Source organism: Cryptocyanus atlanticus LEGE 06306, from assembly GCF_056633155.1.
Genome location: NZ_JBSJOZ010000001.1, coordinates 438529 through 491767 on the forward strand (window position 1 = coordinate 438529; position 53239 = coordinate 491767).

62 protein-coding genes, 4 tRNA genes and 1 pseudogene (2 of these 67 running past the window's edge) are annotated in these 53239 nt (G+C 70.7%); 41 read left to right on the forward strand and 26 right to left on the reverse strand.

The features are described from left to right. The 3 genes in view from ACWJI7_RS02285 to ACWJI7_RS02295 are tightly spaced (each overlapping or abutting the next) and all read right to left on the reverse strand, a layout consistent with a single transcriptional unit that may run on beyond the window. Positions 1-57, reverse strand: partial view of a GspH/FimT family pseudopilin gene (locus tag ACWJI7_RS02285; protein WP_479934954.1) — the start only. 483 nt of this gene lie to the left of the window's left edge; 57 of the gene's 540 nt are visible here — the first part of the coding sequence; it begins with the start codon at positions 55-57; its stop codon lies off the left edge, out of view. Beyond that, positions 54-500 (reverse strand): hypothetical protein, encoded by a 447-nt coding sequence (locus tag ACWJI7_RS02290; protein WP_479934955.1) that lies wholly within the window; start codon positions 498-500, stop codon positions 54-56. The genes ACWJI7_RS02285 and ACWJI7_RS02290 overlap by 4 nt, the downstream gene beginning before the upstream one ends. After that, on the reverse strand, positions 497-1027 hold the full coding sequence (locus tag ACWJI7_RS02295) for a hypothetical protein (RefSeq protein WP_479934957.1): 531 nt from the start codon (positions 1025-1027) through the stop codon (positions 497-499). Before ACWJI7_RS02295 ends, ACWJI7_RS02290 begins: the two co-directional genes overlap by 4 nt. 232 nt (positions 1028-1259) lie before the next feature. Between ACWJI7_RS02295 and ACWJI7_RS02300 the strand changes: the two genes are divergently transcribed. The 4 genes from ACWJI7_RS02300 to ACWJI7_RS02315 are packed head-to-tail and all read left to right on the forward strand — an operon-like array spanning position 1260 to position 4954. Beyond that, positions 1260-3188 (forward strand): pilus assembly PilX family protein, encoded by a 1929-nt coding sequence (locus ACWJI7_RS02300; RefSeq protein ID WP_479934959.1) that lies wholly within the window; start codon positions 1260-1262, stop codon positions 3186-3188. A 5-nt stretch (positions 3189-3193) separates the two neighbouring features. After that, positions 3194-3724, forward strand: coding sequence for a hypothetical protein (locus ACWJI7_RS02305; protein WP_479934960.1), 531 nt, complete (start codon positions 3194-3196; stop codon positions 3722-3724). Continuing rightward, a complete protein-coding gene (locus ACWJI7_RS02310; protein ID WP_479934962.1) occupies positions 3721-4320 on the forward strand; it encodes a pilus assembly FimT family protein in 600 nt (199 codons plus the stop codon). The genes ACWJI7_RS02305 and ACWJI7_RS02310 overlap by 4 nt, the downstream gene beginning before the upstream one ends. Positions 4321-4330: 10 nt before the next feature. Beyond that, positions 4331-4954 (forward strand): prepilin-type N-terminal cleavage/methylation domain-containing protein, encoded by a 624-nt coding sequence (locus ACWJI7_RS02315; RefSeq protein WP_479934963.1) that lies wholly within the window; start codon positions 4331-4333, stop codon positions 4952-4954. 12 nt (positions 4955-4966) lie between these two features. Here ACWJI7_RS02315 and lepA read toward each other — a convergent pair whose 3' ends face one another. After that, a complete protein-coding gene (lepA, locus tag ACWJI7_RS02320) occupies positions 4967-6775 on the reverse strand; it encodes a translation elongation factor 4 (protein ID WP_479934965.1) in 1809 nt (602 codons plus the stop codon). A 188-nt stretch (positions 6776-6963) separates the two neighbouring features. Here lepA and ACWJI7_RS02325 point away from each other — a divergent pair, with 188 nt between their 5' ends. The 6 genes from ACWJI7_RS02325 (at position 6964) to ACWJI7_RS02350 (ending at position 12943) form a co-directional block, all read left to right on the forward strand. Further along, positions 6964-7227: a NifU family protein gene (locus ACWJI7_RS02325; protein ID WP_479934966.1), complete on the forward strand. Its 264-nt coding sequence runs from the start codon at positions 6964-6966 to the stop codon at positions 7225-7227. Positions 7228-7279: 52 nt separating this feature from the next. Beyond that, on the forward strand, positions 7280-8560 hold the full coding sequence (serS, locus tag ACWJI7_RS02330; protein WP_479934967.1) for a serine--tRNA ligase: 1281 nt from the start codon (positions 7280-7282) through the stop codon (positions 8558-8560). A 36-nt stretch (positions 8561-8596) separates the two neighbouring features. Then, the gene (gene rseP / locus ACWJI7_RS02335; RefSeq protein WP_479934969.1) at positions 8597-9685 is read left to right on the forward strand and encodes an RIP metalloprotease RseP; all 1089 of its coding nucleotides are present in this window, start codon (positions 8597-8599) and stop codon (positions 9683-9685) included. Positions 9686-9692: 7 nt separating this feature from the next. After that, entirely contained in the window at positions 9693-10391 is a 699-nt protein-coding gene (gene nth, locus ACWJI7_RS02340; RefSeq protein WP_479935141.1) for an endonuclease III, read from the forward strand. 35 nt (positions 10392-10426) lie between these two features. Then, positions 10427-10729: a 30S ribosomal protein S14 gene (gene rpsN, locus ACWJI7_RS02345; RefSeq protein ID WP_479935142.1), complete on the forward strand. Its 303-nt coding sequence runs from the start codon at positions 10427-10429 to the stop codon at positions 10727-10729. 81 nt (positions 10730-10810) lie between these two features. After that, the gene (locus ACWJI7_RS02350) at positions 10811-12943 is read left to right on the forward strand and encodes a polyribonucleotide nucleotidyltransferase (protein WP_479934970.1); all 2133 of its coding nucleotides are present in this window, start codon (positions 10811-10813) and stop codon (positions 12941-12943) included. Between the two features lie 25 nt (positions 12944-12968). Here the strand turns inward: ACWJI7_RS02350 and ACWJI7_RS02355 are convergent, their stop codons facing one another. Further along, the gene (locus ACWJI7_RS02355; RefSeq protein WP_479934972.1) at positions 12969-13904 is read right to left on the reverse strand and encodes a 3'(2'),5'-bisphosphate nucleotidase CysQ family protein; all 936 of its coding nucleotides are present in this window, start codon (positions 13902-13904) and stop codon (positions 12969-12971) included. Positions 13905-13936: 32 nt separating this feature from the next. On the opposite strand from ACWJI7_RS02355, the gene rsmI reads away from it, so the two are divergent. Then, the gene (rsmI, locus tag ACWJI7_RS02360; protein WP_479934974.1) at positions 13937-14794 is read left to right on the forward strand and encodes a 16S rRNA (cytidine(1402)-2'-O)-methyltransferase; all 858 of its coding nucleotides are present in this window, start codon (positions 13937-13939) and stop codon (positions 14792-14794) included. Further along, positions 14794-15027 (forward strand): hypothetical protein, encoded by a 234-nt coding sequence (locus ACWJI7_RS02365; RefSeq protein ID WP_479934976.1) that lies wholly within the window; start codon positions 14794-14796, stop codon positions 15025-15027. Before rsmI ends, ACWJI7_RS02365 begins: the two co-directional genes overlap by 1 nt. Before the next feature lie 24 nt (positions 15028-15051). Here ACWJI7_RS02365 and ACWJI7_RS02370 read toward each other — a convergent pair whose 3' ends face one another. Further along, a complete protein-coding gene (locus tag ACWJI7_RS02370; protein WP_479934978.1) occupies positions 15052-15870 on the reverse strand; it encodes a helix-turn-helix domain-containing protein in 819 nt (272 codons plus the stop codon). Between the two features lie 41 nt (positions 15871-15911). On the opposite strand from ACWJI7_RS02370, the gene ACWJI7_RS02375 reads away from it, so the two are divergent. From ACWJI7_RS02375 to ACWJI7_RS02390, 4 genes are all read left to right on the forward strand, one after another. Further along, positions 15912-15985: transfer RNA gene (locus ACWJI7_RS02375), tRNA-Arg, on the forward strand. A 448-nt stretch (positions 15986-16433) separates the two neighbouring features. Next, complete coding sequence (locus ACWJI7_RS02380) at positions 16434-16715, forward strand: hypothetical protein (protein WP_479934980.1); 282 nt, start codon at positions 16434-16436, stop codon at positions 16713-16715. A 167-nt stretch (positions 16716-16882) separates the two neighbouring features. Continuing rightward, complete coding sequence (locus tag ACWJI7_RS02385) at positions 16883-17122, forward strand: hypothetical protein (protein ID WP_479934982.1); 240 nt, start codon at positions 16883-16885, stop codon at positions 17120-17122. Positions 17123-17241: 119 nt separating this feature from the next. Beyond that, positions 17242-17676, forward strand: a complete 435-nt coding sequence (locus ACWJI7_RS02390; RefSeq protein WP_479934985.1) for a cupin domain-containing protein — start codon at positions 17242-17244, stop codon at positions 17674-17676. Here the strand turns inward: ACWJI7_RS02390 and ACWJI7_RS02395 are convergent. Next, complete coding sequence (locus tag ACWJI7_RS02395; protein WP_479934986.1) at positions 17657-18478, reverse strand: acyl-CoA desaturase; 822 nt, start codon at positions 18476-18478, stop codon at positions 17657-17659. The genes ACWJI7_RS02390 and ACWJI7_RS02395 overlap by 20 nt on opposite strands. Positions 18479-18632: 154 nt before the next feature. On the opposite strand from ACWJI7_RS02395, the gene ACWJI7_RS02400 reads away from it, so the two are divergent. The 7 genes from ACWJI7_RS02400 to hypA are packed head-to-tail and all read left to right on the forward strand — an operon-like array spanning position 18633 to position 24344. Continuing rightward, the gene (locus ACWJI7_RS02400) at positions 18633-19151 is read left to right on the forward strand and encodes an NAD(P)H-dependent oxidoreductase subunit E (RefSeq protein ID WP_479934987.1); all 519 of its coding nucleotides are present in this window, start codon (positions 18633-18635) and stop codon (positions 19149-19151) included. After that, positions 19148-20767, forward strand: coding sequence for a NuoF family protein (locus ACWJI7_RS02405; RefSeq protein ID WP_479934988.1), 1620 nt, complete (start codon positions 19148-19150; stop codon positions 20765-20767). Before ACWJI7_RS02400 ends, ACWJI7_RS02405 begins: the two co-directional genes overlap by 4 nt. Further along, positions 20764-21480 (forward strand): bidirectional hydrogenase complex protein HoxU, encoded by a 717-nt coding sequence (hoxU, locus tag ACWJI7_RS02410; RefSeq protein WP_479934990.1) that lies wholly within the window; start codon positions 20764-20766, stop codon positions 21478-21480. Before ACWJI7_RS02405 ends, hoxU begins: the two co-directional genes overlap by 4 nt. After that, a complete protein-coding gene (locus ACWJI7_RS02415; RefSeq protein WP_479934991.1) occupies positions 21477-22034 on the forward strand; it encodes an NADH-quinone oxidoreductase subunit B family protein in 558 nt (185 codons plus the stop codon). The genes hoxU and ACWJI7_RS02415 overlap by 4 nt, the downstream gene beginning before the upstream one ends. Positions 22035-22037: 3 nt before the next feature. Continuing rightward, on the forward strand, positions 22038-23516 hold the full coding sequence (locus ACWJI7_RS02420; RefSeq protein ID WP_479934993.1) for a Ni/Fe hydrogenase subunit alpha: 1479 nt from the start codon (positions 22038-22040) through the stop codon (positions 23514-23516). Then, positions 23504-24010, forward strand: a complete 507-nt coding sequence (locus ACWJI7_RS02425) for a hydrogenase maturation protease (RefSeq protein WP_479934995.1) — start codon at positions 23504-23506, stop codon at positions 24008-24010. Before ACWJI7_RS02420 ends, ACWJI7_RS02425 begins: the two co-directional genes overlap by 13 nt. Beyond that, positions 24003-24344 carry a hydrogenase maturation nickel metallochaperone HypA gene (gene hypA, locus ACWJI7_RS02430; RefSeq protein WP_479934997.1) on the forward strand — a complete coding sequence of 114 codons (342 nt, stop codon included), beginning with the start codon at positions 24003-24005 and terminating at the stop codon, positions 24342-24344. Before ACWJI7_RS02425 ends, hypA begins: the two co-directional genes overlap by 8 nt. Before the next feature lie 66 nt (positions 24345-24410). Here the strand turns inward: hypA and ACWJI7_RS02435 are convergent, their stop codons facing one another. Next, positions 24411-25166: a SpoIIAA family protein gene (locus ACWJI7_RS02435; protein WP_479934999.1), complete on the reverse strand. Its 756-nt coding sequence runs from the start codon at positions 25164-25166 to the stop codon at positions 24411-24413. 449 nt (positions 25167-25615) lie between these two features. Here ACWJI7_RS02435 and hypB point away from each other — a divergent pair, with 449 nt between their 5' ends. From hypB to hypE, 5 genes are read left to right on the forward strand one after another with little or no spacing between them, the layout of a single operon-like run. Further along, a complete protein-coding gene (gene hypB / locus ACWJI7_RS02440) occupies positions 25616-26290 on the forward strand; it encodes a hydrogenase nickel incorporation protein HypB (protein ID WP_479935000.1) in 675 nt (224 codons plus the stop codon). Beyond that, positions 26287-28674 carry a carbamoyltransferase HypF gene (gene hypF / locus ACWJI7_RS02445; RefSeq protein WP_479935002.1) on the forward strand — a complete coding sequence of 796 codons (2388 nt, stop codon included), beginning with the start codon at positions 26287-26289 and terminating at the stop codon, positions 28672-28674. Before hypB ends, hypF begins: the two co-directional genes overlap by 4 nt. 58 nt (positions 28675-28732) lie before the next feature. Then, positions 28733-28951: a HypC/HybG/HupF family hydrogenase formation chaperone gene (locus tag ACWJI7_RS02450; RefSeq protein ID WP_479935003.1), complete on the forward strand. Its 219-nt coding sequence runs from the start codon at positions 28733-28735 to the stop codon at positions 28949-28951. A gap of 58 nt (positions 28952-29009) precedes the next feature. Beyond that, positions 29010-30161 (forward strand): hydrogenase formation protein HypD, encoded by a 1152-nt coding sequence (gene hypD, locus ACWJI7_RS02455; RefSeq protein WP_479935004.1) that lies wholly within the window; start codon positions 29010-29012, stop codon positions 30159-30161. Next, on the forward strand, positions 30161-31249 hold the full coding sequence (gene hypE, locus ACWJI7_RS02460) for a hydrogenase expression/formation protein HypE (RefSeq protein ID WP_479935006.1): 1089 nt from the start codon (positions 30161-30163) through the stop codon (positions 31247-31249). Before hypD ends, hypE begins: the two co-directional genes overlap by 1 nt. 18 nt (positions 31250-31267) lie before the next feature. Here the strand turns inward: hypE and ACWJI7_RS02465 are convergent, their stop codons facing one another. The 5 genes from ACWJI7_RS02465 to ACWJI7_RS02485 all read right to left on the reverse strand — a co-directional run bounded on the left by ACWJI7_RS02465 (position 31268) and on the right by ACWJI7_RS02485 (position 34207). Next, positions 31268-31576 carry a hypothetical protein gene (locus tag ACWJI7_RS02465; protein ID WP_479935008.1) on the reverse strand — a complete coding sequence of 103 codons (309 nt, stop codon included), beginning with the start codon at positions 31574-31576 and terminating at the stop codon, positions 31268-31270. 101 nt (positions 31577-31677) lie between these two features. Next, a complete protein-coding gene (locus tag ACWJI7_RS02470; RefSeq protein ID WP_479935009.1) occupies positions 31678-31980 on the reverse strand; it encodes a hypothetical protein in 303 nt (100 codons plus the stop codon). A 69-nt stretch (positions 31981-32049) separates the two neighbouring features. Further along, positions 32050-33003 carry a tRNA glutamyl-Q(34) synthetase GluQRS gene (gene gluQRS, locus ACWJI7_RS02475; RefSeq protein WP_479935144.1) on the reverse strand — a complete coding sequence of 318 codons (954 nt, stop codon included), beginning with the start codon at positions 33001-33003 and terminating at the stop codon, positions 32050-32052. An 11-nt stretch (positions 33004-33014) separates the two neighbouring features. Beyond that, entirely contained in the window at positions 33015-33290 is a 276-nt protein-coding gene (locus tag ACWJI7_RS02480) for an HU family DNA-binding protein (RefSeq protein WP_479935011.1), read from the reverse strand. Between the two features lie 197 nt (positions 33291-33487). After that, positions 33488-34207, reverse strand: coding sequence for an MBL fold metallo-hydrolase (locus tag ACWJI7_RS02485; protein ID WP_479935013.1), 720 nt, complete (start codon positions 34205-34207; stop codon positions 33488-33490). Between the two features lie 68 nt (positions 34208-34275). Between ACWJI7_RS02485 and ACWJI7_RS02490 the strand changes: the two genes are divergently transcribed. Beyond that, the gene (locus tag ACWJI7_RS02490) at positions 34276-36381 is read left to right on the forward strand and encodes a glycogen debranching protein (RefSeq protein ID WP_479935015.1); all 2106 of its coding nucleotides are present in this window, start codon (positions 34276-34278) and stop codon (positions 36379-36381) included. Positions 36382-36478: 97 nt separating this feature from the next. Here ACWJI7_RS02490 and ACWJI7_RS02495 read toward each other — a convergent pair. Further along, positions 36479-36549: transfer RNA gene (locus tag ACWJI7_RS02495), tRNA-Gly, on the reverse strand. A 163-nt stretch (positions 36550-36712) separates the two neighbouring features. Here ACWJI7_RS02495 and ACWJI7_RS02500 point away from each other — a divergent pair. The 5 genes from ACWJI7_RS02500 to plsY all read left to right on the forward strand — a co-directional run bounded on the left by ACWJI7_RS02500 (position 36713) and on the right by plsY (position 40950). Then, a complete protein-coding gene (locus ACWJI7_RS02500; RefSeq protein WP_479935017.1) occupies positions 36713-38107 on the forward strand; it encodes an MFS transporter in 1395 nt (464 codons plus the stop codon). Continuing rightward, entirely contained in the window at positions 38107-38871 is a 765-nt protein-coding gene (locus ACWJI7_RS02505) for an MlaE family ABC transporter permease (RefSeq protein WP_479935019.1), read from the forward strand. The genes ACWJI7_RS02500 and ACWJI7_RS02505 overlap by 1 nt, the downstream gene beginning before the upstream one ends. Positions 38872-38942: 71 nt before the next feature. Continuing rightward, positions 38943-39365, forward strand: a complete 423-nt coding sequence (locus ACWJI7_RS02510) for a DUF3119 family protein (RefSeq protein ID WP_479935021.1) — start codon at positions 38943-38945, stop codon at positions 39363-39365. Next, positions 39362-40312, forward strand: coding sequence for a DUF3086 domain-containing protein (locus ACWJI7_RS02515; protein WP_479935023.1), 951 nt, complete (start codon positions 39362-39364; stop codon positions 40310-40312). Before ACWJI7_RS02510 ends, ACWJI7_RS02515 begins: the two co-directional genes overlap by 4 nt. After that, the gene (plsY, locus tag ACWJI7_RS02520; RefSeq protein WP_479935025.1) at positions 40309-40950 is read left to right on the forward strand and encodes a glycerol-3-phosphate 1-O-acyltransferase PlsY; all 642 of its coding nucleotides are present in this window, start codon (positions 40309-40311) and stop codon (positions 40948-40950) included. The genes ACWJI7_RS02515 and plsY overlap by 4 nt, the downstream gene beginning before the upstream one ends. A 3-nt stretch (positions 40951-40953) precedes the next feature. Here plsY and proC read toward each other — a convergent pair whose 3' ends face one another. The 7 genes from proC to ACWJI7_RS02555 form a co-directional block, all read right to left on the reverse strand. Further along, the gene (gene proC / locus ACWJI7_RS02525) at positions 40954-41787 is read right to left on the reverse strand and encodes a pyrroline-5-carboxylate reductase (RefSeq protein WP_479935027.1); all 834 of its coding nucleotides are present in this window, start codon (positions 41785-41787) and stop codon (positions 40954-40956) included. Positions 41788-41810: 23 nt separating this feature from the next. Further along, complete coding sequence (locus ACWJI7_RS02530; protein WP_479935030.1) at positions 41811-42392, reverse strand: cell division protein SepF; 582 nt, start codon at positions 42390-42392, stop codon at positions 41811-41813. A 93-nt stretch (positions 42393-42485) separates the two neighbouring features. Continuing rightward, complete coding sequence (locus tag ACWJI7_RS02535) at positions 42486-43148, reverse strand: YggS family pyridoxal phosphate-dependent enzyme (protein WP_479935032.1); 663 nt, start codon at positions 43146-43148, stop codon at positions 42486-42488. Positions 43149-43156: 8 nt separating this feature from the next. Continuing rightward, complete coding sequence (locus ACWJI7_RS02540; protein WP_479935034.1) at positions 43157-43435, reverse strand: PipX family protein; 279 nt, start codon at positions 43433-43435, stop codon at positions 43157-43159. A gap of 22 nt (positions 43436-43457) precedes the next feature. Further along, on the reverse strand, positions 43458-44390 hold the full coding sequence (locus tag ACWJI7_RS02545) for a CbiQ family ECF transporter T component (RefSeq protein ID WP_479935036.1): 933 nt from the start codon (positions 44388-44390) through the stop codon (positions 43458-43460). Next, positions 44390-45760, reverse strand: coding sequence for a ribosome biogenesis GTPase Der (gene der, locus ACWJI7_RS02550; protein WP_479935038.1), 1371 nt, complete (start codon positions 45758-45760; stop codon positions 44390-44392). Before der ends, ACWJI7_RS02545 begins: the two co-directional genes overlap by 1 nt. Before the next feature lie 86 nt (positions 45761-45846). Beyond that, complete coding sequence (locus ACWJI7_RS02555) at positions 45847-46323, reverse strand: DUF1823 family protein (RefSeq protein ID WP_479935040.1); 477 nt, start codon at positions 46321-46323, stop codon at positions 45847-45849. Positions 46324-46376: 53 nt separating this feature from the next. Between ACWJI7_RS02555 and dusB the strand changes: the two genes are divergently transcribed. Beyond that, positions 46377-47456, forward strand: a complete 1080-nt coding sequence (dusB, locus tag ACWJI7_RS02560; protein ID WP_479935146.1) for a tRNA dihydrouridine synthase DusB — start codon at positions 46377-46379, stop codon at positions 47454-47456. Between the two features lie 38 nt (positions 47457-47494). On the opposite strand, the pseudogene ACWJI7_RS02565 reads toward dusB, so the two are convergent. Beyond that, positions 47495-48112: pseudogene (locus tag ACWJI7_RS02565) on the reverse strand (DUF4079 domain-containing protein); the annotation flags it as partial. Between the two features lie 64 nt (positions 48113-48176). Continuing rightward, positions 48177-48965: a precorrin-2 C(20)-methyltransferase gene (locus ACWJI7_RS02570; protein ID WP_479935042.1), complete on the reverse strand. Its 789-nt coding sequence runs from the start codon at positions 48963-48965 to the stop codon at positions 48177-48179. A 50-nt stretch (positions 48966-49015) separates the two neighbouring features. Between ACWJI7_RS02570 and ACWJI7_RS02575 the strand changes: the two genes are divergently transcribed. Further along, positions 49016-49603: a 1,2-dihydroxy-3-keto-5-methylthiopentene dioxygenase gene (locus ACWJI7_RS02575; RefSeq protein ID WP_479935044.1), complete on the forward strand. Its 588-nt coding sequence runs from the start codon at positions 49016-49018 to the stop codon at positions 49601-49603. Positions 49604-49627: 24 nt separating this feature from the next. On the opposite strand, the gene ACWJI7_RS02580 is transcribed toward ACWJI7_RS02575, so the two are convergent. Beyond that, positions 49628-50257 (reverse strand): MiaE family protein, encoded by a 630-nt coding sequence (locus ACWJI7_RS02580; protein WP_479935046.1) that lies wholly within the window; start codon positions 50255-50257, stop codon positions 49628-49630. Beyond that, positions 50254-50694 carry a type II 3-dehydroquinate dehydratase gene (aroQ, locus tag ACWJI7_RS02585; protein ID WP_479935048.1) on the reverse strand — a complete coding sequence of 147 codons (441 nt, stop codon included), beginning with the start codon at positions 50692-50694 and terminating at the stop codon, positions 50254-50256. Before aroQ ends, ACWJI7_RS02580 begins: the two co-directional genes overlap by 4 nt. A gap of 42 nt (positions 50695-50736) precedes the next feature. Between aroQ and ACWJI7_RS02590 the strand changes: the two genes are divergently transcribed. Both ACWJI7_RS02590 and ACWJI7_RS02595 read left to right on the forward strand, forming a co-directional pair. Continuing rightward, positions 50737-50818: transfer RNA gene (locus ACWJI7_RS02590), tRNA-Tyr, on the forward strand. Positions 50819-50828: 10 nt separating this feature from the next. Then, a tRNA-Thr gene (locus tag ACWJI7_RS02595) sits at positions 50829-50900 on the forward strand. Between the two features lie 334 nt (positions 50901-51234). Here ACWJI7_RS02595 and ACWJI7_RS02600 read toward each other — a convergent pair. Continuing rightward, entirely contained in the window at positions 51235-51621 is a 387-nt protein-coding gene (locus ACWJI7_RS02600; RefSeq protein WP_479935158.1) for a hypothetical protein, read from the reverse strand. A 218-nt stretch (positions 51622-51839) separates the two neighbouring features. Here ACWJI7_RS02600 and ACWJI7_RS02605 point away from each other — a divergent pair, with 218 nt between their 5' ends. The 3 genes in view from ACWJI7_RS02605 to ACWJI7_RS02615 are tightly spaced (at most 49 nt apart) and all read left to right on the forward strand, a layout consistent with a single transcriptional unit that may run on beyond the window. After that, positions 51840-52127, forward strand: coding sequence for a transposase (locus tag ACWJI7_RS02605; RefSeq protein ID WP_479935050.1), 288 nt, complete (start codon positions 51840-51842; stop codon positions 52125-52127). A 49-nt stretch (positions 52128-52176) separates the two neighbouring features. After that, positions 52177-52815, forward strand: a complete 639-nt coding sequence (locus ACWJI7_RS02610) for a DDE-type integrase/transposase/recombinase (RefSeq protein WP_479935148.1) — start codon at positions 52177-52179, stop codon at positions 52813-52815. Further along, positions 52772-53239: the 5' portion of an IS30 family transposase gene (locus tag ACWJI7_RS02615; protein WP_479935149.1), read on the forward strand. The gene runs 900 nt beyond the window's last position; only the first 468 of its 1368 coding nucleotides appear in the window; the start codon lies at positions 52772-52774; its stop codon lies off the right edge, out of view. Before ACWJI7_RS02610 ends, ACWJI7_RS02615 begins: the two co-directional genes overlap by 44 nt.

Below are 53239 nucleotides of genomic sequence, written 5' to 3' on the forward strand. Positions count from 1 at the left end.
GATCAGGGAGAACCCGGCGGCGCTGGCCGGGTGGCGCCGGGGACGGGTCCGCCTCATGCCCCCACCTCCGCGTCGGTGGCGGCGGGCCGGCAGAGGCCGTGGGCCGCCGCCAGAAACAACCGGCGCCGCTCGATGGCCTGCTCCTCGGCGCGCAGCACCAGCCAGAGGCCGCCGCCGCCCTCGGCCGCCGCCGGCTCCAGGACCTCGCTCACCCCCTCCGGCAACGGCAGCGGCGCCGCCAGCTGGTGCCCCATCCATTCGGCCGCCCCGGCACAGTCGGCCGGGGGTGGCGCCTCGGCTGGCTGCGCCGCCCGCTGCTCGGCGGCGCTCCGGCGCAGCCGGTGCTCCTGGCGCAGCAGCACGCCATCGATCCGCCGCATCGTCTCCTGCCGCAGCTGGGCCCGCTGGCTCCAGCTGGCGCTGCTGCTCCAGAGCTGCAGCGAGGCGTTCGACGCCAGGGCGAACACCAGCGCGGCCACCATCACCTCGACCAGGTTCATCGCCCCATCCCCCGCACCGACAGGACATGGAGTGACGCGGGCTCAGGCGCCTCCAGGGCGTCGTCCGGGGGGGCATCGGGCAGCAGCGAGGCCACCGCCACCGCGTAGAGGCGCTCCCCGCCCGCCCCCTCGAGCTCCAGGCGCAGCTCAGCCGGGCGGCCCTCGCCCGCCTCGCCGCCCGCCTCGGCCGGCCGCCACGACACCAGCCGGTAGGTCTCCTCGCCCACGCGGCCCCGCTGCAGCAGGGCCGGATCCAGACCGGCGGGACAACCCGGCACCGGCCTCCGCCACTGCGAGGACGCCAGGGGCAGCAGGCAGGCGTGGGGGCCGCTGAGCCGCGCCGCCACCTGCTGGGCCGCCGAATCCAGGGCGTCCTCGTGCTGGCGCTGGAGCAGCTCCGCCGCCGCCAGGGCGCTGCCCTGCAGGGCCCCCGTCTGCACCGACAGGCTGCTCAGCAGCAGCACCAGGGCGGTGCCGAACGAGAGCGGCAGCAGAAAACCCGCCTCCTCCCGGCCCCGCCTCCCCATCCCCACCCCAACCGATCGACGCGCCATCGGCGCCCTCCTGAGTCAGCACCCCTTGAGCGTTCCCCGCAGCGGACGGTCCTGACCAGGGGAGAGACCCCCGGGCCGGCGTCAGGAACTCTCCATCGGCTTCTCACACGCTTCTCAGCGCCTCCTCGTCCATCGGGGTGAGCTGGTAACTCAGGATTCTCAGTTGTTTGGCATCGGTCACTACACCACTGCCGTGATCCAGCCCATGCCCTCCCCCACCCCCTCCTCGGGCGTCCGGCGCACAGGGTGCGGGAGGAGGCTGCGCCCATCCCTGCTGCTGGCCCTCCTGGCCGATCGCACCGCCGGCCGGAGGGCCCGCCACAGCCAGGCGGGCTTTTCGCTGGCGGTGGCGTTCCTGGTGATCCTCACCGTGATCCTGGGCTCGGTGGCCCTGGCCAGCCGCACCACCCTGGGCAACCTCAGCGCCGCTGATACGGGCGACAGTCTTGAAGCCCGCCAGGCGGCAGAAGCGGGCCTGGCCCTGGTCATCAGCGAACTCAACCGCGAGCGCAACCGGAAGCTGCTCGTCACCGACGTGCCGATGAACAGCTGGAGCAGCGGCAACACGGCCCTGCAGAACCCCTGCCTGGTGGCGGCCGGCACCTCACCCACCAACCAGGCGATCAATCTCGCCAACAACACCGTTCAGAACGTCACCCCCGGGGACACCAGCCGCCAGTTCGTTCTCAACAGCCTTGAAGTGAAGAACGTGAACCGTGCCCGGCGGTTCCGCAGCACCAGCAGCGGCGCCGGCAGCGGCGGCACCTTCACCCCCAATGCTCCGGCCACCGACCGCTACAACACCAGCCTCATCAATCTCGGTGCAGCTCCACCCATTCCTCCGAGCACCGCAGCCACTCCCAACATCGGCTTCCTGGAGGTGAGCGTGGAGGGACGCTTCCGCGGCGCCCGAGCCACCCTCACCCGGGAATATCAACTGGTGCCCAAGTGCTGCCAGCTCTCCTTCGGCAGCGGCCAGCCGCTCCACGGCGCCGACACCCGCAGCTGTGACCCAAGCTTTCCCAGGGTGCTCGTGGGCATCAGCGGCGGCGGGCTCACCGCCACGCCCGGCTCCCAGATCGGCGTGCAGAACTCGGCAACGGGGGCCCAGCCCGATGAGATTCTCTGCGTCACAAACCTGGCCCTCTGCCCGGGGGCCGGGGGCAGCGGAACCACCGCCAGCGTGGACGGGGTGCCGGTCACCCCGATCAACATCGATCTTCCCGAGGTTCCCAACTATCTCCAGCAGATCGGCGGCATCTGCCCAACCGGACAGGACTGCACCATAGGCGCGGTGATCCGCTCCGATTCCACCGCCTCGAAAGACTATCTGCGCGTGAACGCCGCCGGTAACGGGGTGGAGCTCTGCAACGCCAACAACGTCAACACCCTGGCTACCACCAACGACGACGACGCCGGCAATCTCGCCCTCTCAACCACGGTGGCCGATTGCACCTCTGCCGGAATCAACGAATTCTGCGCCAAGTCCACCAATGGAATCGATGATGGCTTCCATTGCAGAATTTCAAGGCTGACCGTGTGTGATGACACATCGCCAGCGCAGGCCGGCAACACCAATTGCGGTGCTGACAGCCCTTTGCCAGGAACCAGCGAAGCCAACCGAATCAACAACAACAGCTTCATCATTGACACCTCCGGCGCACCGATCTACCTCTATTTCAATGAGGCTTGGAACGCCACCGGCGTTGATCTGATCGGCGGATTTGACGACGGTCAGATCGTGCATGTCTCCTGTGACACGGTGCCCGGTCCCAGTCAGGCCTGTTCCCAGTCGGCCCCACCGGACGATTCCAGCAAGGCCGTCTTCTACAGCGACAAAGACATCGAAATCCGCGTCGGCGATGACGGGTTCATCCGTGACCTGTTCATGTATCTTCCCGAAGGCAAACTCTTTCTTCGCTCCGACAATAACAACGAAGACGAAACGTTCACCCCCAACTACACCGGTTCATTGTGGGTGAACGACCTCGAAATGGGATTATCCAATCGGCCCAATTATCTGACTCAGCTGTTCGTCCCCCCGAATTCCAATTCCTTCTTCCTTCCGCCCGGCTTCCCGCTCCCCCTGTTCGACTGGGTCGCTCGCAGCACCACCTCCACCTCGCTGTTCTGAGTGCCTTGAAGGTCACCCGCCTCCATCGCTTCCGCCCGGTCCCTGCTCCGGATGGCTTCTCGATCGTGGAAATCCTGATCGGCACGGTGTTGCTCGCGATTACTCTGTCGATGGCCGCCACGCTCAGCATGGTCTCCACCGGGGCCATGCGCAGCAGCGAAGCGCGCAGCCGCGGTCAGGCCCAGATCGACAGTGATGTCGCCGCCATCCGGGATCTGGCCGAAACCTATACCTGGTGCACCGGCAGTGGTGGGTTCAGCTGCGGGAGCATCCCGGCCCGCACCGAGACCTACTACTTCCCCACCAACGCCGCGGCGATCGTCAGCTTCGAAACCGCCTGCTCCAATCCGGTCACGGGCGACCTGAACGGGGCCCTGGTGGCCGCGATCAACGGCCGAGCCCAGCCCCAGGGCATCACCCGCACCGTGGTGAACGACACCACCTCAACGGCCCATCGCCTGCGCATCACCTATGCAGGCCCGGAGGCGAACCGGGTGGTGGTGGTGGTTCCCACGGTGGCCGCCTGGTGCCCGTGACCAGAACCCTCCCCTCACGCCTGGCCGCAGGAGGCTTCACCCTGATCGAACTGATGGTCACGGTGGCCGTGCTCGGCATCCTCTCCGCGGCGGTGATCAACGCCACCGGCGCGGAATGGCGGCGGGAGCGGGTCAACAGCGCGGCGATCGAACTGGCCGGCTGGCTGGAATCCATCCGTGGCGCCTCCCAGCGTCTCGGCTCCAACTCCCCCACCGGCTGCACGGTCACCTTCAGCCCCAACCCCAGCCCCAAGGCGGCTGGCGCTGAGCTGGCCAGGGTCACCCCAGCCGCCTGCGCCGCCACATCGCCGGTGTCGGCCGCCGACCCCAGCGCCAGGGCATTTCTGCTGCCGGGCCTCGCCGCCAGCCCCGATCGCTATGACGTGGCCCTGGTTCCTGCCGCCCCCCTCACCGTCAGCTTCACCCCCCGGGGCTCCATCTCGGCGGTGGTGGACACCGACGTCAAAGTGCTGCTCGCCGGCAGCACCCTGCTGCGCTGTGTGCGCCTCACTGCCACCGTGGGGCTGATCCGCATCGGCGGCAACAGCAACGCGGCCAGCGTTGGGGCCGCCTGCGATTCCTTCACCGTCTATTGAACTCCTGCCCTTGCCCCGTCGCGTGCCCACCACCACCCCGCCCCACTTCCGCATCCGCCCCCGGAGACGAGCCGCCTCGGCCGGTTTCACCCTGGTGGAACTGCTGGTCGCCGCCGCGATCGGGTCGCTGCTGCTGGCCGCCTCCGCCAGCACCGTGGTCTCCCAGATCAGGAGCGGCCGCACGATGGAAACCGCCCAGGCCCTCCGAAACGACATGGGCCGACTCGGCTTCTTTCTGCTCGCCGAGATCAGCGAAGGTGCCTCCATCTCCTACGGCCAGCCCGTCAGCGGCTGCGCCGGCGTCACCGGCAACGCGCTGTTCACCATCAACGTGCCCAACCTCGGCAGCAATGTGGCCGTCCTGCCCACCACTCCGATCGATTACTACGTCACCGGTACGGGTGCCACCGCCAGCCTGAATCGCTGCGGCCCTCCGGTTCAGGCCAACGGCAGCCTTGATTTCTCCGGAGGCCGCCAGGCCTCCACGGTGAGCCTCAACACCACTTTGACGCTCACCAACACCACCGATCCCAAGTCCCTCCATTACGACCTCACGGTGAGGGATCCCGACGGAGCCAACCCGATGATCCGCACCGGCAACCAGGCCACCACCCGGGTCACTCTGATCAACTGAGTCCCAGCCGGCTCACTGGTTCAGCTTCAGCACCGCCATGAAGGCCTCCTGGGGCACATCCACCTTGCCCATCGCCTTCATGCGCTTCTTGCCCTTGGCCTGCTTCTTGAGCAGTTTCTTCTTGCGGGAGATGTCGCCCCCGTAGCATTTGGCCAGCACATCCTTGCGGATCGCGCTGATGCTTTCGCTGGCGATGATGCGGCTGCCGATCGAGGCCTGGATCGGAATCTTGAACTGCTGCCTGGGAATCAGCTCCTTCAGCTTCTCCACCAGGCTCTTGCCCACGTTATAGGCCTTGTCACGGTGCACGATCGTGGTGAGCGGATCGGCCTTCTCGGCATTGATCAGCACATCGAGGCGCACCAGCTCGTTTTTGCGATAGCCGATCAGACTGTATTCCATCGAGGCGTAGCCCTTGGTGCGGCTCTTCATCTGATCGAAGAAATCAGTGACCACCTCGGCCAGCGGCATTTCGTAGTGCAGGGTCACCCGATCGGTGGTGATGTATTTCATGTCGATGAACTCCCCTCGCCGCTCCTGGCACAGCTCCATCAGGGTGCCGTTGTAACTGTTTGGGGTGTAGATCTCCAGCTTCACGTAGGGCTCTTCGATCGATTCCCGCTTCTGGGGATCGGGCAGGGTGGCGGGATTATCCACCATGAGCACGCTGCCATCGATCATGTTCACCTGATAGATCACCGAGGGTGCGGTGACGATCAGATCCAGGTTGTACTCCCGCTCCAGCCGCTCCTGCACGATCTCCATGTGCAACAGCCCCAGGAAGCCACAGCGGAAGCCGAAGCCCATGGCGCTGCTGGTTTCCGGCTCGTACTTGAGGGCCGCATCGGAGAGCCTGAGCTTGTCGAGGGCCTCGCGCAGATCGGGATACTGATCCGCGTCGGTGGGGAACAGGCCGCAGAACACCATCGGCTTGGCTTCGGTGTAGCCCGGCAGGGGCTCGGCCACCGGATCGGCCAGCAGGGTGATCGTGTCGCCGACGCGGGCATCGGCCACCGCCTTGATCGAGGCGCTCAGGTAGCCCACCTCGCCGGCATGGAGGCTCTCCACCTGGCGCTGGTCGGGCGCCATCACGCCCACCTCATCGAGCTCGTAGCTGGTCTTGCTGGCCATCAGCAGCACCTTGTCCTTCCTGGCGACCCGTCCGCTGATCACCCGGAAATACACGATCACGCCCCGGTAGGGGTCGTAATAGGAGTCAAAGATCAGGGCCCGCAGCGGCTCGGCCACCCGATCCGGCGGCGGTGGCACCCGCTCCACGATCGCCTCGAGGATCTCCGGGATGCCCAGCCCCGTCTTGGCGGAGCAGTCGATCGCCCTGGAGGTGTCGAGCCCGATGATCGATTCGATCTCCTGTTTGATCCGCTCCGGATCGGCGCCGGGCAGATCGATCTTGTTGAGCACCGGGATGATCTCCAGATCATTCTCCAGCGCCAGATACACGTTCGCCAGCGTCTGCGCCTCCACCCCCTGGCTGGCATCCACCACCAGCAGCGCCCCCTCACAGGCCTGCAGGCTGCGGCTCACCTCATAGGAAAAGTCCACATGGCCAGGGGTGTCGATCAGGTTGAGGATGTAGGTGTGGCCATCGGCGCCGCTGTACTCCATCCGGGCGGCCTGGAGCTTGATCGTGATGCCCCGCTCCCGCTCCAGCTCCATGTTGTCGAGAAACTGCTCCTGCATGTCCCGCACCGCCACGGTTCCCGTGTCCTGCAGCAGTCGATCGGCCAGGGTCGATTTGCCGTGGTCGATGTGGGCGATGATGCAGAAATTACGGATCCGCTGAACGGGAACATCGGTCATGCGGTGGTTGATTCCCGGCTCGGGCGCGGTGAACTCTGGCCTGTGATCCTAGGGAGCCGCCCTCGGGTGCCTTCCCCCCCGGGCCTCCCCCCCGGAGCTCGCCGCCGCCCGCCCCGGGCACGGCCGCCGGGTTCGTCAGCCCCCAGGTCCACTCCCTACGCTGGATGCACCGCCACCCTTCCCCAGCCATGACCACCGAAACCGCCCCGATCTCCGATCCCCGCGCCCTCACGATCGAGAACGTGGAGCGGGTGCTCGATGAGCTGCGGCCCTATCTGATGGCGGACGGCGGCAATGTGGAGATCGTCGAGATCGATGGTCCCACCGTCAAGGTGCGGCTGCAGGGCGCCTGCGGCAGCTGCCCCAGCAGCACCATGACCCTGAAGATGGGCATTGAGCGCAAGCTGCGCGAGTCCATCCCCGAGGTGAGCGAAGTGGTTCAGGTGCTCTGAGGAGCGGCCCATCACCGGCCCGTAGGCTTCTCGCGCCCCCGCCACCGGAGCCGTGCTCGACCAGCGCCTGCTGCGCGACAACCCCGAGCTGATCGTCCAGCAGCTCGGGCGCCGCGGCATCGCCCTCGATCTCACGGCCCTCCAGCTGATCGCCCGCCAGGAGCGCGACCTGGAGCAGCAGCGCAGTGACCTCCAGGCGGAGGGCAACCGGATCGGTCGCCAGGTGGGTGAGCGCATCCGCGCCGGGGAAGCCCCCCACAGCCCGGAGGTGCAGGCCCTGCGCGATCGGGGCAACACGATCAAGCAACAGGTGGCGGTGTTCGAGGAGGAGGAGAAATCCCTCGAAGCCCGCCTGCGCGAGCAGTTGCTCACCTTCCCCAATCTGCCCTCCCCCCTCTGCCCCGAAGGCCGCTCCGAGGCCGAGAACGTGGAGCGGCGGCGCTGGGGCACCCCCCGCGATTCCAAGGGGCTCCTGGAGCACTGGCAGATTGCCGAGCGGCTCGGCCTGCTCGACAGCGAGCGCTCGGTGCGGATCGCCCAGAGCCGCTTCGTCACCCTGATCGGCCAGGGCGCCCGGCTGGAGCGGGCCCTGATCAGCTTCATGCTCGATCTGCACGCCAGCCGGGGCTACCGCGAGCTGCTGCCGCCGATCCTGGTCAACAGCGCCAGCCTCACCGGCTCCGGCCAGCTGCCCAAGTTCGCCGAGGAAAGTTTCCGCTGCGCCGACGACGACCTCTGGCTCACGCCCACCGCCGAGGTGCCGATCACCTCGTTCCACCGCGATGAGCTGATCCCGGCCGAGGCGCTGCCCCTGCGCTACGCCGCCTACACCCCCTGTTTCCGCCGCGAGGCCGGCTCCTACGGCCGCGACACCCGCGGCCTGATCCGCCTCCACCAGTTCAACAAGGTGGAGCTCTACTGGTTCTGCCACCCCGACGCCTCCGAGGCCGCCCACCAGCAGCTCACCGCCGACGCGGAGGCGGTGCTGCAGGCCCTCGATCTGCCCTACCGGGTGATCGAACTCTGCTGCGGCGATCTGGGCTTCTCCGCCGAGCGCACCTTCGACCTGGAGGTGTGGCTACCGGGCGCCGGCGCCTACCGGGAGATCTCCAGCTGCAGCAGCTGCGGCGAGTTCCAGGCGCAGCGCTCCTCCATCCGCCTGAAGGAGGGGAAGAAAACCCGCCTGCTCCACACCCTCAACGGCAGCGGCCTGGCCGTGGGCCGCACCATGGCGGCCCTGCTCGAAAACGGCCAGCAGAGCGACGGCAGCGTGCGGCTTCCCGCCCCCCTGGCCCCCTACCTCGGCACCGACGTGCTCCGGGCCGACGCCTGAACGCTCCACAATGGAGCCTTCTGGGCAGGGCATTGCATGGGCGTTCTGGCGGCACTGGCGATCCTGGCGGGGTTGATCGTGGTGCACGAGGCCGGCCACTTCTTCGCCGCCACCTGGCAGGGCATCCGCGTCAGTGGCTTCTCGATCGGTTTCGGGCCGGTGCTGCTGGAACGCCAGCGACGCGGCGTCCAGTTCGCCCTGCGGGCGATCCCCCTGGGCGGCTATGTCGCCTTCCCCGACGACGACGAGGACAGCCCCATCCCCGCCGACGACCCCGACCTGCTGCGCAACCGCCCCCTGCCCCAGCGGGCCCTGGTGATCGCCGCCGGTGTGCTGGCCAACCTGCTGCTGGCCTGGGCCGTGCTGCTGGGCCAGGGGCTGGTGGTGGGGGTGCCGGCCGGCTTCAGCGCCAGTCCGGGGGTGGTGGTGGCCGCCGTCCAGCCGGGCCAGGCGGCCGCCGCCTCCGGCCTGCAGGCGGGCGATCGCATCCTCAGTCTTGGCGGTGTGCCGATCAGCGGCCACCAGGGCGCCGTGGCCGACCTGGTGGCCGACATCCAGGGCGCGCCCCAGCGCACCCTGGCCCTGGAGGCCGACCGCGGCGGCCAGCGGCTCAGCCTGCGCCTCACCCCCTCCGATCAGGGTGGCATCGGCCGCATCGGCGCCCAGCTCCAGCCCAACGGCAGCGAGGTGTTCCGCCCCGCCCGGGGGCCGCTGGAGCTGATCGGCCAGACCAACCGGATCTTCGTGCAGCTCACCCGCCGCACCGTGGAGGGCTTCACCGCCCTGGTCACCCGCTTCGGTGAAACGGCGCCCCAGGTGTCGGGTCCGGTGAAGATCGTCGAGATGGGGGCCAACCTGGCCCGCCAGGGCGGCGGCAGCCTGTTCGTGTTCGCGGCCCTGATCTCGATCAACCTGGCCGTGCTCAACGCCCTGCCGCTGCCCCTGCTCGACGGCGGCCAGTTCGCCCTGCTGCTGCTCGAGGGCGTGCGGGGCCGCCCCCTGCCCGAGCGCCTGCAACTCGCCTTCATGCAGTCGGGCTTCCTGCTGCTGGTGGGGCTGAGCGCGGTGCTGATCGTGCGCGACACCAGTCAGCTCTCGGTGGTGCAGCAGTTGCTCAGCCGCTGAGGTGGCGGTGACCGCCCGGCGCCCCCGCTTCCCCACCGCCCGCCAGCGGGCGCCCCTGATCCTGGAGCGGCTCGGCGCGCTCTACCCCGAAGCCACCTGCTCCCTGAACTGGCGCACCCCCTGGGAGCTGCTGGTGGCCACCATCCTCTCGGCCCAGTGCACCGACGAGCGGGTCAACCGGGTCACCCCAGCCCTGTTCGAGCGCTTCCCCGACGCGGCGGCGGCCGCGGCCGTTGCCCCCGCCGACCTCGAGCCCTACGTGGCCTCCACCGGCTTCTTCCGCAACAAGGCGAAGCACATCGTGGCCGCCTCGCGGCTGCTGCTCGAGCGCCATGGCGGCGCGGTGCCCCGCAGCATGGAGGAGCTGCTGGAGCTGCCGGGGGTGGCCCGCAAGACCGCCAACGTGGTGCTGGCCCACGCCTACGGCATCAATGCCGGCGTCACGGTGGACACCCACGTGCGGCGGCTCAGCAACCGCCTCGGCCTCACGCGCCAGAGCGATCCCCGCCGGATCGAACCGGATCTAATGCGGCTGCTGCCCCGGCCCCAGTGGGAAACCTTCTCAATCCGGCTGATCTTCCACGGCCGGGCGATCTGCAACGCCCGCAAGCCGCTCTGCGCCGGCTGCGCCCTGGCCGACCTCTGCCCCAGCCACCTGGAGCACGACCCGTCGGGACGGCGCCGGGCGGGACCGGCCACACGGTAGGTTGGGTCACCCCCAGATTGAGTCACAGCGGCCGCATGGCGAAGAAGTCGATGATTGCGCGGGATGTGAAGCGCAAGAAAATGGTGGAGCGCTTCGCCGCCAGGCGCGCCGCCCTCAAGGCCTCCTTCGAGGCCGCCGCTGACCCGATGCAGCGCCTGGAGATCCATCGCCAGATCCAGGCCCTGCCGCGCAACAGCGCCCCCAGCCGTGTGCGCAACCGCTGCTGGGCCACCGGCAAGCCCCGCGGCTTCTACCGGGATTTCGGGCTCTGCCGCAACCAGCTGCGGGAGCGCGCCCACAAGGGACTGCTGCCCGGCGTGGTCAAATCGAGCTGGTAGGCGGCGCCCCGGAGCCCGCCGCGACCCGCAACAGGCCGGATGCGAGAATGGTGGGTGATAACAAAACGGACATAAAACGACGTGCCAGGACAGATTCAGACGGTCTCCTTCGATGGTCGGGAGATCCGGCTGACCACAGGATTGTTCGCCCCCCAGGCCGGGGGCTCCGTGTTGGTCGAATGTGGTGACACCGCCGTGCTGGTCACGGCCACCCGCTCCAAGGGCCGCGAAGGGATCGATTTCCTCCCCCTCACCTGCGATTACGAAGAGCGCCTCTACGCCGCCGGCCGCATCCCCGGCAGCTTCTTCCGCCGGGAGGCCCGTCCCCCCGAGCGGGCCATCCTCACGACCCGCCTGATCGATCGGCCCCTGCGGCCCCTGTTCCCCTCCTGGCTGCGGGACGATCTCCAGGTGGTGGCCACCACGCTCTCGCTCGATGAGCGGGTCCCGCCCGATGTGCTGGCGGTCACCGGCGCTTCGATCGCCACCCTGCTGGCGAAGATCCCCTTCCACGGCCCGATGGCGGCCGTGCGCGTCGGCCTGCTGGGCGATGATTTCGTGCTCAACCCCAGCTACCGGGAGATCGAGCGCAGCGAGCTCGACCTGGTGGTGGCCGGCACCCCCTCCGGTGTGGTGATGGTGGAGGCGGGCGCCAACCAGCTCCCCGAGCAGGATGTGATCGAAGCGATCGACTTCGGCTACGAAGCCGTGGGCGAGCTGATCAAGGCCCAGCAGAAGCTCCTGGCCGATCTGGGCCTCGAGCAGGTGCTCCCCGAGCCCCAGGTTCAGGACCCGGCCCTTCCCGCCTTCCTGGAACAGGAATGCGGCAGCGGCATCGGGGAGGTGCTCAAGCAGTTCGGCCTCAGCAAGGCCGAGCGCGATGCCCAGCTCGATGCGATCAAGGCGGAGGTGGCCGGCAAGATCGCCGCCCTCAACGAGGACGACCCGATCCGCACCGCCGCCGCCGGCAAGGCCCTGGGCAACACCTACAAAGGCATCACCAAGAAGCTGATGCGCGCCCAGATCCTCAGCGAGGGCAGGCGGGTCGACGGTCGCGCCCTCGACGAGGTGCGGCCGATCACGGCGGCCGTGAGCGTGCTGCCCAAACGGGTGCATGGTTCGGGGCTGTTCCAGCGCGGGCTCACCCAGGTGCTCTCCACCGCCACCCTGGGCACCCCCAGCGATGCCCAGGAGCTCGACGATCTCAATCCGTCCAGCGAAAAAACCTACCTGCACCACTACAACTTCCCCCCGTACTCCGTCGGTGAAACCCGGCCGATGCGGTCCCCCGGCCGCCGGGAGATCGGCCACGGCGCCCTGGCCGAACGGGCCCTGGTGCCCGTGCTGCCGCCGAAGGAATCCTTCCCCTACGTGCTGCGGGTGGTGTCGGAGTGCCTCAGCTCCAACGGCTCCACCTCGATGGGCTCGGTCTGCGGCAGCACCCTGGCGCTGATGGATGCCGGCGTCCCCCTGAAGGCCCCGGTCAGCGGCGCCGCCATGGGTCTGATCAAGGAGGGCGACGAGGTGCGCATCCTCACCGACATCCAGGGCATCGAGGATTTCCTCGGTGACATGGACTTCAAGGTGGCCGGCACCGAGAAGGGCATCACCGCCCTGCAGATGGACATGAAGATCAGCGGTCTGGCGGTGGCCACCATCGCCGACGCCGTGAACCAGGCCCGGCCGGCCCGGCTGCACATCCTCGAGAAGATGCTGGAGGCGATCGGCAAGCCCCGCGACGTACTCTCCCCCCACGCCCCGCGCCTGCTCAGCTTCCGCATCGACCCGGAACTGATCGGCACCGTGATCGGCCCCGGCGGCCGCACGATCAAGGGCATCACCGAACGCACCAACACCAAAATCGACATCGAGGACGGCGGCATCGTCACGATCGCCAGCCACGACGGCGCCGCCGCCGAAGCGGCCCAGCGGATCGTGGAGGGTCTCACCCGCCGCGTCAGCGAAGGGGAGCAGTTCAGCGGATCGGTCACCCGTATCATCCCGATCGGCGCCTTCGTGGAGATCCTTCCCGGCAAGGAGGGGATGATCCACATCTCCCAGCTCTCCGAAGCCCGGGTCGAGAAGGTGGAAGATGTGGTGAAGGTGGGTGATCAGGTCACCGTGCGGGTGCGGGAGATCGACAACCGCGGTCGCATCAATCTGACCCTGCGCGGGGTGGTCCAGGAACCAGCGCCGGTCTCCATCACCGTCTGATCCTTCCCGCCGAGGGAGGATCCGATCAGACCACGAAGCCCGGATCGATCGTGGCCATCGCCGCGCTCGCCCGGGCACAGAGCAGCGCATGGGCCGGTCCGTGGCTGGCGATCAGACAGCCGGCCTGGCGCACGTCGCCGGTGTTGTAGGTGAGGGGACGGCCATCAGCATGGCTGAAGGCCCCTCCCGCCGCCCGCAGCACCGCCTCCGGAGCCGCCATGTCCCAGTCCTTCGGGGCGCTGCGGCCCGAGAGGGAGATGTAGAGATCGGTGTCCCCCCGCAGGATCGTGGCCACCTTGCAGCCCACACTGCCCACCGCCAGGGAAGAGCCCAGCTCCAGGGCCCCCACCAGTTGCTCCAGCCGCTGATCGCGGTGGTTGCGGCTGGCCACCAGCACCAGCTCGGGGGGATCCTGCCGGTCACTCAGCTGGGGCGCAAAGCGCTCGCCGGCGCGGTTCTCCCGCCAGGCACCCCCGATCAAGGCCTCCGAGACGGCCCCCACCAGGCCGAACCAGAGTTCTTCGCGTTCCGGCAGCAGCACCACCCCCAGCACCGGCTCGCGCCCCCGCACCAGGGCTAGATGCACGGCGTACTCGCCGGTGCCCTGGAGAAAATCCTTGGTGCCATCGAGCGGATCGAGGATCCAGAGCCATTCCGCCGCCAGCGGCTCCCCCTCCCGCAGCTGCCCCTTGGCGGTTTCCTCGCTCAGCAGGGTCCAGGGGGCGCTGAGGAAGGCATCCGCCAGGCCCTCCAGCAGGTGGCGGTTCACCGCCAGATCAGCCGCGGTGACCGGTCCCTCGCCACCGTCATCCACGCTCAGGGCGGGCTCGAAGCCGAAGGGCGGCTGCTCGGCGCGGGCGTAGGCCCGCAGAATGTCGGCCGAATCCCAGCTGAGGCGCCGCAGCACGTCCAGCAGCTCCTCCACCTCGATGCCGGCGGGAAGGATGGGGGAAGCCATCATGGAACGGGTCCCAGGGAATTCTGAGCAGCATTGTGGAGCAAGGCAGCGAACCGGCCCCGGGCGTGCTCTATCTGGTGGGAACGCCGATCGGCAACCGGGCCGATCTCTCCCCCCGCGCCCAGCGCGTGCTGGCCGGTGTCGACCGGATCGCCTGCGAGGACACGCGCCACAGCGGCAGCCTGCTGGCCGGCCTCGGCCCCCCCGGCCGGCTGCTCAGTTTCCATCAGCACAACCAGAGCGCCCGGCTGCCGGAGCTGCTGGCGGCGCTGGAGGCCGGCGAGAGCCTGGCGGTGATCAGCGACGCCGGCCTGCCGGGCATCTCCGATCCGGGCGAGCTGCTGGTGGCGGCCGCCCGCGCCGCCGGCCGGCCGGTGATCTGCGTGCCGGGGCCCTGCGCCGTCACCACCGCCCTGGTGAGCAGCGGCCTGCCCAGCGGCCGTTTCTGCTTCGAGGGGTTCCTGCCCCCCCGTCCGGGCCCCAGGCGCCGCCGGCTGCGGGAACTGGCCGGCGAGTCCCGCACCGTGGTGCTGTTCGAGGCGCCGCACCGGCTGCTCGCCCTGCTGGAGGATCTGCTGGCCGAGCTGGGGGATCGTCCGCTGCAGGTGGCCCGGGAGCTCACCAAGCGGCACGAGGAGCAGATCGGACCCAGCGTGGGCGCGGCCCTGGAGCACTTCCGCCGGGTGGCCCCCCGGGGGGAATGCACGCTGGTGCTGGGCGGCGCGCCCGGGGCGGCGGCGCCCGCCTGGGAGGAGGAGGCCTTGCGCGATGAGCTGGAGCGGCGGGTGGCGGGCGGCCTCAGCAACGGCGACGCCGCCCGCCAACTGGCTGAGGAAACGGGCCTGTCCCGCCGCAACCTCTACGGTCTGCTGCATCGAAGCGATCCGGCCTGATGCTGCTGCGCCTGCGCCTGCTGCTCACCAGCCTCGGCGGCGGCCTGCTGCTGCTGCTGATCCTCTGCCTGGGGGCCCAGAACCTCTCCGAGCGCCCCAGCCTGCGGCTCGGGGTCGGCCGCAGCGCACCCCTGCCCAGCGGCGTGCTGGTGGGGATCGCCCTGGCCCTGGGGGTGATCAGCGGCGGCAGTGCCGCCGCCCTGCTCCTGCCCCGGCGGGATCCGGGGCCCTAGACGGGCGGGCCGCCTGGACTCCGCTCAGGAGCCGGGCAGCGCGTAGACGGCCCCTTCCATCACCAGCCGGGTGATCCCCTGGGTGAGCAGATAGGGGGCGGTGCGGCCGATCACGCGGCTGTCGGGCAGCTTGATCACCCGCTGGGTGCGGCCGCAGTGACGTTTGGCCTGGCGGGGGTTAGCGAACACCACAAGGGCCTGGCGGGCCTGCTCGTCGTCGCTGAGGCGACCCAGCTCGGGGAAATCGCTGAGCGGGCGGGCCTGGAGTTCCACCAGCTTGTCGACCAGCATGTAGAGGCTTTCGGGCAGCGCCGCCTGCTCGAGGGGCTGGCAGGCGGCGGGCGGGCGGTCGTCCAGGGCTAGGGACACCGCCACGGTGGTGAACACATTGCCTTCGTCATCACCCTCGAAGGAGGCCTCATCGGCATCGCCGTCCTCCTCGGCGTCGCTGTCCTCCTCGGAGGCGTCACCGAAATCATCGGCGTCATCGATGGCGAGCACCCCGGCTCCGCCATCGTCGGCATCCTCCGGGTCCAGGGGGTCGTCGTCCCCGTCGTCCAGGGCCAGCGGGATGGGGGCCATGGGCACGGCCACCGGCGCGGCCGAGGGGGCGGCGGTGACGGAAACCGTGCCCGCCCCCCTGGCCGCCCTGGCGGGCTCCGGCTGGCCCCGCTGGAGCTTGAGCTGGTTGTAGAGCTCCGCCCCAAGCGCCGTCTTCACCACCCGGGTGACGGTGTTCGGGCTGCAGCCGTAGGTCTGGGCGAGGGCGGAGCTGGACTCGCCCGCTCGCCAGCGCGCCACCAGCTCCTGTTTCTGGGGATCGCTGAGCCGGGAGGCCGCCATGGAGCAAGGGTTCGCAGCGCGCCACTCTAAGGTGCGACGATGGGCCGTTAGCTCAGCCGGATAGAGCATGCGACTTCTAATCGCACGGTCGCTGGTTCGAATCCAGCACGGCCCGTTCAGCGCGCCACACCAGCCCCGGTTCATCGGCTCCGGCGAGGGTGGTGGGGCTGGAGACACCGCGGCCCAGGGATCAGCCGCTCCAGGGCTCGGCCAGCGTCAATCGCCTGGAAGGCCGCGGCTGTCGGACGCCCCCATTGTGGAGCCTCCGCAGCGCCACACCAGCCCGATGGCGGCGGACTGAGGGAGGACTTGCACCCGGACGCGTCGGCCTCCGAACGACGGAGGGCTGGCGACGGGGCGGTCCGGATTCATGAGAATGGACAGGGAATCGCCCGGACTGGAGCCTTCCATCCCCAGCTGTTCTGGGCCCTGGCGAACTCAGAAACAGCTGATAACATCTGCCGAATCGACATCTCATCGTTCAGTCACATCGCCTGGCGATCCTGATGGGGTTCCAGCACATGTCTCCTCCAAAAACCATGATCAAATCGAACACTCCAACCATGATCGGCCGCGTGGCCCTGATCGGTTCAGCCACCCTGCTGGGAACTGTCATCGGTTGGTCCGGCCAGGGCCTGGCCCAGCAACAGCCCCGGATGCAGGCCGCCCTCGAGAGCCTGCGCCAGGCCAGGATCCAACTGCTCAATGCAACCGCCGACAAGGGCGGCTATCGCAAACAGGCGTTGATCGATGTGGAGAACGCCATCATGAACGTGGAAAAAGGAATGCGCTTCGATACGCGCAACCCCTCCCGCAACGATCCCTATCTCTGGCGGAATCGCTGATTCCTGCTGCTGCCGGCAAGCCGATGGGGGGGGCGAGGGCTGGAGGATTGGCTGCAGCACACCAATCTTGTCGATTGATCACGCCATCGAAAGGGCACGATCCCAGCCTTCAGACTTGGACGAAGCGCTTCGGCTCCATTAGTTCAACTTGAACCATTTCCGACGCCATGACGGGTTTCGCAATTCCCGATGACCCTGCTTCCCGGCCTGAGATTCTCAGCAGGCTGGACCAGGCCGACACAGGGCTCCTGCGGCACTACCGGGAGCGGCTGCGCGCCCTCGCCGACCGCACCGCCTCCACCGAGCGCCTGGCGGCCGAAACCCTGCAGCGGATCCAGCTGGACAACCGCGCCATTCTCACCGAACTGGCCCGGCTCGAAGCCGACAACCGCTCCCTGCTCTCCTGAACACGGACCGGGTGGCCCCACGGCGGCACCGAAGCTCCAGCCAGTAGCTCACTTGGTAGCGATTCAGCCATTTCTTCGATCAATCTGTCACCAATGTTGATGAATTGATCGAGACCGCCATGCCCCTCTCCAGACAGCACACCAGACGGGTGGAGGTGATCCAGCTGGAGCGCTCCACCACCGGACGCACCCGGTTCTGCCCGGCCCAGCCCAGCGACGAGACCCTGACCGCCGAGGTCGCCCCCGAACAGCCCTGCGAGCTCTTCTGCCACCGCCACCAGACCGATCAGCTGATCGTGCTGCGCGGATCCCTTGATCTGGTGGTGCTCCAGGCGGGACGACTGGTCGGAATCACCCTGCGGGAGGACGAGCCCGTGCTGGTGCGCATCCCCCCCGGTGTTCCCCACGGCGCCATCAACAACGGCCGCCACTCCGCCTCCCTGGTGAACGCCGTGCTGCGCCACGGTCCGGCCGATCCGCGGGACTTTCAGCCTCGCCCGGTGCCGCCGGCCCTGCGCCGCCAGTGGGAGGCCCTCACGGGCGCGCCTGCCTGAGCAGCACCTCCGGAGCGGGAAGGCGCAGCCGCCCGGCCCAGCCCCAGCGCTCCAGCAGGCGGATGAAGCCGTAGGTGGGATCGGCCAGGTGCCGCAGCTGCCCATCCCGCACCGTGAAGCCCTGCCGCACCGACGCCGGAAAGGCGTGATGCAGGTTGTGCCAGCCTTCGCCGAGGGTCAGCAGGGCGACCCAGCGGTTGTTGCGGCTCTGGTCGTCGGTGCGGAACGGTTGATCCCCCACCAGATGGGAGACAGAGTTCACGCTGGCCACGGCATGGAACAGCACAGTGGTGCTCAGGCAGTAGGCCGCCAGCCAGGTCCAGCCCCCCAGGGCATAGGACAGCACCGCCAGGACCAGGGGCGGTACCACCTGCAGCCGGTCGATCAGCCGCAGCACCGGGTCCGCCTCCACATCGGCCGGCAGCCGCTCCGGGAAGAAGGAGGCATGGAGCAACCAGCCCGCCTGGGAGTGCCAGAACCCCAGCAGGCCCCCCACCGGCAGCAGGGGCGTGTGGGGATCGAGGCCGGTGTCCACGTGGCGGTGGTGCTCCAGATGGTGCGCCTTCCACCAGCTCGGCCCCATCTGTCCGGCCGAGGTGGCCACCAGGGCGCCCACCCAGACCACCGGTCGCGGCGCCTGGTAGCTGGCATGGGTGATCAGCCGATGGAAGATCGCTGTGGTGGCCAGCATCCGCACCAGATAGAGCCCGATCGCCCAGGCGATCGAGCCCAGGGTGAAGCCGGTGACCAGCAGCAGCAGGCAGCCCAGGTGGACGGAAAGGATGAAGACCGGTCCCAGCACGTAGAGGAAACGGGTCAGACCGGTGATCAGGGGAAACCTTCTGCGTTCTCCCCCAGGTTAGGGAGCCAGGCCCCACCCACCGTGACGACGGGCAACCCCGATGGACCACGGCCGCCGTCCGTTCCTACGTTGAGAGCCAGGGAGGGTCATCGCCATGGCCGAGGCCGGCCTCGACACCATCACCCCCGGGGGGGCCTTCGCGGCCCTGGAACCGTGTCTGCACCGGCGGGGCCACCGGCCTGACGCCCTGATCGAGGTGCTGCACCGGGCCCAGGAGCTCTACGGCCATCTGGAGGAGCCCCTGCTGCGCCATGTGGCCGACCGCCTGGAGCTGCCGCTCAGCCGGGTGCTGGGCACGGCCAGCTTCTACCACCTGTTCCGCTTCCAGCCCCAGGCCCGTCACGGCTGCATCGTCTGCACCGGCACCGCCTGCGCGGTGAACGGAGCCCCGGCCCTCATCCGGGCCCTGGAGGCGGCCCTGGGGATCCAGCTCGGCGAGGTCCGCTCCGATGGCGCGATCAGCCTGGGGTCGGTGCGCTGCATCGGCACCTGCAGCGGCGCGCCGGTGGTGCTCATCGACGGAGCCGTGGCCCGGCCCCCGAACACGGCGGCCCTGCTGGAGCGGCTGCGGGAGCTGGCGGGGGAGGAACCGGAGCGGGAGCCGTTGCCATGACCAGCCCCCTGCGGCTGCGCTGCTGCAACTCCGCCGGTTGCCTGGCCTGTGGCGGCGGCGCCCTCCACCAGGCCCTCGACACCGCCCTCAGCCGAGCGGAGCTGGGGGATCGGATCGCTCTGCGGGGGGTGGGCTGCCTGGGGCCCTGCAGCCAGGGTCCGCTGCTCGCCCTCGATCCGGATGGAGCCCTGTTCGGCGGCGTCACCCCGGAGGATGCGGCGCCGCTGATCGCGGCCCTGGCCCACCGGCTGCACCAGGAGCGGCCGGGCGAACCGCCGCCCCCCCTGGCCTGGAGTCCCGCCGCGGGGGAGCGGATCGACCAGGACCACCCCTTCTTCCGCCGCCAGCGGCGGATCGTGCTCGAGCGCTGCGGCCGGATCGACCCGAACCGGATCGAGGAGGCGATCGCCGCCGGGGCCTACGACCAGCTGGGGCGGGTGCTGCGGGAGCTCTCCCCGCCGGAGGTGGTCTCGGAGATCCGCCGCAGCGGCCTGCGCGGCCGCGGCGGCGCCGGCTACCCCACCGGCCTCAAGTGGGCCACCGTCGCCCGGATGCCCGGTGACGGCAAGGTGGTGGTCTGCAATGCCGATGAGGGCGACCCCGGCGCCTTCATGGACCGCAGCGTGCTGGAGGGGGATCCCCACCGGGTGCTGGAGGGGATGGCGATCGCCGCCTATGCGGTCGGGGCCGACCGGGGGGTGATCTACATCCGGGCCGAGTACGGCCTGGCGATCGACACCCTGCGCCGCGCCATTGACGACGCCCAGCGGCACCGGCGGCTCGGGGACGGGCTGCTCGGCACGGCGTTCCGCTTCGCGCTGGAGGTGCGGGTGGGGGCCGGCGCCTATGTCTGCGGGGAGGAAACGGCCCTGATCGCCTCGATTGAGGGCCGGCGGGGCACGCCGAGGCCCCGGCCGCCCTACCCGGCCGAGCGGGGGGTGGGCGGCGCGCCGACGCTGATCAACAACGTGGAGACCTTCGCCAATGTGGCGCCGATCCTGCGGGAGGGCGCCGACTGGTTCGCCGCCATCGGCACCGCCGGCAGCGCGGGCACCAAGGTGTTCAGCCTCACCGGCCATGTGCGCCGAGGCGGTCTGGTGGAGGTGCCGATGGGCACCAGCCTGGCCACGATCGTGCTGGAGATGGGGGAGGGCACCCCCGATGGTTCCGCCGTCAAGGCGGTCCAGACCGGCGGTCCCTCCGGGGGCTGCGTGCCCGCCGATCGGCTCGACACCCCAGTGGATTACGAAAGCCTCCAGGACCTGGGCACGATCATGGGCTCCGGCGGCATGGTGGTGCTGGACCGGAACACCGACATGGTGGCCCTGGCGGCCTTCTTCATGGCCTTCTGCCGCGAGGAATCCTGTGGCAAGTGCGTGCCCTGCCGCGCCGGCACCGTGCAGCTCCACGCCCTGCTCCAGAGGCTGCTGGACCGCCAGGCCGGCCCCGACGATCTGCAGCGCCTGGAGGCGCTCTGCGCGATGGTGAGCGAGACCAGCCTCTGCGGGCTGGGGCAGAGCGCCCCCAGGCCGGTCCTGAGCACCCTGCGGCACTTCCGCCCGGACTACCTCGCCCTGCTGGGCCCGGCGGGATCCGGCGCGGAGGGACCACCATGAACGTGTGCACGCTCACGGTCGATGGCCGCAGTGTGGCGGTCGCCGAAGGCGCCAGCCTGCTGGAGGCCGCCCGCGACGCCGGCGTGGTGATCCCCACCCTCTGCCACCTGGAGGGGCTCTCTCCCGTGGCCGCCTGCCGCCTCTGCCTGGTGGAACTCGACGGGACCCCCCGGCTGCAGCCCGCCTGCATGACGGCGGCGGCGGAGGGACTGGTGGTGCGCACGGCCACGCCGCGCCTGCTGGAGCACCGCCGCACGGTGATCGAGCTGCTGTTCACCGAGGGCAACCACGTCTGCGCCATCTGTGTGGCCAACGGCCACTGCGAGCTGCAGGACAGGGCGGTGGAGGTGGGCATGGACCACGCCCGGCTTCCCTACCGCCATCCGCGGCGCTCGGTGGATCTCTCCCACCACCGCTTCGGGCTCGACCACAGCCGCTGCATCCTCTGCACCCGCTGCGTGCGGGTCTGCGACGAGGTGGAGGGGGCCCATGTCTGGGACGTGGGCTGGCGGGGGGAGCACTGCCGGATCATCGCCGGACTCGATCAGCCCTGGGGGGCGGTGGACGCCTGCACCGACTGCGGCAAGTGCGTGATGGTCTGCCCCACCGGCGCCCTGTTCCACCAGGGGGACACCGCCGGGGAGAACCATGAGGATCCCGGCCGCCTGGCGGCCCTGCTGCGGGCCCGCCGCGCCCGGCGGGAGGCGCCATGAGCCAGCCCACGAAGCTGCGCCTGGCCACCGTCTGGCTGACCGGCTGCTCCGGCTGCCACATGTCGTTCCTCGACCTCGACGAGTGGCTGATCGAGCTGGCCCCGCAGATCGAGATGGTCTTCTCGCCGATCGCCTCCGACACCAAGGCCTACCCCGACCAGGTGGATGTGGCCCTGGTGGAGGGGGGGGTGGGCAACCGCGACAACCTGGCCCTGATCCGCCAGGTGCGACGGCGCACGCGCCTGCTGGTGTCCTTCGGCGACTGCGCCATCACCGCCAACGTGCCCGGCCTGCGCAACGCCTTCGCGGATCCCGCCGCGGTGCTGGAGCGGGCCTACGGGGAGCTGGCCGATGGCTCGGCCCAGCGGCCCCAGGCCCCCGGTTTGGTGCCGGAGTTGCTGGAGCGGGTGCTGCCGGTGCATGCGCTGGTGCCGGTGGATCTGTTCCTGCCGGGGTGCCCCCCAGCGGCCGCGCGGATCCGCACGGTGCTGGAGGCCCTGCTGCGGAACGAGCGGCCCGTGATGGAGGGGCCGGAGATGATCCGTTTCGGCTGAGCCATGACCCGCACGATCCTGATCGATCCGGTCACCCGCATCGAGGGCCACGCCAAGATCTCCATCCAGCTCGACGCCTGCGGCCGGGTGAGCGGCGCCCACTTCCACGTGGGGGAATTCCGCGGCTTCGAGGCCTTCTGCGTCGGGCGGCCGTTCCCCGAGATGGCGGCGATCACGGCGCGGATCTGCGGCATCTGTCCGGTGAGCCATCTGCTGGCCGCCGCCAAGACCGGCGACCAGCTCCTGGGGGTCACGAGCCCACCGGCGGCGGAGCGGCTGAGGCGACTGATGAACCTGGCCCAGATCATCCAGTCGCACGCCCTGTCCTTCTTTCATCTGAGCAGCCCCGATTTCCTGCTCGGCTGGGACAGCGACCCGGCCCGGCGCAACATCTTCGGACTGATCGCCGCCGATCCCGGGCTCGCCCGCGGCGGCATCCGCCTGCGCCAGTTCGGCCAGTCGGTGATCGAGCGGCTGGGGGGACGGAAGATCCATGCCGCCTGGGCCGTGCCCGGCGGCGTGCGCACGCCGCTGGCGCCCAGCGAACGGGACGCGATCCGGGCCGCCCTCCCGGAGGCCCTCGCCACCACCCGCCACGCCCTGGAGCTGTTCAAGGGCCTGCTGGATGGCCCGCTGGCCGCCGAGGCCGGCCTGTTCGGCACCTTCCCTTCGCTGTTCCTGGCCCTGGTGGGACGGGACGGCAGCTGGGAGCACTACGGCGGCCAGCTGCGCCTGATCGACAGCACCGGCGCGCCATTGACCGGCGACCTGCCCGCCGATGGGCTCGCGGCCGAGCAACTCGACAGCCTGCTGGCCGAGGCGGTGGAGCCCACCACCTACCTGAAATTCCCCTACTACAAGCCCCTGGGAGCGGAGGCGGGCAGCTACCGGGTGGGTCCCCTGGCCCGCCTGAACGTGTGCGAGCGGATCGGCACGGCCGCGGCCGATCGGGAACTGCTGGAGCTGCGGCAGCGCGGCGGCCGGGTGGTGACGAGCTCCTTCCTCTATCACCTGGCCCGGCTGATCGAGATCCTCGCCGCGCTGGAGGCGATCGAGGCACTGCTCGACGACCCCGCCCTTTGCGACCCCCACGTGCGCGCCCATGCCGCAGTGAACGCCTTCGAGGCGGTGGGGGTGAGCGAAGCGCCCCGGGGCACCCTGTTTCACCACTACCGCATCGACGCCGATGGGCTGATCACGGCGGTGAACCTGATCATCGCCACCGGCCAGAACAACCGGGCCATGAACCGCACGATCACCCAGATCGCCCGCCACTACATCCAGGCGGGCCCCGCCGGAGGCAGCGGCGCCCGACCGGAGGTGCCGGAGATCGCCGAGGGGCTGCTCAACCGAGTGGAGGCGGGCATCCGCTGCTTCGATCCCTGCCTCTCCTGCTCCACCCACGCCGCTGGCCAGATGCCGCTGCACGTGCAGCTGATCGGGCCCAGCGGTGAGCTGCTGCGCGAGCGGTGGCGCCAGTGAGCCCCGCTGGGCGGCAGCGCCGTCCCGATCTGCTGATCGGCTGGGGCAACCGGCTGCGGCAGGACGACGGCGTGGGGCCGGCCATCGCGGAACGGGTGGAGTCCTGGCAGCTGCCGGGGCTTGATGTGCTGGCCCCGACCCAGCTCACCCCCGAGCTGGCCCCCCGGCTGGCGGCGGCGAAGAGGGTGCTGTTCGTGGATGCCTCCCGGACCCCGGCCGGTCCGCCCCCCGGCTGGCGGCTGGAGCGGCTGGAGACTCCGGCGGATGGGGACCCGGCGGCGGCGACGGGGCAACCCTTCAGCCACTGGGCCAGCCCCGGCGCCCTCCTCCAGCTGGCCGCCTCCCTGTACGGCCGGCGCCCCCCGGCCTGGCAGCTGCTGGTGCCCGCCCGCCGCTGCGGCTGCGGCACCGGGCTCACGCCGGCCCTGGAGGCCCAGCTGCCCGAGCTGCTCGCAGCCGTGCGGCGCTGGTGCGGTGGGGGCGGCGATGCATGAGCTGGCGCTGATGGAGGAGGTGCGCCGCCTTGCCCTGGAGGCAGCGGCGGCCGAGGGGGCCCGGCACATCCACTGCCTGCGCCTGCGGGTGGGGCGCCTCTCGGGAGTGGATCCCGACGCCCTCCGCTTTGCCTTCGAGGTGGTGATGGCGGATGCGGTGGCCGCCGGGGCCCGGCTGGAGCTGGAGCTGGTGCCCACCCGGTGCCGCTGCGAACCCTGCGGGGCGCCGTTCGAGCCACCCGACGTGATCCTGATGTGCCCCCGCTGCGGCGCCCCGGCAACAGCGGTGCTGGCGGGGCGGGAGCTGGAGCTGGGCGGGCTGGAGGTGTCGTGATGCCCCCAACCCCGATCCAGCCCGCCCAGCCCCGGCCCCCGGACCGACCGGCCCGGGCATGGGAGGTCAGGATCTCAGCCAGGTCCAGGCTTCACTCTCCGCATCAGCATCAAAGAAACGAATCGCGATGGGCAAGATCGAACCGACCATGCCGATCACCTGTTTCATCCAGGCGGGTGCGCCGACAACGGCGTAGCGGCGCACCCGCGTGATGGCGGAGAGTTTCGCCGAAAGCAGCGCCGAGTCCGTCAGGAGCACCGGATCAAAACCTGCGAAATTCTTCAGTCTTGCGAACAAGTCGATCGTGTCATTCGTCTCGAATGCCAGTTGAAGCTGCGGAATCACCGCGGCCCCATCTCGCTCCATGAGAAGTCCATCGATCTCGTACCCGATGATGGTGGAACTGCCCGTTTCAACAAGCCGCAAGGCAGGCTTCGGTGGGGGCTCGAGTGCGGGCATCACGGATGCGAAGGCGAGCGCCTGGTCATAGTTCTTGGCGGCGAATACGTTGATCTCAATCATGGGCAAAGCCGCGCCCGCAACCTTGGCCAGTGCTCGGATGAACTGCTTATCCGACACAAACGCCATACGGGGAACCTGGCTCATCTTTCCGAGTTGAGCCATCTCAAACTTGAAATCCTCGATCATCGCATCGCCGGTTATATCCGACCACTGGCTCATGTCCACGACAAGATTGACACGGTCGTGATCCAGGAACTTCTGCTCAAAAGCCCTGGCCAGCGCCTGAATTTCAGCCTGCTCAACCGTTCCGGCCAGGCGCATCGCCAGAACGGGCCCGGGGGCGTTTTCCAGGGTGATCATCGTCGGCGCTCCATGGAGTCGGATGGCAACGGGGGGCGGCGGGGAACCCATCGATGGATGGGCACTTCGGCGGCGGCGCCTCCGATGCCGTCATCTCCACCCCGACGCCACTCCAAGTCCCCGTCAACCCCGGCGGTCTCAGGCAGGACGGGCCCGCTGCTGGGAACTGGCCGAAGCCCCAGACCCGCTGGCTGGGCGGGCGGGGAAGCCTGGCGACATCCGAGGGAGGATCACGCCATCAGAGCGCCCTCAACCAGGAGTGTGGCCCCGGCGGGCCCACTCCCCCAGCGCCGGGTCAAGAATCGACAAGTCAACCCGCCTTGCCCGCCACGGCAACGGCTCCTTCGGGGATCCGGTCACGGGCGTTCCCCGTCTCCAGACTGGATGGGAAGCCCCCCGGCCGCGCCATGTGCTCCCACTGCTCCTGCGCCCAGCCCACCCCCGCCAGCGTGGAACCCCTTCCCGCCCGGCGCAGCCTTGAGCTGCACCGGAGCCTCCTCCGCCGCAACGACACCATCGCCGCCCACAACCGCCATCGGTTCGCCGCCGCCGGCCTGCTGGCGGTGAACGTGCTCTCCGCTCCCGGCGCCGGTAAAACCGCCCTGCTGGAGCGCCTCGCCCGCCAGTGGCCCCATGGCCCGGTGGGGGTGATCGTGGGGGATCTGGCCACCGACAACGACGCCCGCCGCCTGCGCGCCGCCGGCGCCCGCGCCATTCAGATCCAGACCGGCGACCTCTGCCACCTGGACGCCTCGCTGGTGGAGCGGGCCTTCGCCCAGCTCGACAGCGCCGGCCTGGAGCTGCTGCTGATCGAGAACGTGGGCAACCTGGTCTGCCCCACTGCCTTCGATCTGGGCGAGCGGCGGCGACTGGTCCTGCTCTCGGTCACCGAAGGGGAGGACAAGCCTCTCAAGTACCCGGCCCTGTTCCAGTCGGCCGATGGGGTGGTGCTCAACAAGGTGGACCTGGCCGCTGCCGTGGGCTTCGATCGCCCCCAGGCGCTGGCGAACCTGGCCGGGGTGGCCCCCCAGGCGCGGATCTTCGAGCTCTCGGCCCGCACCGGCGCCGGCATGGAGCCCCTGCTGCACTGGCTGAACCACCAGCGCCGGGGGGCGCCGGTGTGATCCGCCGCCTGCGGCTCGAGATCGAAGGGCTGGTGCAGGGGGTGGGCTTCCGGCCGCTGGTGGGGCGGCTGGCCCGCGAGCTGGCCCTCTCGGGCAGGATCCGCAACACCGCCACCGGCGTTCGGCTCGACCTGCAGGGGGACCTCGCCGGGCTCGAGACCCTCCTGGAGCGGCTGCAGCGGCAGCTCCCGCCCCGGGGCCGCATCGATCGGATCGCGCGGGAGTGGCTCAAGAGCGATCCCTCGCTCACGGGCTTCACGATCCTCAGCGGGGAGTCCGAGGACACCGGAACGGGCCTGGCTGGCCCGGGGGCAGCCACGGCCCTGATCCAGCCGGACCTGGCCCCCTGCCGGGCCTGCCGGGCCGAACTCCTGGACCCGGCCGGGCGCCGCGGCGGATATGCCTTCACCAGTTGTGTCGACTGCGGCCCCCGCTACAGCGTGCTGCGGGCCCTGCCCTTCGAGCGGCATCACACCAGCCTGGCCCCCTTCCCCCTCTGCCCGCAGTGCCAGGCCGAGTACGACGATCCCGACGATCGCCGCTGCCACGCCCAGACGGTCGCCTGCCCGCTCTGCGGTCCGCAGCTGAGCTGGTGGGGCGCCGCGGAGGAGCGGCTCACCGACCCCCGCCGGCCCGGCCATGGCCAGCCCAGCCCCTGCCTGCGGGCGGCCGCGGCCTGCCTGCGGGCGGACCGGATCGTGGCGCTCAAGGGTCTTGGCGGCTTTCAGTTGCTGGTGCGGGCCCGCTCCCAGAACGCGGTGGCCGCCCTGCGCCGGCGCAAGGGGCGGCCCGACAAACCCCTGGCGGTGATGGCCCCCGACCTGCCCTGGGTGCGGCGCCACTGCCGGCTCAACGACCAGGAGGCGGCACTGCTCGAGTCGGTGGCGGCACCGATCGTGCTGCTGCGCCGCCGATCCGGCCCGCCAGGGCCCGACGCGGTCTGTGGGGCGGTCGCCCCCGACAACCCCTGGCTGGGGGTGATGCTGCCCTCCACCCCCCTGCATCTGCTCCTGCTGCAGATCCTGGCCGAACCGCTGGTGGCCACCAGCGGCAACCGCTCGGGTGAACCGCTCTGCCACGACGAACGGGAGGCACTCGAGCGGCTGGGCGGCCTCGCCGACGGCTTCCTCGTCCACGACCGGGCCATCGTCAACCCGGTGGACGACGCCATCGCCCAGGTGGTGGCGGGCGAACCGATGCTGCTGCGCCACGCCCGCGGCTACGTGCCCACCGCCGTGCCGATCGGGGCCAGCGTCGATGGCCTGGTGGCCCTGGGGGGGCAGCGCAAGAGCGCCTTCGCCGTCGGCAGCGGCGGGCAGGCGCTGCTGGGGCCGCACCTGGGCGATCTCGACAGCCTCGCCGGCGAGGAGCATCTGCGCCGCAGCCTCGCCCGCTGGCAGGAGCGGCTGCGCTGCCGGCCCAGCGGCATCGCCGTCGATCGGCACCCCGCCTACTGCTCCCACCGGATCGGCCTGGAGCTGGCGGCCGCCAGTGGCGCCGGGGCGGTGGGGGTGCAGCACCACCACGCCCACCTGCTCGCCTGCCTGGCCGAGCACGGGCTGGCCACGCCCCAGGTGGGGGTGGCCTGGGACGGCGCCGGCCAGGGGGAGGACGGCACGCTCTGGGGCGGGGAGTGTCTGCGGCTCGACGGGGCCGGCTTCCGGCGCCTCGCCCGGCTGCGCCCCTTCCCGCTGCCGGGAGGGGAGAGGGCTCTGCGGGAACCGCGGCGGGCCGCCCTCGGGCTGTTGTTCGCCGCCGGCGGCCCGACCGGGCTGATCCCGGCGGATCCCGCCACGCCGCTGCCGCCGCTCGCCGCCTTCAGCCCCGAGGAGAGGGGGGTGCTCGGCCGGATGCTGGAGGGCGGCGTGCAGGCCCCGGTGTGCTCCAGCGTGGGCCGGCTGTTCGATGCGATGGCTTCCCTGCTCGGACTGGTGCAGCGCTGCAGCTTCGAAGGCCAGGCGGCCCTGCGGCTGGAGGCGGCCGCCTGGAGCGCCCTGGAGGCGGAGGAGCCGGAGGTGCCCCGGCCGGCGCACCTCCGGCTGGCCCTGCGGGGCGAGGGCCCGGATGCTCCGCTGCAGCTCGACTGGGGTCCCCTGCTGGAGGCGGTCCTCCAGGACCTGCACCGGGGGGAGGCGGCCGGCCCGATCGCCCTCGGCTTCCACCGGGCCCTGGCCGCGGGCCTGGTGGCGCTGGCCGGGCGCCTGGGGGTGGAGCGGCTGCTGCTGGGCGGGGGCTGCTTCCAGAACCGCCTGCTGCTCACCCTGGCGGTGGACGGGCTGCGGCGGGCCGGCATCGAGCCGCTCTGGCCCCGCCACATCCCCTGCAACGACGGCGGTCTGGCCCTCGGCCAGCTGGTGGCGGCCAGCCTCTGCCGCCCTGGCTAAAACTAAGGCAGGCGCCGGGCGTGGTCAGGGCGCCTGGCCTCAGACAGGAGAGCGTGCCATGTGTCTGGCCGTGCCGGGCGAACTGATCCGCATCGAGGACCGCCGTCCGGCGGACCTCGGCGGCCCCGACGACGCCAGCCTCTGGAGGATGGGGGTCGTGGAGTTTTCCGGCGTGCGGCGGGAGGTGAGCCTGGCCTGCGTGCCGGACGCCCGCATCGGGGATCGGCTGCTGGTCCACGTGGGGTTCGCCCTCACCATTCTCGAGGAGGAGCCATGAGCCACGCCCGCTTCGAGCCCAGCGCCGATCCGCTCCCGGGCCCGGGAGCGCCGCTGCCGTGAACGGAACGCACCACTTCCGGCAACCGGAGACCGTGCATCGGCTGGCGGCCGAGCTGGGCGCGGCGATGACGCGGCCCTGGACCCTGATGGAGGTCTGCGGCGGGCAGACCCACGCGATCCTGCGCCACGGTCTCGACCAGCTGCTCCCCCCCGGTCTCGAGCTGATCCACGGCCCGGGCTGCCCGGTCTGCGTCACCGCGAGCGAAACCATCGACCGGGCCCTGGAGCTGGCGGCCCGCCCCGGCCTGATCCTCTGCTCCTATGGGGACATGCTGCGGGTGCCGGGCTCCTCCCCCCACACCCTGCTGGAGGCCCGCGCCGCTGGAGCCGACGTGCGGGTGGTGACCGCCCCCACCGATGCCCTGGCGATCGCCCGGGCCGAACCGCGGCGGCCGGTGGTGTTCTTCGCCGTGGGCTTCGAGACCACGGCCCCGGCCACCGCCCTGCTGGCCCACCAGGCCTGGAGCCAGCGCTGCCGGAACCTGAGCCTGCTGGTGTCGCACGTGCGGGTGCCACCGGCCCTGGAGGCGATCCTGGCGGCGCCGCAGGGCCGGGTGCAGGCCTTCCTGGCCGCCGGCCACGTCTGCGCGGTGATGGGAGCGATGGAGTACGAACCGATCGCCGCCCGCCACGGCGTGCCGATCGTGATCACGGGATTCGAACCGGTGGATCTGCTCGACGGCCTGCTGCGCTCCGTCCGGCAGCTGGAGCGGGGCGAGGCCCGTGTCGAGGACGCCTACCCCCGGGCCGGGGCGGCGGGCGGCAACCCGGCGGCCCGGGCCCTGATCGAACGGGTGTTCCAGGTGGCGGATCAGCGCTGGCGCGGGCTGGGGGTGCTGCCCCGGAGCGGCCTGCAGCTGCGGCCCCCCTACGACGTCCTGGCGGCGGAGCGACGCCTGCCGCCCCTGGCCCAGGCAGACGGCGGAGCCTGCCCGGGCGGGGGGCACGCCCCTGGGCCCGGGCGGAGCGAACCCTGCCTCAGCGGCCAGGTTCTGCAGGGGCTTTGCAGCCCGGAGGACTGTCCCTCCTTCGGGGTGGCCTGCACCCCGGAGCGCCCGCTGGGAGCGCCGATGGTGTCGGCGGAGGGGGCCTGCGCGGCCTACTGGCGCTACCGCCGGCGCCCCAGGCCCGCCGGGGCCCGGCCCTGATGGAGCCGTTCGAGAGCGTTCCCTGCCCCCTGCCCCCCGGTGAGGGAGCCACCGTGCAGCTCGGCCACGGTGGCGGCGGCCTGCTCAGCCAGCGCCTGCTCGATCGGCTGCTGCTGCCGGCCTTCGGCCCGGCCGGCGGGGCGCCGCTCGATGCCGCCGTTCTGGCGGAGCCGGCGGCGGAGGCACCTGGAAAGGAGGAAACCGGGCAGGAGGGAACCGGGCGGAACGGCGCGGCGCGGCTGGCCTTCACCACGGACGGCTATGTGGTGCGGCCCCTGATCTTCCCCGGGGGGGACATCGGCCGGCTGGCGGTGTTCGGCACCGTCAACGATCTGGCCATGGTGGGGGCGGTGCCCTTCGCCCTCAGCCTCGGCCTGATCATGGAGGAAGGGCTGGCGATGGGCACCCTGGAGCGGGTGGTGGCCTCGATCCGCCAGGCCGCCTCCCTCTGCGGAGTGCCCGTGGTGACGGGGGACACCAAAGTGGTGGAGCGGGGGAAGGGGGACGGGATCTACATCACCACCAGCGGGGTCGGGCGGATCGGCCCGGGGCCGGCGATCGGCCCGGCGGCGATCCGGGAGGGGGACGCGATCCTGGTGAGCGGAGATCTGGGCCGGCACGGGGTGGCGATCCTGGCGGCGCGGCAGGAGCTGGGCTTCAGCACGGCGCTGGAGAGCGATCTGGCCCCGCTGCAGGCGCCGGTGCAGGCGCTGCTCGCCGCGGGTCTGCGGCCCCACGCCCTGCGGGATCTCACCCGGGGCGGCCTGGCCAGCGCCCTGCACGAACTCAGCCGGGGCGCCGGGCTGGGGATGCGCGTGCGGGAGGCGGCGGTGCCGATCGCCGCGGCGGTGCAGAGCGCCTGCGACCTGCTCGGGCTCGACCCCCTGGCCATGGCCAACGAGGGGCGTTTCGTGCTGATCCTGCCGGAGGCCCAGGCCGCCGACGCCCTGGATCTGCTGCGGAGCTTCCAGCCCAGCGCGGCGATCATCGGGCAGGTGGGGGGCCGTGAGCCGGAACTGGAGAGCGCCTTCGGGGGGCTCCGACCCCTGGAACTCGGGCGCGGTGATCAGCTCCCCCGCATCTGCTAGCCCGGAGCGGACCCGGCCTCAGCCGTCGCCAAAGAAGGGTTCGTCCTCGGCGTAGGGATCGAATTCCTCCCAGCCGGGGCTGGCGGCATCGAACAGGCCGAACCGGGCGGCCTGGTCCTGCAGCAGGGTGTTGCCTTCGGGCTCGGTGTCGCAGGTGACGCCCCCACCGGCGGCGGGCTCGCAATCCTGGAAGCGCACCTGGGCCCGGCCGGCGAGCGGAAGCAGCGGAACCGCCAGCAGCAGCACCGCCACCAGGCCAAATCCGCAGACCGGTGCCGACCTGGGGCGCCGGCTGAGAGGATGGGACGGGTTCTTCCGAGCAGCCATGTACACCGACTGGGGCGCCGTCATCCTGCTGCTGCTCACCGCCATCCCGCTAGGTGTGGTGGTGGCCACGGCCGCGTTCTTCATCTGGCGGCAGAAGAAAGTCATGAGGCGGTGAAGCCCGCCGACAGCCGATCCGGCAGTTCCCCCTGTCCGAGGCATTCCAGGCAGGTCCTGAACCGGTGGCCGCCCAGCCGCAGCACGCCGCTGCCGCCGCAGTGGAAGCAGGTGCGTGTGGCGGCCATCGAGGCCGGAGTGGGCTGAACGGGCGGCAGGGTGAGCACCAAGGGACCGTCGGGGTTCGCCCCTCCCAGGCTGGTGAGCGCCTGCCTGGGCACGGGGCTCCTCGACAGGGTCGGACCCTCCGGCACCGGAGCGGCCGCCGGGATGGGTGTGGATCGGGACATATGACGCTGACAAGTCCGGGCGTTCCATCAGTGTGGGTGGTTAAGGGCCCTTTGATCCCGAAAGCTTCCTTAAGACTGGGCCCGCAGGCACCGCTGCAGACCCTCCAGGCTCAGCTCCTGGGCGAGCTCCTCGGCACTCAGGCGGCTGCCGGCCGGCACCAGGTTCAGGCTGGCCGCCAGCCGACCGATCACCGCGGCGGCGTCGAGCCCCTGCTGCCGCAGCCCAGCCAGACCGGCGCTGCCCTCCCGCTTGGCCAGCCGTTCGCCTCCGGGCTGCCGCCAGAGCGGCACGTGCCAGCCGCGGGGCGGTGTGCCCCCCAGCAGCTGCATCACCGCCACCTGGGGCGCGGTGGAGCGCCACAGATCGGCCCCCCGCACCACCGTGCCGATGCCGAGGGTCAGGTCATCGATGGCGGTGGCCAGGTGATAGGCCAGCACCCCATCCGCCCGGCGCAGCACCACATCACCGACCTCGCTGGCCCCATCGAGGCAGCCGGGCGGTCCGATCTCCTCCTGCCAGCCCAACGGCCCCGGCGGCAGCCGCAGCCGCCAGCTGGGCAGGCGTCCCCGCTGGGGGCCCCACTGGGGCGGGCCCTCGCGGCAGGTGCCTGGATAGAGCGGCCAGCCCCCGTGCGGGGCCGAGACATCGGCCAGCAGGCGCCGGCTGCAGCGGCACGGGTAGAGCAGTCCGGCCCGGCGGAAGGCGGAGAGCACCGTGGCGTAGAGACCGGTGCGCTTGCTCTGGTACCAGACGGGGCCCTCCCAGCGGATGCCCAGCCAGATCAGATCGGCACGGATGGCTTCGAGCGCCCCCGGACGGTTGCGGGGCCTGTCGAGATCATCGATGCGAAGCAGGAGTTCCCCGTTGCTGAGCCGGGCCTGCAGCCAGGCCACCAGGGCGGTGCGCAGGTTGCCCAGGTGCAGAGGGCCGGTGGGGGAAGGGGCAAAACGGCCCCGGGGGCCGGCCGCCCGGATCCGCTCCCCCGCCTCGAGCAGGCGGTGGAGGTGCCGGGGCAGCGCGATCGGCGGAGCGTTCAGCCCTGGACCTGATCCTTGAACAGCTTGCCGGCGGTGAAGGCGGGCACGCGCTTGGCGGGGATGGCGATCTTCTCACCGGTCTTGGGATTGAGACCCTGACGGGCAGACCGCTCGCGGGCCTCGAAGGACCCGAAACCCAGGATCGAGACCTTCTTGCCTTCCACCACGGAGTCGACGATCGTCTGGATCGCGGCATCCACGACCTGGGAGACGTCGGTCTTGGTCAGCTCGGTGCGAGCCGCCACGAGATTGACGAGATCAGCTTTGTTCATCGGAGACGGGAACCTCTGGAAGTGCGGGAGTGTGGCGGAGCGGAGAGAACTCTCCCGCCGGGGCTGGGGCGTTGGAGAACACCCGCCGGACGAGCCGACCGGTGCCGAGCGCGCCAATCGTATGGGGGAAGGGCGACGCGGGCAACCGAAACTGCCCGCTCGGCAACGGTTTTGGCCCGATTCCCGCCATTTTCCCATCAAACCGCCCCGTCCGCCGCCCCCCCCGCCGCCCGTGACGCCCGCTCCAGCACCGACCGCCCCCCGGAGATCAGCGCCTCCCCGCGCAGGGCCCCCAGGGCGGCACCCGAGGCGATCCAGGCCGGGGAGCCTGCCGGCAACCAGCGGCATAACCGCTCCAGGCTGCGGCGCTGCCGCGGCCAGTGGAAGGTGCGGGGGGTGCGCAGCGCCCGCGCCTGGCCGGGAGCGGTGGGCACCAGCAGACGGCCGCAGAAAAGCAGATCGAGCGCCCCAGGGGCATGCACCACGCAGGAGCCGGGGCTGGGCCCCGGCGTCCAGAGCAGGCGCCGGCCGCCGGGAAGCTCCAGCTCCTCGGAGAAGGTGCACAGGGCCGCGACACCCGGCAGCAGATAGGCCTCCTGCTCCTGCAGCAGCACCGGCCAGCCCAGGGCCTCCTGCCAGCGGCGGCAGCGGCCGTGTCCCTCCCGACCGGTGAGGATCAGCAGCCCCTCAGGGCCTGCGGCGCCGGCCGTGGCCAGGAAGGCGCGGTTCGCGACGGTGTCGGCGGGAACGTCGATCAGCAGGGGCGGCCGGTCGGGGAGGGCCAGCAGCCAGGCGGTGCCCCCGGCGCTGTCGCGGCTGGGGGCGAAGGCCCAGAGACCGGGCAGCACCGGCCGCGGCGGCCGGCCCGGCTCAGCGGCCCCCGTTGTCGCGGCACTCCCCCTGTCGTCCTCCGGCATCTGACTGTCCCGTCTGGATTGGGCGCACCATGGCGCCAGTAGCTTGATGCGGCCGGTCAACCGAGCCCGTGTCGTCGATCCAGCTCGGACATCCCTGGCCCCTCGGGGCGGCACCCACCGCCCGGGGCGTCAACTTCTCCGTGGTGGCCCCCAATGCCACCCGGGTGGAGCTGCTGCTCTTCGCCCACGGGGCCGCGCCGGAGCCATTCCGGATCGTGGCCCTCGATCATCGCCACCGCTCCGGTGACCACTGGCATGTGGAACTGGAGGGGATCGGCATCGGCTGCTGTTACGGCTACCGGGTCTACGGCACCCTGCAGCCCGGCAGCCACGGCTTCAACCCCTCCAAGGTGCTGCTCGATCCCTGCGCCCGGGCGATCAGCGGCTGGCAGGTCTATCGCCGCCAGGACGCCGTCGGCGCCATCCCCAACACCGCCAGCTGCCTCAAGGGTGTGGTCACCGAGCGCGACCGCTTCGACTTCGCCGCCGCACCGCGCCCACGGCACAGCTGGGGGCGCACGGTGGTCTACGAGCTCCACCCGGGCGGCTTCAGCCGGGGGGAGGGCTCCCCGGTGGCCCCCGAGCGCCAGGGCAGCCTACTGGGGCTGATCGACACGATCCCCTATCTGCAGAGCCTCGGGGTCACCACCCTGGAACTGCTGCCGGTGATGGCCTTCGATCCCCAGGACGCGCCCCACGGCCGTCAGAATTACTGGGGCTATAGCCCGCTGAGCTGGATGGCGCCCCACCAGGGCTACCTGCTCGGGGACGATCCTCTCCTGGCCCGCGCCCAGGTGCGCCAGTTGGTGACGGCCTGCCACCAGGCGGGGCTGGAGGTGCTCCTCGACGTGGTGCTCAACCACACCAGCGAGGGCAACCAGGACGGCCCCACCCTCAGCTGGCGGGGTCTGGCCGATCGCCTCTACTACCACCAGACCCCCCGCGGCGACTACCTCGACGTGACCGGCTGCGGCAACACCGTGGCCGCCAACCGACCCCTGGTGCGGCGGCTGATGCTGGAGGCGCTGCGCTGCTGGGCCCTGGAGCTGGGGATCGATGGCTTCCGCTTCGATCTGGGCATCGCCCTCAGCCGCGGCGAGGATCTGGCTCCGCTGGACCACCCCCCCCTGTTCGAGGCGATCGAGGCCGATCCCGAACTCAGCGACCTGAAGCTGGTCAGCGAACCCTGGGACTGCGGCGGCCTCTACCGGCTCAGCGATTTCCCGGCCCGGCGGATGGGCACCTGGAACGGCCGCTTCCGGGATGATCTGCGCCGCTTCTGGAAAGGTGACGACAGCTGCAGCTGGGCGATCGCCCAGCGGCTGGCCGGCAGTCCCGATCTCTACGGCGGCCGCCCGCCGGCGGTGGGGCGCAGCATCACCTTCATCACCGCCCACGACGGCTTCACCCTCGCCGATCTGATCAGTTACAACGGCAAGCACAACCTGGCCAACGGCGAGGACAACCGCGACGGCGACAACCACAACAACAGCTGGAACCACGGCCTGGAGGGGCCCAGCACCGATCCGGCCGTCACGGCCCTGCGGGCCCGCCAGGCCCGCAACCTCATCACCACCCTTCTGCTGGCCCCCGGGGTGCCGATGCTGCTGATGGGCGATGAGGTGCGCCGCAGCCAGGGCGGCAACAACAACACCTGGTGCCAGGACAATCCGCTGGGGTGGATGCACTGGCGCCCGGACCGGGGCGACCGGGACCTGTGCCGGTTCGTGGAACGCCTGGTGCGGCTGCGGCGCCGCCTGCACAGTCTGCTCAACCCCGAGATCCCCCCCGCCGAGGCCGCCCCGGCCCGACCGGGCGAGCGGGTCCACCTCTGGCGCGAGTGGCATGGGCTGGAGCTCCGCCAACCCGATTGGAGCAGCTGGTCCCACACCCTGGCCTGGAGCCTGCACGACGCAACCCACGGGCCCCTGCTCTGGTGCGGCATGAACGCCTATTACCAACCGATGCGCTTCGAGCTGCCCGCCGCCCCCGCGGGCTGGGCCCGGGTGATCGACACCGCCCTCCCGCCCGGGGAGGACCTGGCCGAGCCCGCCGTCGGCTGGGAGGACCCCACGGCACCACTGGAGAGCCGCAGCCTGGTGCTGATGCTGGCTCCACAGCTGCTCCAGCGCGACGACGAGGGGGCCGTGCCACCCCCTCCCGTGTTCCGCTGATCCAGGCATAAATTCACCGGCGGATGGACCCGGTGATCGCGGCGGCGGATGCGCGGATCCCTCTGGCGGATCCGGGCAGGATCTCCGGGGAACGGGAAGCGGGCGGCGGGAATCGAACCCGCATCATCAGCTTGGAAGGCTGAGGTTTTACCACTAAACTACGCCCGCATCAGTACATCCATACCACCCTGGCGGCGGATGGGCGTGCTCCCCACGGATGGATTCCGGCCCGGGGCCGGCCCCCGTCCAGGGGTTCCAGCATTATGGCCTGCGTCCTCTCCTGGCCCGCGTGAGCGATCCGATCCAGCCTGCGCCAACCCGTGCCGCTGCCATGCCGGAGGCCCGTCCGGTCACCGATGCGAACGATCTGAGGGGCTGGCCGAGGCTGCGCCTGCTGCTGGGCTACGGGATCGGCGATGCCGGCACCGGCATGGGCGCCTCCCTGATCGGCTTCTACCTCTTCATCTTCTACACCTCCGCCGCCGGGCTGCCGCCCTGGATGGCCGGGCTGGTGCTGATGCTGGCGCGGCTCTGGGATGCCGTGAACGATCCGCTGGTGGGCTGGCTCAGCGACAAGTCCCGCACCAGCGCAGGCCCACGGCTCCCCTGGATCCGCTGGAGCGCCCTGCCGCTCGGACTCTCGATGGCACTGATGTGGTGGCTGCCACCGGGCGGTCCCTGGCACCGCTTCGCCGTCTTTCTGGCCATCTCCGTGGTGGCCAACACGCTCTACACCTGCGTCAATCTGCCCTACGCCTCCCTGGCGGCCGAGCTGACCGGCAACGTGGCCCTGCGCACCCGCCTCAACACGATGCGCTTCACCGGCTCGATCATCGCCACGCTGGTGGGTCTGGTGCTCGGGGGCCTGCTGCTCAGCGACACCTCCGATCCGGCCAGCTACCTGCGGGTGGGCTGGATCTCGGGAGCCCTGATCGCCCTGGCCACCCTGCTCTGCGCCTGGGGGATCAGCCCGGCGGCCCGGCACTGCCAGACACCGGGCACCCAGGCCGGCACCACGCGGCGGCTGCTGCGACGGGTCACCCGCAACGGCCGGTTCATGCGGGTGCTGGGGCTGTACCTGCTGCTCTGGTGCGCCCTGCAGCTGATGCAGACCGCCGCCCTGATCTACCTGCCGGTGGTGATGCGGCTGCCCCAGGGATGGAGCAACTGGATTCTGCTGCCCTTCATCGTGAGCACCCTGGTGGGGCTCTGGCTGTGGAACGACGTGGCCAACCGCTTCGGACGGCTGCGGGCCCTGCAGTGGGGTAGCGGCCTGTGGATCCTCGGCTGCCTGATGGCGATGCTGGTGCCAGCCCTCGAGGCCGGTGTGGCCCCCACCGGCTCCCAGACCAACCTGGTGCGGCTGATCCTGCTGCTCACCGCGATCGTCACGGCGGGCATCGGCGCCTCCACCGCCTACCTGATCCCCTGGGCGCTGCTGCCCGACGCGATCGATGCCGATCCCGAGAAACCGGCTGGTCAATACAGCGCCTGGATGGTGCTGGCGCAGAAGATCTGCATCAGCCTGGCCCTGTTCGTGTTCGGCAACCTGATGAGCCTCAGCGGCTACGTGGCGGCCCGCGGCATCGACCAGCCCGGCACGGCCCTGACGGCCATCCGGCTCTGCATGGGCATCATTCCCGCCGTGCTGATCGCCCTGGGGCTGATCGTGATGCGCCGCTGGCCCGACCGCCGGGCCCACTGCGTCCAGGCGACGGTGTCCTGATGGTGCTGAGCCGCTTCCACCTGCCCCGCTGGCTGACGCGGCTCGGCACCAGCGCCATGATCGGCGGCCAGTCGATCGCCGCCCTCGCCCGGGGCCGTCTCAACCTCAACGACCTGTTCGAGCAGATGCTGGAGGCCGGCCCCGGCAGCTTCCTGATCGTGCTCATCACCGCCCTGGCGGCGGGAACCGTGTTCAACATCCAGGTGGCGGCCGAGCTCACCCGCCAGGGGGCCGGGTTCTCCGTGGGCGGCATCCTGGCCCTGGGCCTGGCCCGGGAGATCGCCCCCCTGCTCACCGCCACCCTGTTGACGGGGAAGGTGGCCACGGCCTACGCCGCCCAGCTGGGCACCATGAAGGTGACCGAGCAGATCGACGCGATCACCATGCTGCGCACCGATCCGGTGCAGTATCTGGTGGTGCCCAGGGTGCTGGCGATGGTGGTGATGGCGCCGGTGCAGTGCCTGCTGTTCTTCGGCGTGGGGGTGTGGTCGGCCCAGGTGAGCAGCGCCTTGCTCTATTCGATCCCCCCGTCGGTGTTCTGGAATTCGGTGCGCACCTGGATGGAGCCCACCGACCTGCCCTCGATGCTGATCAAGGCGGTGGTGTTCGGGCTGCTGATCGCTGTGATCGGCTGCGGCTGGGGACTCACCACTGAGGGAGGGCCGAAGGAGGTCGGCACCAGCACCACCGGTGCGGTCGTGATGATCCTGCTCACGGTCAGCCTGATGGACGTGCTGCTGACCCAGCTGCTCTTCGGCGATTGACGCACCCGTTCGCTGGCCAAGCGGCCGCGGGGCGCAGCAGCATGGGACCCATGACGCCGTTGGAGCCCTCCATGTCCCCGTCCCCCGAGCCGCCGAACGGTGGCCCTGACCCGGCGGCCGGTCCGATCCTCGCCCCCCGGGCCTGGGTGCCGGTCGGGGTGGTGCTGCTGGCGGCGGCCCTGCTGCCCCTGCGCCCGCTCTGGAGCGGCATGCCGGTGGTGGCCGGGGTGGTGGCGCTCTTCGGTCTCTTCCTGCTGGTGCAGACCCTGCTGCTGCGGCTGCAGTTCAGCGGCGATGCGCTGCTGGTCTGGCGCCGCTCCTCCCTGCTGCGGCGCTTCCCCTACGAGGCGTGGCTCAGCTGGACCGTCTTCTGGCCACCCCTGCCGGTGCTGTTCTATTTCCGTGAACGGAGCAGCATCCACGTTCTGCCGGTGCTGTTTGATGCCACGGTTCTTCGCCAGCAGCTGGACCTCCGCCTGAGCGGCCTGCCATGACCGACGCCTCCCCCCAGCCCCCCCCCTCCGGCGATCCTGCCCCGGCCCCCCCGCCCCTGGTGGCGGCCCCGCCGTCGCCTCCGGAGGCCACCGCAGCCGACCTGCTGGCCCTGGCCCTGGTCGACCTGCGCCAGCGCCGGGAGGCGCTGCTCGGGGAGATCGGTGCCCTCGAGAAGCGTCGGGAGCAACTGGAGAGCGAGCTGACCGGCAGCGCCAGCGGACAGGCCGACACGATCGCCCGCCGGCTCAAAGGCTTCCAGGACTACCTGGTGGTGGCGCTGCAGGATCTGGCCAGCCAGGCCGACCAGCTGGATCTGGCGGTGCCCGCCCCGCGGCTGCAACCCTCCCCCCTCGACCCGGCACCTGAGGCCAGCCCCGTGCCCCCGCCTCCGCCAGCGGCGGCGGGCCTGTTCAGCCAGGACGAGGACCTGATCCGCGATCAGCTGCGGCGCTTCCAGGGCCAGCCCGATTTCTACGCCGACCCCTGGAAGCTGCGCCGCAGCCTGGAGGCCGGTGCCGCCGCCGTGCTGGAGGACTGGTTCCTCAACCAGGGGGGACGGGGCGCCCAGGCCAGCACCGGCAGCCGCAATCGCAACGCCCTGCTCACGGCGGGTGCGGTGGCGATCCTGGGCGAGCTCTACGGAGAGCGCTTCCAGACCCTGGTGCTGGCGGGTGAACCCGAGCGGCTGGGGGAATGGCGCCGGGGCCTGCAGGATTGCCTGGGGCTCTCCCGCGAAGACTTCGGCCCCAACAGCGGCATCGTGCTGTTCGAGCGGCCCGATGCCCTGATCGAGCGCGCCGACCGGCTTGAGGAGCGGGGTGAACTGCCCTTCATCGTGATCGACGCGGCGGAGCAGGTGGTGGACATTCCGGTGCTGCAGTTCCCGCTCTGGCTGGCCTTCGCCGCCACACCGGGCGAGCTGGCGGTGGAGGAGGAGCTGACGTGAGTGTCCCCCTGCTGCCTCTGGCCGTGCTGGCGGCGGGCTACCTGCTGGGGTCCATCCCCTGCGGCTGGCTGGCGGGCCGCTGGCTGGCGGGCATCGATCTGCGCGAGCTCGGCTCGGGCTCCACCGGCGCCACCAACGTGCTGCGCCAGCTCGGCAAGGGGCCGGCCCTGGTGGTGTTCCTCGCCGACGTGCTCAAGGGCAGCGCGGCCGTTCTGCTGGCCAAGGCCCTGCTCCAGGGCGACGGCATCAACGCCGGAACCGACGGGTGGGTGGTGGCGGCGGGCCTGGCCGCCCTGGCGGGCCACATCTGGCCGGTGTGGCTGGGCGGCCAGGGGGGCAAGGCGGTGGCCACAGGGCTCGGCATGCTGCTGGGCCTGGTGCCGGCGGTGGGGCTGGCCTGCTTCGGCCTCTTCCTGACCACCCTCAGCCTGAGCCGGATCGTGTCGCTCTCGAGCGTGGTGGCCGCCCTGAGCCTGCCGCTGCTGATGCTCGGCGCCTTCCGGGCGGAGGGGACCGGTCTGCGGCCGGCCTACCTCATCCTGGCCGTGCTCACCTGCGCCCTGGTGCTCTGGCGCCACCGCAGCAACATCGTCCGCCTGCTCGAGGGCAGCGAACCGCGCCTGGGTGGGGGGGCCTGAACGTCAGCCCAGCTCCCGGCTCCGCTCGGCGGCCGCCAGCACCGCTTCGATCAGGGCCGAGCGCACTCCGGCCCGCTCCAGCCGCCGCAATGCCGCCACCGTGGTCCCGGCCGGACTGGCCACCATGTCCTTGAGCTGGCCGGGGTGCAACCCCTCCTGGCGCAGCAAGGCGATCGTGCCGCTCAGCATGCCGGCGGCGAGGTCGGAGGAGAGCTGGCGCGGCAGGCCGGCGGCCACGCCCCCGTCGGCGAGGGCTTCGAGCAGCAGCGCCGCCACGGCCGGGCCCGAGGAGGCCAGGGCCAGGAACCCGTCCAACTGGCTCTCCGGCAGCTCCATCACCTGCCCCACCGCACTGAACAGCCCCTCCACCCACTCCCGCTGGGCGGCGCTCACCCCCTCTCCGAAGGCCAGGGCGGTGAGCCCGGCCCTGGCCAGGCAGGGGGTGTTGGGCACCGCCCGCACGCAGGACCAACCCGAGAACAGCCGCTGCAGGCGCTCAAGGCCCACCCCGGCGAGCACCGAGATCAGCAGGGGCCGCCCCAGCCCGCCGGCTCCGGCCCCGGGCTGAGCGGCGGGGAGCGGAGCGCCGGCGGCGATCCGCTCCAGCTGCTGCGGTTTGACCGCCAGCAGCACCACGGGCGCCTGCCAGGCGAGCTGGGCTTCGGTGCCCACCGCCAGGCCCAGGTCCTGGCGGAGGCGCTCGGCCGAGGCGGGGGAGCCCACCACCGCCTGGATCCGCTGGCGGGGAAGCCGGCCGTCCTCCAGCAGGGGCAGCAAGAGGGCCCGGGCCATGCGGCCCAGGCCGATGACCCCGAGCTGGGCCGGCGGCGGGGTCAACGGGGCCGGGGGGGAGGCGGAGCTCAGCCGCCGAACCCGCTGCCGCTCTCCTGGCGGCCCCAGGCCGGACTGGGGGCCGCTTCCGTATCGGCCTCGGGATCGCGGCTGGGAATGACCGTGGGGGAGGAGGCTTCCTCGTTGGTGGCGGTGGTCACCGTCACACAGCTGGGGGCGAAGAGAAAGATGCTCTCGCCGACCCGCTCCTGGTGTCCGTCGATGGCGAAGGTGCCGCCGGCCACGAAATCGACGGCGCGCTGGGCCTGATCCGGCTCCATCATCGTGAGATTGAGGATCACGGTCTTGCGGTCGCGCAGGGCCTGGATCGCCCGGGGCATCTCATCGAAACTGCGCGGTTCCATCAGGGTGACCTCGGCGGCCGCCGCGGTGAGCCCCGGCATGCCGATCACGTTGCTGGAGCTGCCGCTGGCGAAGGGATCTTCGCTCGAGAACCCGGAGGTGAGGGCCAGGGCACCGCCGCCGAGGCCCGAGGGGGCCGGCTCGTGGGACTCCGACTCTCCCGGGTCGTAATCGAGGTCGTCGTCGTAGTCACCGTCCAGATAGTCGTCCCCTGAGACGACGGCACGCAGGCGGGAAAACAGCGACACCGGGGAGTTCCTTGTTAGTCCCTCCATACTTAGCGTCCCAGGCCAGTAGTTGCAACTGATCACAACCTCCGCATTCCGTTTCGACACACCCGATCAGGGGCGCTCCCCGAACAGGGCGGAGCCGACCCGCACCCAGGTGCTGCCGGCGGCCACCGCCTCGCGCCAGTCGCCGCTCATCCCCATCGAGAGCTCGGCGAGCCCCAGCCGGGATGCCAGGGCGGCGCAGTCGGCGAACAGGGCGGAACGCCCGGCGGGGGGAAGGTCGAACGGCGCGATCGTCATCAGGCCCAGCGGGCGCAGGGGGTCCAGCCGCCGCAGCCGGGGCCAGAGCCGCTCCAGCTCCTCGGGCTCGAAGCCGGTCTTGGCGGGATCGGGGCGCAGTTTCACCTGCAGGAACACCCCCGGCCGCAACGACGCCTCGGCGGCGATCCGTGCCAGCCGTTCCGCCAGCGCCAGGCTGTCGACGGAGTGGATCGTGCCGAAGTGGCGGAGCACACCCCTGGCCTTGTTGGCCTGGATGCGGCCGATGAAGTGCCAGTCGAGCGGTTCGAGATCGGCCAGCTCCCGCTGCTTCGCCACCGCCTCCTGCAGGCGGCTCTCGCCGAAACTCCGCTGGCCCAGGGCCGCCGCCTGGCGGATCCGGCCGGCCGGCTGCCCCTTGCTCACCGCCAGCAGCCGGGTGGGGGGGGGCAGGGCCTGCCGCAGCTGCTCCAACCGGGCCGCCAGGCCGGCCTCGCCGGGGGGGGCGGCATCCATCGACGGCCTCAGATGAAGGTCTGATCGAACAGCTGGCGCCAGCGGGCCAGATGGACACTGCCGTCCCGCCGGGACCGGGCCAGGTTCTGCTCGGCCACGTGGCGGGCATCCATCAGCGGAATCACCTCGAAATGGGCACCACGCGGCTGCAGGGTCACCAGGAAGAACATCCGCTGGGCGTAGAGCGTGGCGAACAGATCACGGCCTTCGCCGGCGGGCGCCACCCGATAGAGCAACCCGAAGGTGGGATGGTTGAGATAACGCTCTGTGGTCGCGTCTGCGCTCACTGACTGCTGCAAGGGCTACCAATCACGACGCACCGTACTGCCAGCGCAGTCCGATCAGCACCAGAAGGCCGAGCGTGGCCATCAGATTGAGACCGCGAGCCAGCCGGGATGAGAGCCTCAGCTGAGCCGGTGGCCACCAGTGCCCCCCCCGGGCCATCAGCGCTTCGGCCCCCTGCTCCGAGCGCAGCAGCAGGTTGGCCAGCAGCCGTTCCGCCACCGCCAGGGCCAGCCCGAGGGCGCCCTTCCAGCCCAGTTGCCGGAAGGACACCGCCCGGGTCGCCACCGCCCGCACCAGGTTCTGGGCCTCCTCCTGCACCAGGGGGAGAAAGCGCAGGGCCAGCAGCAGGGTGAAGCCGAGGCGCTCCACCGGCAGACCCAGGGCACCCAGGGGCGTGATCGCCCAGCTCAGGGCCCAGACCAGCTCCTCGGGCGGGGTGCTGAGCAACAGCAGGTTGGCGCTGTGGAGCAGGGTGAACAGAAGGGTGGCGCTGTTGATGCCCAGTTCGGCCGATCGCTGGTTCACCACCAGCGGCCCGATCGGCAGGGGCCCGAGCTGGAGCGGACCCCAGCGGATCAGTTCCCAGGGCTCACCGCTGCGCTGGGGCGGGGGCTGGCCGGCGGGGGCCGGGGCCAGGGGCAGCTCGGCCGGGGAACGGGCCAGGCTGCGGGCGGGCACCGACCCGGCCGACACCAGGGTGGCGAGCAGACCCACCAGCAGGCTCAGGGCGATCAGCACCGGCAGGTTGCGGCGCCACAGCCGCCAGGGCAGACCGCAGAGCGCCGTGATCAGCAGCAGCAGCCCCACCAGCGCCAGCCTCCAGCCCACCCCCGCCAGCACGGGGGTGACGAGGAAGGCCAGGGTCCAGGCGAGCTTGAGGCGTGGATCGAGCCGCCGCAGCCAGCCCTCCTCCCCGTCGACGTACTGGCCGATTGGGAGCTGCCGAAGCCAGTCCATCAGTGGGAGGCGGCGCGGCTCTGCTGGCGGGAGAGGTCCTTCTCGGCATCACGCTGCTGCTTACCGCGCCAGAACAGCCGGATCGGCGAGCCATCGAAGCCGAGGCCCTCGCGGATCTGGCGTTCCACGTAGCGGCGGTAGGTCTCGCCGAACAGCTTCGGATCGTTCACGAACAGGGTGAAGCTGGGCGGCCGGGTGGCCACCTGGGTGCCGTAGTAGATGCGCCCCTGGCGGCCACCGCGGCTGGTGGGGGGCGAGCGCCAGCTCACCGCCTCCTGCAGCACCTCGTTCACCACCGAGGTGGTGACCCGGCGCCGGTGCTGCTCCACCGCCAGCAGCGCCAGGGCGAAGATACTCTCCACCCGCTGGCCGGTGAGGGCGGAGGTGAACAGCATCGGCGCCCAGTCGAGGAAGTAGAGCTTGGCGCGCAGCTCCTTCTCCATGGCGGCCATGGTGTGGCTGTCTTTCTCGATCGCGTCCCACTTGTTCACCACCAGCAGGCAGGCGCGGCCGTCCTCCTCGATGCGACCGGCCACACGCTGATCCTGTTCCGTGACACCATCGAGGGCATCGATCACCAGCACGCAGACATCACTGCGCTCCACCGCCTTGAAGCTGCGGTTGATGCCGAAGTATTCCGGGCCGTAGCTGACGCTGCGGCGGCGGCGGATCCCGGCGGTATCCAGCAGTTTCCAGGTCTTGCCCTCCCGCTCGATCGTGGTGTCGATCGTGTCGCGGGTGGTGCCGCGGATGGGGCTCACAATGGCCCGCGCCTCACCACAGATCGCGTTGAGCAGGCTGGATTTGCCCACGTTGGGGCGGCCGATGATCGCCAGCTGGATCGGCTCCTCCTGCTCGGTTTCCGGGGTGCTGGGCAGGTAGCCGATCACCTGGTCGAGCAGTTCGCCGGTGCCGGCCCCGTGAATTGCGGAGACCGCATAGGGCGCACCCAGGCCCAGCCGCCAGAAATCGGCCGCCATCGCCAGCCCCTGATCGGGCGATTCGCACTTGTTGACCGCCAGCAGAACGGGCACCGTCTGGCCCCGCAGCCACTCGGCGATCGACTGGTCGGCGGCGGTGAGACCCTCCTGACCATCGACGATCACCACCGCCACGGCGGCCTCGGCCAGGGCGAGGTTCGCCTGCTCGCGGATCTCGGGCAGGAATTCGCTGTCGTCGTCGAAGACGAGACCGCCGGTATCGACCACGCGGAAGCGCCGATCGGCCCAGAAGCCCTCCTGATAGGTGCGGTCCCGGGTCACGCCGGGCTGATCGTGCACGATCGCCTCACGGCTGCGGCAGAGCCGATTGACCAGGGTGGATTTGCCCACATTGGGCCGCCCGATGATGGCGACGACTGGAAGCGCCAAGACCTTTTATCTCAACCACGACGATTGCGTTGATCAACCCTACAGAGCGGCATCGGCGGCGGCCCGTGACGATCCCCGCCGCCGCTTCAGGTCACCGGTGGATCCCCCGGATGGCCGCGTGCCGGATCGGACGGGGGAGGAAGCGGCTCGGGCAGCGCCCCTGTCGCCTCCAGGGATTCGCCCCGGCTGGCCAGCTCGGCCAGCAGCCAGGACACCACCGTGGCGCGGCGGGTGCGCCGGGGGACCAGCTCACCGATCCGATAGCCACCGAAGCCCAGCTGCTGCTTGAGCAGCTGCTTGTGTTCCGGCGGGATCGAGCGGGTCAGACGCACGCTGGCGGGCCGCTCGGCGATCAGCTCGGGGGCCTGGGGGAAGGCCTCGGCCCAGGCCGGCGGCGTCTCCGGACCGGCCCGCCAGGGAGACCCCGGAGGGGCCTCGCCCGCGGCCGGCGGCCGGTAGCCCAGCCGCTCCCAGACGAACTCGCAGACACAACGGTCGCTGAGGCGGTCGTCGAGGATCAGCTGCAGCAGGGCACGGCTGAGGGGGTAGGAGGGTGAGCGCAACGATCCTCGGCCGACCGGGTCTCGATCCTGGCGCCTCCGCCGGCGGAGAGCCGATCCCGGCGGAGCCCTGCCGGCCGCCCCTGCTGCTGCCGGGGCGGGGCACCCCGCGACGGCTCGACTGCCGGGTACTCCAGTCGCCCCTGGCCGGGGTGAGCGACCGGATCTTCCGGAGCTTCGTGCGGCGCTGGGCCCCGGAGGCCCTGCTGTTCACCGAGATGGTGAACGCCACCAGCCTGGGGCTGGGTCACGGCACCGGCAAACTGGAGGGGCTGGAGGGCGAGGCGGGGCCGATCGGCGTGCAGCTGTTCGATCACCGGCCGGCGGCGATGGCAGAGGCAGCCCGACAGGCCGAGGCGGCCGGCGCCTTCCTGATCGACATCAACATGGGGTGCCCGGTGCGCAAGATCGCCCGGAAGGGCGGCGGCAGCGGACTGTTGCGCGAGCCCGACCTGGCCCGGCGCATCGTCGCGGCGGTGAGCGCGGCGGTGCGGATTCCGGTGACCGTGAAAACGCGGCTGGGCTGGGGCGGCGGCTCGGCCGATCCGGTGGCCTTCGCCCTGGCCCTGCAGCAGGCCGGTGCCCAGGCGCTCACCCTGCACGGGCGCACCCGCGAGCAGGGCTTCCGCGGCACCGCCGACTGGGCGGCCATCGCGGCGGTGAAGCGGGCCCTGGCCATTCCGGTGATCGCCAATGGCGACATCACCGGGCCCGAGGAGGCCCGCCGCTGTCTGGCGGTCACCGGCGCTGACGGGGTGATGGTGGGCCGGGGAAGCCTGGGTGCCCCCTGGCAGGTGGGTCGGATCGACGCCGCCCTGCGCGGGCGAGAGCCGGTGCCAGTGCCTTCACCCGGGGAGCGGATCGCCCTGGCCGGGGAGCACCTGGAGGCCCTGCTGGCCGCCCGGGGCGAGCCGGGTCTGCAGATCGCCCGCAAGCACCTGGGCTGGACCTGCCAGGGCTTCCCCGGCGCCGCCCAGCTGCGCCATCAGCTGATGCGGGCCCCCAGCGCGGACGCCGCCCGGTCGCTGCTGGCGGAGGCCATGGGCAGCGTCGAGGCCATCGGCACCGCCGGAGCCGGATCCGCCAGCGCCTGGGCCGGCGGCGGGCAGACCCGGTTCTCGAAGTCGCAGGCATAGATCGCCGGCTTCTGCCAGCTGAGCGGAATCTCGAGCAGGTCGCGGCTGCCGGTGATCGCCTGCACAGCCAGCAGCACCGACACCAGGATGTTGACGCTGATGTGCAGGCGCCGCATCCGCAGGGATCGGAAGATCTCCGCCTTGCCCGACATCGAGAACAGCATCAGGCCGGTGAGCAGCACCCCGCTCCAGTAGTGGGAGCTCCAGAAGGCGCCGGAGAACGGGTTGTCGCTCAGGCGCCAGATCTCCGGCTGGCTGCCGAGACCGAGCAGGCCAGCCCAGGTGAGGAGAGCGAACGTGGCCCGCAGCGAGGCCTTCTTCACCCGCCAGAGGGCCGCCAGACTGGCGAAGGTGCCGGCGCTCACCAGCAGCAGCAGGGCAAAGCGCTGGCCCCCGCCGGCGAAGGGCGGCTCGGGGACGATGAATTTGCTGGTGAACGAATAGATCAGGGCGATCAGCACCGCCACCACCATTCCGCCGGTGACCCAGCGGCCGTGGTCGGCATGCTCCACCCCCACGCTGGGGGGCTGGGGATGGATCTTCAGACGCCGCTCCCGCGCCAGGAATCCCAGCCGGATCGTGGCACCCACCACCGGATAAACGAACAGGATCACCAGCACCGGGTGCAGCAGCGCAAACCAGTCGATCGAAGTCATCAACGACGAAGCAGTGGCAACAGGGAAGCACTTCAGGCCGCCGGCGGCGGCTCGGCGCGACACATCAGGGACGTACCGATGGCCAACCGCAACGGATGAGCAGGAGGGTGAAGTAGGGGGAGGCGCCGGGCGGATCGGCCGGCACCTGGCTGGCCGGGGCCACCCACTGGTCGGGCCAGCCCACCTTCCGGGCGAACAGCGCCCCGTCCAGCAGCCCCTTCCGCTCCAGCAGCGGCCGCACCCAGCTCCAGCGCCAACCCAGCTTCAGCAGGACCAGGCAGGGCCGCCGACCCTCCGGCTCCGCCAGCAGGGCCGCCAGCAGCGCCTCCAGCTCGCCCGGATCGTCGGGGGTGGGGCGCACCAGCAGGGCCTGCTCCTGCAGGGCCAGGGGCCAGTCCCCGGCCGCCGCCGCCGCCGCCATCGCCGTGACGCCCGGGATCAGCCGCAGCGGGCAGTCGGGGTGGCGCTCCTGCAGGGCCAGGAGCACGTAGGAGGCGCTGGCGAACAGCGACACATCCCCCTCGCAGAGCAGCACCACCCGCCGGCCGGCCGCCACCTCCGCCGCCAGGGCAGCGGCGGCCACCCGCCAGGCCCGCCGGCGCGGCTCGGCCTCGGCCACCATCGGGAACCACAGCGGCAGCCGCCGCTGGTGCCGCCGCAGCCAGGGGGCGGCGATGGCGGCGGCCATGCCGGCGGCCGGGGGGGCCGCCACGGCGCCGGAGGCGACCTGCGCCACGGGGTAGGCCACCACATCGGCGGCGCGGATCGCCCGCACGGCACCCACCGTGCAGAGCTCCGGATCGCCGGGCCCCACCCCCACCAGGGTGAGAGCGGGGGCCGAAGGGACAGGCATCGGCGCGGGGCTTTCTAGGCTGGGCCATCCTCCTTCGCTGCCGCACCGCCTTGAGCCGCCTCCTGATCCATGCCGACCCCACGGGCAGCCTCCGGCTCGACAGCGAGGATGCGGCCGTGATCGCCGCCGAACTGGGCGCCCGCGGCCTCCGCTTCGAGCGATGGCCGGCCCGGATCGAGCTGGGACCTGCGCCGGGTTCGCCTCCGGGAGCCGCCACCGATCAGACGGCGATCCTCTCTGCCTACGCCGCCGAGGTGGCCAGGCTGCAGGGTGAGGGCACCTACCCCACGGTGGATGCCATCCGCCTCACGCCCGACCATCCCGACCGGGAGGCCCTGCGCCTGAAATTTCTCTCCGAGCACAGCCACAGCGAAGACGAAGTGCGCTTCTTCGTCGAGGGTCGCGGCCTGTTCTGCCTCCACGTCGGCGAGGAGGTGCTGCAGGTGCTGTGCGAACGCAACGACCTGATCAAGGTGCCCGCCGGCACCCTCCACTGGTTCGACATGGGCCCCGCGCCGCTGTTCACGGCGCTGCGCTTCTTCGACAACCCCGCGGGCTGGGTGGCGACCTTCAGCGGCGACCCCATCGCCGATCGCTACCCCCGCCTCGACACCCTGCCGCAGACCGTCCGGGTCTGAGCCGCCGCCGGGTGAGCCGGCCGCTCAGCTGTGCATGCGGGGCTCCCGGTGCAGGGAAGCCAGAAGCCGCGCCTCCGCCGCCGCCAGCTGCTCCAGCCGCTCGATCAGCGGGGGCCGCGGCCAGCGGCGCTCGCAGAGCACCCAGTAGAGGCCGAAATGGCGGGCTTCACTGGAGAGCAGATCGCCGTAGAGGGTGCGCAGCTCCGGATCGGGGCTGTGGGCCGCCAGCAGGGCCATCCGCTCATGGCTGCGGGCCTCGATCAGGCCCGCCACCAGGAGGCTGTCGAGCATCCGCTCCGGCTCCTGGCGCCGCACCCGTTGGGCCAGGCCGGCCCCGTAGGGGGGTGCCGCCAGGGGACGCAGGGCGATGCCGCGGCGACCCAGCAGGGCCAGCAGCCGCTCGAAATGCTCCAGCTCCTCCCGCACGAGCGGGCTGAGGGCCTCGGCCAGAGCGGTGTCGGAGGGATAGCGGAACATCAGCTGCAGGGCCACTCCGGCCGCCTTGCGCTCACAGTGGGCGTGATCGATCAGCAGCTCCACCGGATGGGCCAGGGCCTGCTCCAGCCAGGCGCCGGAGCTGGGCGCGGCCAGCCAGCGCACCCGGGCCACGGGGGCGGCCGACGGCAAGGGGGCCTGGGCCTGCTGGGGGGTCATGGACGGGGGCGGAGATGGTCCACCAGGCCCTCAAGGGCCAGCCGGTAGCTGGTGGCCCCGAAGCCGCAGATCACCCCCACGGCCCGATCAGCCAGAACGGAGTGGTGCCGGAACGGCTCGCGGGCCTGGGTGTTGCTCAGGTGCAGTTCCACGAAGGGCAGCTCCACCGCCAGCAGGGCGTCCCGCAGGGCGATGGAGGTGTGGGTGAAGGCGCCGGCATTGATCAGGATGCCGGCGCTGACGCCGCGGGCCGCCTGGATCCGGTCCACAAGCACCCCCTCGTGGTTGCTCTGGAAGGTGCTGAGCTCCACGCCCAGCTCCGCGGCCCGGTCCTGGAGATCGGCGTCGATGCGCTCCAGGGTGAGGGTGCCGTAGAGGCCGGGCTCGCGGCTGCCCAGCAGGTTGAGGTTGGGCCCGTGCAGGGCGAGCAGGTGCATGGAACGGGGGGTCCTGGCTGGTAGGTTGTCGAGGTGTGGTTCGGGTCGGTGCCCGAGTGGTTAATGGGGGCGGACTGTAAATCCGCTGGCTCTGCCTACGTTGGTTCAAATCCAACCCGGCCCACCTTCCACATGCCCTTGTAGCTCAGCGGTAGAGCACTCCCTTGGTAAGGGAGAGGTCACGAGTTCAAGTCTCGTCAAGGGCTTCCTCAAAGGCCCCTCTTTAACTAGCTTTTCCATCATCACCGGTGGGATCTCTGTGGTGCCCAATGGGTCTAGTAGGGGCTTGAACGGGAACCCAACGGGAACCAATCAGGAACCGCTGGGTCCCGATCTGGGTGGTTCCCGTTCCGCACGTCGATCCGGCGTCGCCGAAGACGCGATCGTGCAGAACCGCACGCTGGTAACAGGTCGGTGATGTTCCAGCTCCGGAGCTGAATTCGCCCCCCTGGGGAGGCCAGGGGGGCGACCGCGGCGGTGGGCCTGGCCATGGGCATTGGCATTGGCATGACGCACCCGGTAAAAGCCGCGCTCAGAGCCCTAGACGAAGTTTTTTCCAAAGGAGTTGTGGACACCCCGTTCCGCCAGAGCCGGCACGATCTGCCGGGGCGGCAGGGCCGCGAATTCGCTCGGGTTGCAGGTGAGCAGGATTCGCTGGAGTTCCTCGCCCGTGGGGCGGTGAGACACCAGGCGGTGGCCGCCTTTACGGCCATCTAGTCCATCCCGATTACCCGCAAACTGACGCCGCCAACGCTGGAAGGCAGTGAGCTCACGGGCCGGTGCCCCCGCTGCCGCCAGGGCCTTCAGCCCGGCCATCGTCAGCACCGGCTTGGCGTTGGCATCCTGGGCCGCCTGTCGCCATCGGCTCACCTGCTCAGGGAAGAGGCCCCGCTCCCGGCAGTAGGAACTCAACTCAGTGGCGCTCAACCCAGCCGTCTCCAGAACCACTGTGCACTTGTCGGCAGCATTCCCTGCAACCGCAGATTCGGGCCCATCGAGAAGGCATCGGCTACGAGGAGTTGGCTGGCCGCATTGAGCTGCTGCGCCCATGAACCCTGCCGCCATTGAGGTGGTCTGGCTTTTCTGCACATGGCCCATCGTTAACCTCTGAGGCGGGGCACCGCCCCTGACAGGGGCTCCCACCCATGAGCAAACGCCGCACCCACAGCCCCGAGTTCAAGGCCAGGGTCGCCATGGAGGCGATCAGTGGCCGCAAGACGATCCAGGAGATCGCCGCTGACCATGCCATTCACCCGATCCAGGTGAGCCAGTGGAAGAAGCAGATGCTGGATGGCGCCAGCGAGGTATTCACTCGCGGCAAGAAAAGCAAGGACAAGGAGGACGGACAGGCGAAGGAGGCTCAGCTTTTCCAGCAGATCGGCAGGCTGCAGATGGAGCTGGAGTGGCTCAAAAAAAAATCACAACGGCTCTGACGCCCGTGAACTGCGCAAGCTGGTCGATCCAGGCCACCCTCAGCTCAGCATCAGCCGCCAGTGTGCGCTGTTGGGCCTGGCTCGATCCACGCTCTACTACCGGGCCACTCCGGTGCGCGAATCGACGCTGCGGATCATGGCCAGGATCGATGCGCTCTACCTGGAGGATCCCTGCAGCGGCAGCCGCCGGATGGTGGACTCCCTGGCCAGAGAAGGGATCCCGATCAGCCCTGACCGTATGCGAAACCTCATGCGGCGCATGGGTTTACGGGCGATCTACCAGAAGCCTCGCACCACGGTGCCGGGAGAGCCAGCAACGCGTTTCCCCTGCCTGGTGGAACTCAATCAGGTCACGGCAGTCGATCAGGTCTGGGGGACGGACATCACCGACATCCCGCTGCAGAAAGGTTTTCTGTACCTGGTGGCGATCGTGGATCTCTACTCCAGGCATGTGCTCAGCTGGAAGCTCTCCAACAGCCTTGACACGGAATTCTGCCTGGATGCCCTGGAGATGGCTCTGGCTGATGGCCATAGGCCAGAGGTCTTCCATTCCGATCAGGGCAGCCAGCCCGGATTCAAGGGGATGACGCAACACCCCTTTTGTCTAGGGCTGACCAGCGATGACGAGCAAACACCAAAGACAGATGGAGCTGCGGGCTCAACGCGGCTTGATGCGTTCGCCGGGTAGGCCTCCCGTTGCGCAGCGTCAGCAACGCGTTCTGTTCTGGCTTGCCATCGCTGAAGGCTTGTCAAGCAGTGGTGCCGCAGATAGAGCCGGAGTACCACAACCCATCGGCACACGATGGTACCGAAACGCTGGCGGTATGCCACCACTCGATCTCGGTCAGCTATCGGGTCGCTTTTTGTCCTTGGAAGAGAGGGAGGAGATCGCCATTCTCCACGCTCAGAAACTGGGTGTACGGGCTATTGGCAGGGCACTGGGCCGAGCGCCATCCACAATCAGCAGAGAACTCCGCCGGAATGCCTCAACGCGGACAAGCGACCTGTCATATCGGGCCTCAACCGCTCAGTGGCACGCTGAGCGCCGTGCCACACGCCCAAAAAGCTCCAAATTGGCGAGCAATGATCGACTGAGGGACTATGTCCAGGAG

Bases quoted from the DNA above. Each gene is read 5' to 3' on its own strand.
- ACWJI7_RS02290 (WP_479934955.1), bottom strand. From the start codon at position 500: ATGAACCTGGTCGAGGTGATGGTGGCCGCGCTGGTGTTCGCCCTGGCG.
- ACWJI7_RS02295 (WP_479934957.1), bottom strand. From the start codon at position 1,027: ATGGGGAGGCGGGGCCGGGAGGAGGCGGGTTTTCTGCTGCCGCTCTCG.
- ACWJI7_RS02300 (WP_479934959.1), top strand. From the start codon at position 1,260: ATGCCCTCCCCCACCCCCTCCTCGGGCGTCCGGCGCACAGGGTGCGGG.
- lepA (WP_479934965.1), bottom strand. From the start codon at position 6,775: ATGACCGATGTTCCCGTTCAGCGGATCCGTAATTTCTGCATCATCGCC.
- ACWJI7_RS02325 (WP_479934966.1), top strand. From the start codon at position 6,964: ATGACCACCGAAACCGCCCCGATCTCCGATCCCCGCGCCCTCACGATC.
- rseP (WP_479934969.1), top strand. From the start codon at position 8,597: ATGGGCGTTCTGGCGGCACTGGCGATCCTGGCGGGGTTGATCGTGGTG.
- rpsN (WP_479935142.1), top strand. From the start codon at position 10,427: ATGGCGAAGAAGTCGATGATTGCGCGGGATGTGAAGCGCAAGAAAATG.
- ACWJI7_RS02355 (WP_479934972.1), bottom strand. From the start codon at position 13,904: ATGATGGCTTCCCCCATCCTTCCCGCCGGCATCGAGGTGGAGGAGCTG.
- ACWJI7_RS02365 (WP_479934976.1), top strand. From the start codon at position 14,794: ATGCTGCTGCGCCTGCGCCTGCTGCTCACCAGCCTCGGCGGCGGCCTG.
- ACWJI7_RS02370 (WP_479934978.1), bottom strand. From the start codon at position 15,870: ATGGCGGCCTCCCGGCTCAGCGATCCCCAGAAACAGGAGCTGGTGGCG.
- ACWJI7_RS02380 (WP_479934980.1), top strand. From the start codon at position 16,434: ATGATCGGCCGCGTGGCCCTGATCGGTTCAGCCACCCTGCTGGGAACT.
- ACWJI7_RS02385 (WP_479934982.1), top strand. From the start codon at position 16,883: ATGACGGGTTTCGCAATTCCCGATGACCCTGCTTCCCGGCCTGAGATT.
- ACWJI7_RS02390 (WP_479934985.1), top strand. From the start codon at position 17,242: ATGCCCCTCTCCAGACAGCACACCAGACGGGTGGAGGTGATCCAGCTG.
- ACWJI7_RS02400 (WP_479934987.1), top strand. From the start codon at position 18,633: ATGGCCGAGGCCGGCCTCGACACCATCACCCCCGGGGGGGCCTTCGCG.
- ACWJI7_RS02405 (WP_479934988.1), top strand. From the start codon at position 19,148: ATGACCAGCCCCCTGCGGCTGCGCTGCTGCAACTCCGCCGGTTGCCTG.
- hoxU (WP_479934990.1), top strand. From the start codon at position 20,764: ATGAACGTGTGCACGCTCACGGTCGATGGCCGCAGTGTGGCGGTCGCC.
- ACWJI7_RS02415 (WP_479934991.1), top strand. From the start codon at position 21,477: ATGAGCCAGCCCACGAAGCTGCGCCTGGCCACCGTCTGGCTGACCGGC.
- ACWJI7_RS02420 (WP_479934993.1), top strand. From the start codon at position 22,038: ATGACCCGCACGATCCTGATCGATCCGGTCACCCGCATCGAGGGCCAC.
- hypA (WP_479934997.1), top strand. From the start codon at position 24,003: ATGCATGAGCTGGCGCTGATGGAGGAGGTGCGCCGCCTTGCCCTGGAG.
- ACWJI7_RS02435 (WP_479934999.1), bottom strand. From the start codon at position 25,166: ATGATCACCCTGGAAAACGCCCCCGGGCCCGTTCTGGCGATGCGCCTG.
- ACWJI7_RS02450 (WP_479935003.1), top strand. From the start codon at position 28,733: ATGTGTCTGGCCGTGCCGGGCGAACTGATCCGCATCGAGGACCGCCGT.
- hypE (WP_479935006.1), top strand. From the start codon at position 30,161: ATGGAGCCGTTCGAGAGCGTTCCCTGCCCCCTGCCCCCCGGTGAGGGA.
- ACWJI7_RS02465 (WP_479935008.1), bottom strand. From the start codon at position 31,576: ATGGCTGCTCGGAAGAACCCGTCCCATCCTCTCAGCCGGCGCCCCAGG.
- ACWJI7_RS02470 (WP_479935009.1), bottom strand. From the start codon at position 31,980: ATGTCCCGATCCACACCCATCCCGGCGGCCGCTCCGGTGCCGGAGGGT.
- ACWJI7_RS02480 (WP_479935011.1), bottom strand. From the start codon at position 33,290: ATGAACAAAGCTGATCTCGTCAATCTCGTGGCGGCTCGCACCGAGCTG.
- ACWJI7_RS02485 (WP_479935013.1), bottom strand. From the start codon at position 34,207: ATGCCGGAGGACGACAGGGGGAGTGCCGCGACAACGGGGGCCGCTGAG.
- ACWJI7_RS02500 (WP_479935017.1), top strand. From the start codon at position 36,713: ATGCCGGAGGCCCGTCCGGTCACCGATGCGAACGATCTGAGGGGCTGG.
- ACWJI7_RS02505 (WP_479935019.1), top strand. From the start codon at position 38,107: ATGGTGCTGAGCCGCTTCCACCTGCCCCGCTGGCTGACGCGGCTCGGC.
- ACWJI7_RS02510 (WP_479935021.1), top strand. From the start codon at position 38,943: ATGTCCCCGTCCCCCGAGCCGCCGAACGGTGGCCCTGACCCGGCGGCC.
- ACWJI7_RS02515 (WP_479935023.1), top strand. From the start codon at position 39,362: ATGACCGACGCCTCCCCCCAGCCCCCCCCCTCCGGCGATCCTGCCCCG.
- ACWJI7_RS02535 (WP_479935032.1), bottom strand. From the start codon at position 43,148: ATGGATGCCGCCCCCCCCGGCGAGGCCGGCCTGGCGGCCCGGTTGGAG.
- ACWJI7_RS02545 (WP_479935036.1), bottom strand. From the start codon at position 44,390: ATGGACTGGCTTCGGCAGCTCCCAATCGGCCAGTACGTCGACGGGGAG.
- ACWJI7_RS02570 (WP_479935042.1), bottom strand. From the start codon at position 48,965: ATGCCTGTCCCTTCGGCCCCCGCTCTCACCCTGGTGGGGGTGGGGCCC.
- ACWJI7_RS02580 (WP_479935046.1), bottom strand. From the start codon at position 50,257: ATGACCCCCCAGCAGGCCCAGGCCCCCTTGCCGTCGGCCGCCCCCGTG.
- aroQ (WP_479935048.1), bottom strand. From the start codon at position 50,694: ATGCACCTGCTCGCCCTGCACGGGCCCAACCTCAACCTGCTGGGCAGC.
- ACWJI7_RS02605 (WP_479935050.1), top strand. From the start codon at position 51,840: ATGAGCAAACGCCGCACCCACAGCCCCGAGTTCAAGGCCAGGGTCGCC.